The sequence below is a fragment of the Polaromonas sp. genome (assembly GCF_039930745.1).
Taxonomy (GTDB): Bacteria; Pseudomonadota; Gammaproteobacteria; order Burkholderiales; family Burkholderiaceae_C; genus Polaromonas.
The window spans coordinates 1-52,329 of record NZ_JBDTTH010000024.1; the positions used below are offsets into that span (position 1 = coordinate 1).

Genomic DNA, 52,329 nt, shown 5'->3' on the forward strand with positions numbered 1-52,329 from the left:
CAGCGGCCCCCTCGGGGGGCAGGGCGCTACACGCAGTGAGCAACCGTGGGGGCAAAAAAAAAGGGCCACTTGCGTGGCCCTTTCGGCGATTCCGGTTCCCACGCGCGTGAGCGCCGGGGATCGCTGCGACGTTTACTTGACGTGCTTGCCGATCAGGCCAGCCATCTCGAACATCGACACTTGCGCCTTGCCGAAAACGGCACGCAATTTTTCGTCGGCGTTGACCATGCGCTTGTTGACCTTGTCCTGCAGACCCTTGGCCTTGATGTAGACCCAGAGCTTGCGCACGATCTCGGTGCGGGGCAGCGCAGCAGCGCCAACCACAGCCGACAAAGCGGGGCTCAGAGTCAGTGGCTTCATGAAGGCTGCGTTGGGCGTACGCTTTTTGGCGGGCGCTTTTTTCGCAGGAGCTTTTTTTGCCACTACCTTTTTTGCAGGGGCCTTCTTCACCACTACTTTTTTAGCCGGTGCTTTCTTCGCAGGGGCTTTTTTCGCTGGAGCTGCTTTTTTCGCAGCTACTTTCTTTGCCGGTGCAGCCTTTTTTGCGGCTGCTTTTTTTGCCGGTGCTTTTTTTGCAGTTGCCATGATTGATTTTCCTTCTAGAAGTTGATAAATCACCAATGCAGATAACTACTCTTCACTGGCAAGGGGGATGCTACTGGAGAAAACAGCTGTTTCATAGGGAAAACGCAATTTTTTTGGGTCTGGATGTTGCAGATTTACTTCTGGGAGATTGAAAAAACGGCCCCTCGGGCGACATGAAGCGCAGCGAGTGGCCGGGTTGCGGCCGGTGTCAGAGACGAAAAGATGATGCGGAAGATGCATGCAGCAGTGCCCGTGCCTGCTCATGCAGCACCCGAGGAAGGCGACTTAACACCGCGCCAGCACACAGCATTTGTCCGCGAGCGTCCCCGACTGCGAGGCATTCCTGCGGGCAATTCCCCTTGCGGTCTGACTCCGGTCGTCTCTCTGAAGGGACCTCTTCCGTGACCAGCCCCTCACTCGCACAAGGCCTTGCCACCTGCGATGGGTGCGACGCTCACAAAAACGACAGCACGGGGCACTTTCGCGTGCTGCCGCCTGTCTTCAGGTCTTTCGGTGGTGTTGCCAGGTTCAGCGTGATTTGGCTGAACACGCAGGGCCAGGTCGGCATACGCTCACTCAGGCCGGCAGCTTGATGCCCAGCCGCCCGAATTGCGCGGCGCCATCGGCGCTGACCTGCACCACGCGCGAGTGCTTCCTGCGCTCTATCCAACCTTGCTGCGTGAAGTGCAGCGCCAGTGCGGCTCCCAGCGCGCCGCCCAGGTGGTCCCGGCGTTCCGACCAGTCCAGGCAGGTGCAGGCCAGTTGCCTGCGCTTGCCGCGCAGCGCATCCAAGTCCAGCCCGAGGGCGCGCAGGGCTTTGTCGCCAGGAGTGGTAACCAGCAGTTGCCGGGTATCGCCTGCATCAGCCTCCAGCCAGCGCCTGCGCAGCAGCATGGCGAGCAGCCCAGTGCCCAGGCTGCCGGCCAGGTGGTCATAACAGAAGCGGGCGCGGCGTATCGGCTCGTCTACCTTTGCTGCGGGCAGGCTGGGGCGTTTTGGCGCCACCCGCATCAGCGATTCCACCAGTTGCGCTACCTGTTCGGAGGCAAAGCGAAAGTACTTGTGGCGGCCCTGCGCGGTGGATTCGAGCAGGCCGTCATCGACCAGGCGCTTCAGGTGGGAAGTGGCCGTGCCCGGTTCGATGCCCGCGCCCAGCGCGAGCTCCTTGGCGGTCAGGGCGCGGCCTTCCATCAGCAGCACCAGCATGCGGATGCGGCTGGCGTCACCAATGGTGGCGGCGATGCGGGCGATGTCGGGTTCAACAGGCATGCTTTGATGATAGCCAAACTGTTGAAGCTGGACAAACCTTCAGCCGCTTGGGACACTGGCCACATGCAGCAACCCCGCAACGCCATTGAGGCCGCGACCCACCCCGACCCCTGGCCCTTCTACCGCAGCCTGCGTCAGGAGCGCCCCTTGTTTTTTGACCCCGGCGTGGGTCTGTGGGTGGCAAGCAGCCATGCCGCCGTCAGCGCCGCCCTCAGCCATCCGGCCTTGCGGGTGCGCCCGCCCGCCGAGCCGGTGCCCCAGGCTTTGCAGGGCACGTCAGCCGGCGAGGTGTTCGCGCAGCTGGTGCGCATGACGGATGGTGAATTTCATGCGGCGCACAAGCCTGCTGTCACGCAGGCGGCGCGCCGCTGGAGCCTGGCCGATGTGGCGCGGGCTGCCGAGGACGCGGCGGGCGACCTGCAGCCGCGCCTCGAGGTGAATGACTTTCTGGGCGCCTTGCCGGTACAGGCCATGGCGCGGCTGCTGGATGTGCCCGTGGAGCTGCGGGACGACACTTGCCGCTGGGTAGGGCAGTTCACACAGGGCATCGCGCCTGGGGCCGACGCGCAGGCTGTGGCGCTGGCGGACGGCGCGGCTGCGGCGCTGATGGCGCAGGGTCGGGCGCTAGGCCTGCCGCCGACACAGGCTGCCAACCGTATTGCCTTCATGCAGCAGGCCATGGACGCGGGCGCTGGCCTGCTCGGCCTGACGGCACTGCAGCTGACGCAGGAGCCAGAGCAGGGCGCCGCGGCGGACACTTCACAGGAGGCCATGCGGAACTTTGTGCGCGAAGTCGAACGCTGGGCCGCTCCCATCCAGAACACGCGCCGGTTTGCCGCCGAGCCACTGAGCCTGCTGGGCCAGCCGGTGGAGGCCGGCCAGGCCATCCTGCTGGTGCTGGCCAGCGCCAACCGCGACGAAGCCTTCAACCCGCAAGCCGAGCGCTTCGATGCGCACCGTGCGCAAGGCCGCAGCATGGGTTTTGGTTCCGGCCCACATGCCTGCCCCGGTGCTTTGATTGCTATTGAAATAGTAGCTGCTTGCGCCCGTCATATAAGGTCTGGAGGTCAATTTTGTAACTATTTTGGGCACAGCACCGGTTTTCGACCGTTGCCGAATGCGCGTATTCCTGTCTTTGCTCAATAAAGGAGAAATCAGATGGTTTCGGTCATTTTTGAAGTCTGGCCCGATCCAGCGCACCGCGAGGGCTACCTGAACTGGGCGGCCGAACTGAAAAGCGAGCTGGTGAAGATGGACGGCTTCATCTCCATCGAACGCTTCCAGAGCCTCACAGAGCCCGACAAGCTGCTGTCGCTGCAGTTCTGGCGCGACGACGCCTGCCTGACGGCCTGGCGCAATCTGGAGGCGCACCGCGCCGCGCAAAACGCGGGCCGCAGCACCATGTTCAAGGACTATCGCTTGCGCATCGCCGAAGTGACGCGTGATTACGGCCTGAAGGAGCGCGAGCAGGCGCCGGCCGACTCGCGCCGGGCCCACGGCTAAGCCGCAGGCCTGAGGGTTTGCCTAAATGCCAGCCAGGGCGACGGAGTTTTCCAGCGCCTGGCCGCCGCCATAGCTGTCCTGCACCGGCGGCACACCGCCCAGCGAGACCTTGATCGCGCAGTACTTGAACTCCGGGATCTTGGCAAACGGGTCCAGTGCTGCGTTGGTCAGCTTGTTGATGGCTGCCTCGTAGTAGCAGAAGGGCACAAACACCGCGCCGCGCGGCGAGCTTTCGTCGGCGCGTGCATACAGCGCCACCTCACCGCGGCGTGACGCGATGGTCACCACGTCGCCCGGCTTGCCACCCATGTCCGCCAGATCCAGCGGATGCACCAGCGCTACCGGATCGGGCTCGATCGCGTCCAGTACGGTGGCACGCCGCGTCATGCTGCCGGTGTGCCAGTGTTCGAGCTGGCGGCCGGTGATCAGCACCATGGGGTACTCGGTGTCCGGACGTTCGTTGGCCGGGATGATGTCGGCCGGCACAAAGCGTGCGCGGCCCGTCTCGCGCGGGAAGTCGTCCACAAATACCACCGACTGGCCCGGGTCGCCTTCCTTCATGCAAGGGTAGGTGACCGAATGCTCGCGGTCCAGCCGGTCCCAGGTGATGCCACCAATGCTGGGCATGGTGTGGCGCATCTCGTCGAAAACTTCGCTGACATGGTTGTAGTGCCAGCCGCAACCCATGCGATTGGCAATCTGCGTGATGATCCACAGGTCCTGGCGCGCATCGCCGGGCGGGTTGATGGCCTTGCGGCCCATTTGCACCAGCCGGTCGGTGTTGGTGAAGCTGCCGTCTTTTTCGGGGAAGGCGCTGGCGGGCAGAATGACGTCGGCCAGGTAGGCGGTTTCGGTCAGGAAGATGTCCTGCACCACCAGGTGGTCCAGCGCGGCGAGCGCTTCGCGTGCGTGGTTGGCGTCCGGGTCGGACATGGCCGGGTTCTCGCCCTGCACATACATGCCGCGGATGGTTCCCTTTTTGGCAGCATGCATCACCTCGACCACGGTCAGTCCGACCTGGTCGTCGAGGGATCCTTCAGGCACTTTCCAGGCCTTCTCGAAACTGGCGCGCACCGCGGGGCTGGAGACATGCTGGTAGTCGGGGAACATCATGGGGATCAGGCCCGCGTCGGACGCGCCCTGCACGTTGTTCTGGCCGCGCAGCGGATGCAGGCCGGTGCCGGGACGGCCAATCTGGCCGGTCATCAGCGACAGGGCGATCAGGCAGCGTGCGTTGTCGGTGCCGTGCACGTGCTGCGAGACACCCATGCCCCAGAGGATCATCGAGCTCTTGGAGGTGGCGTACAGGCGTGCCACGTAGCGCAGCGTGTCGGCGTCGATGCCGCAGATAGGCGCCATCAGCTCGGGTGTGTAGCCTTCGACGTTCTTACGCAGTTCCTCGTAGCCTATGGTGCGGCTGTCGATGAAGGCCTGGTCCACCAGGCCCTCGGTCACGATGACGTTCATCATGGCGTTGAGCATGGGCACGTCGGTGTCGGGCTTGAACTGCAGGTGGCGGTGCGCCATGCGGGTCAGGTCGGAGCGGCGCGGGTCCAGCACCACCAGTTGGGTGCCGTTCTTCACGGCGTTCTTGATCCAGGTGGCGGCCACCGGGTGGTTGACCGTCGGATTGGCGCCGATGATGATGACCACGTCGGCCTTGGTGACGTCCATCACCGGGTTGGACACGGCGCCGGAGCCAATGCCTTCCAGCAGGGCGACGACGGACGACGCGTGGCACAGCCGGGTGCAATGGTCCACGTTGTTGCTGCCGAAACCGGTGCGCACCAGTTTCTGGAACAGATAGGCTTCCTCGTTGCTGCCCTTGGCCGAGCCGAAGCCTGCCAGCGATTTCTTGCCGTACCGGTCGCGTATGGCGGCGAGTTTGCCGCCGGCAAATTCCAGCGCCTCTTCCCAGCTGGCTTCACGAAACACGTCCATCACGCGGTCCGGGTCCATCGTGAAATCGCCGGTCTTGGGCACGCCTTCGCGGCGGATCAGGGGCTTGGTCAGGCGCTGCGGATGGTGCGCGTAGTCAAAGCCATAACGGCCCTTGACGCACAGGCGTTCGTGGTTGGCCGGGCCGTCGCGGCCTTCCACGAAGAGAATCTTGTCGTCCTTGACGTTGTAGGTCAGCTGGCAGCCGACGCCGCAGTAAGGGCAGACCGATGCCACCTGCTTGTCGGGCACCACGAGTGCGGCCTCGCGCGCCGGCATCAGCGCGCCTGTGGGGCAGGCCTGCACACATTCACCGCAAGCCACGCAGGTGGACGCGCCCATGGCGTCGTCCATGTCGAACACGATTTTGGCCTGGTCGCCGCGGAAGGCCAGGCCGATCACGTCGTTGACCTGTTCGTCGCGGCAGGCGCGCAGGCAGCGTGTGCACTGGATGCAGGCGTCAAGGTTGACGGCGATGGCCGGGTGGGACAGGTCCTGGCGCACCTGCTGGCGTGCCTCGAAACGCGGCTTGCCGACGCCAATCTTCGCGGCCCACTGGTCCACCTCGTTGTTGCGCGTGTACTCCTTCTCCGGCATGTCGGACAGCAGCAGTTCGAGCACGAGTTTTTGCGACGCGACAGCGCGCTCGCTGTCAGTGACCACCTTCATGCCGGCCGTGGGAGCGCGGCAGCAGGAAGGGGCCAGCACACGTTCACCGTTGATCTCGACCATGCAGGAGCGGCAATTGCCGACGGCCTCCATGCCTTCCTTGAAGCAGAGGTGGGGAATCTCCACCCCTTCGCGCTTGGCGACCTGCAGCAGGGATTCGGTGGCGCGGCCTGTGACTTCACGGCCGTTGAGGCTGAAACTCACGAGCGGGGCGTCGAGTTCGGCGAGTTCCTGGCGGGTAATTGCATTCATCGTATTGCCTTGTCTTTGGACCGAACGGACTCAAGCCAGCTCGTGGGGGAAGTACTTGACGACGCAGTCCATCGGGTTCGGAGCGGCTTGGCCGAGCCCGCAGATCGAAGCGTCACGCATGACCAGCGACAGGTCGGCCAGCAGGGCCAGGTTCCATTTGGGTTGTTCCATCAGGTGCGCCGCTTTCGCCGTGCCAACGCGACAGGGTGTGCACTGGCCGCAGGACTCGTGGTGGAAGAAACGCATCATGTTGCGTGCCGCATCGGTGGCTGTGTCCTGGTCGGACAGCACCATCACGGCGGCAGAACCGATGAAGCAGCCATAAGGCTGCAGGGTGTCGAAGTCCAGCGGGATGTCGCCCATGGTCGCGGGAAGAATGCCGCCAGAGGCACCGCCGGGCAGGTAGGCGTAGAAGGTCTGGCCATCGAGCATGCCGCCGCAGAATTCGTCGATCAACTCACGAATGGTGATGCCGGCAGGCGCCAGCTTCACGCCCGGTTCCTTGACCCGGCCCGAGACCGAGAAGGAGCGCAGGCCCTTGCGACCGTTGCGGCCGTGCGAGGCAAACCACTCGCCGCCTTTTTCCAGGATGTCGCGCACCCAGTAAAGGGTTTCGAAATTGTGCTCGAGCGTCGGACGACCGAACAGGCCGACCTGCGCCACATAGGGCGGGCGCAGGCGCGGCATGCCGCGTTTGCCTTCGATAGACTCGATCATGGCCGACTCTTCGCCGCAGATGTAGGCACCGGCGCCGCGGCGCAGCTCGATCTCCGGCATGCCTGCCATCAGCGGGGATGACCTGAGTTTGACGAGTTCGGCTTCCAGCATGCTGCGGCAGCCGTGGTATTCGTCGCGCAGGTAAACATAAATCTTCTCGATCCCGACGGCCCAGGCGGCGATCAGCATGCCTTCAAGGAAGCGGTGCGGGTCGCGTTCCAGGTAGACGCGGTCCTTGAAAGTGCCGGGCTCGCCCTCGTCGATGTTCACCGCCATCAGGCGCGGGCCTTGTTCGGCCCTGACAATGCGCCACTTGCGGCCGGAAGGAAAGCCTGCGCCGCCCAGGCCGCGCAGGCCGGAATCTTCCATGGTCTTGATGACCGATTCGACCTCACGGCTACCCGAGACGCATTGCTTGAGCAGCGCGTAACCACCGGCGTCCTGGTAGCTGGAAAAGTCGACAAATCCCACCGGGACGTGTTTTACCGCGCCGGCCGCGACGGTGGCCATGATGGTTTCGCAACTGGCATTCGGCACGGGGTTTTGTCCCACCACGGCCACCGGCGCCTGTTCGCAGCGGCCCACGCAAGGCGCCGCGATCACGCGCACTTCGCGGCCCAGCAGGGCCGGGAGCCTGGCCAGCAGGTCTTTGGCGCCGGCCATTTCACAAGACAGCCCGTCGCAGACCCGAACAGTAAGCGCTGCCGGGACGGCCTCGCCTTCCTTGACCACGTCGAAGTGGTGGTAGAAGGTTGCCACCTCATAAACCTCGGTCTGCGCCAGCCGCATCTCCTGGGCCAGCGCCGCCAGATGGGCTGCTGACAGGTGACCGAAATGGTCCTGCAGCTTGTGCAAGTGTTCGATCAGCAGATCGGCCTGGCGTGACGCGTTGCCCAGCAGGCCCTGCACGTCAGCCAGCGCCGCCGGGTCCACGCGGCGGCCCTTGGGGCCCTGGCGCTTGCGCTGCTTGGAGGCGTCGATGACGGCAATGGGAATGATGGGATGGTTCATGGGCTTATGGGCTCGCTGTGTGGCTGACGTCGTTGGCTTTGGAAGCTGGGTCCGTTCAGATGACGCGTTCGGTGCGCAATTTGGCGATGTCTTCAGCGCTGTAGCCCAGTTGCGCGAGTACCTCGACGGTGTGTTCGCCCAGCAGGGGGGAACGCGTGACTTCGGTCGCGCTGTCCGACATCTTGATGGGGTTCCCTACGGTGAGGTATTTGCCGCGCACCGGATGGTCGACTTCGACAATGGTGCCGGTTGCGCGCAGGGCGGGCTCTTCGGCGATTTCTTTCATCGAGAGAATCGGCCCGCAGGGAATGTCGTATTTGTTGAGAATTTCCATGGCCTCGAACTTGGTCTTGGTCATGGTCCACTGCTCGATACGCGCGAAGATCGGTTTCAGGTGCAGCAGGCGGGCGGCAGGCGTATCGAAGGCTTCGTCGGTGATCCAGCCTTCCTCGCCGATCACCTTGCAAACGGCCGGCCACACGGCGGCCTGGGTGATGAAGTAGATATAGGCGTTGGGATCGGTTTCCCAGCCCTTGCACTTGAGCACCGAACCGGGCTGGCCGCCGCCGGAAGCATTGCCGGCGCGCGGCACGGCGTCACCGAACTTGCCGTCCGGGTACTGCGGATACTCGTGCATGGTGCCAGTGCGTGCAAGCCGCTGCTGGTCGCGCAGCTTGACCCGGCAGAGGTTCAGCACCGCGTCCTGCATGGGCGCCAGCACCTTCTGGCCACGGCCGGTGGTGTTGCGCTGGTACAGCGCCGCGACGATGCCCAGCGCCAGGTGCAGGCCGGTGCCGCTGTCGCCGATCTGGGCGCCGGTGACCAGCGGCGGGCCGTCCTCGAAGCCTGTGGTTGAGGCAGCGCCACCGGCGCACTGCGCCACGTTTTCGTACACCTTCAGGTCTTCGTAGGGGCCGGGGCCGAAGCCCTTGACCGAAGCGACGATCATCCGCGGATTGATCGCGTGGATGTGCTCCCAGGTCATGCCCATGCGGTCTAGTGCCCCGGGGGCGAAGTTCTCCACCATCACGTCGCAGGTCTTGATCAGTTCGTCCAGGACTTCCTTGCCCTTGGGCTTTTTCATGTCCAGGGTGATCGAGCGCTTGTTGTGGTTCAGCATCGTGAAATACAGGCTGTCCGCACCGGGGATGTCGGCCAGTTGCGCGCGTGTCGCGTCGCCTTCACCGGCGCGCTCCACCTTGATGACATCGGCGCCGAACCAGGCCAGCAATTGGGTGCACGTGGGGCCCGACTGGACGTGGGTGAAGTCAAGGATGCGAACGCCGTCTAACGCTTTGCTCATGAAAATTCCTGCAGGGAGTTGAAAATGGGTTGTTCATCCATGGTTACAGCCATGGGCCCGGCCCTCCGGCCGGTTCAACCCCTATATTAATCACCGTGCCCCGGTCCTGCCCTGCCGTCCGGTTCAGGGCGCGCTGGCTTGCGGGGCCAGCTGGCTTTCCAGTTCCATCAGGCGTTTGCGCAGGTTCCGGTCTTCCGCGAAACGAGCGGTTTCATCGCGGATCACCGCAACAATGGCCGCTACCCTTTTGTCAGGCGTGTAAAGCAGGGCCACCGTGAAGGCGATGGACAGGCCGTGCCCGTCCTTGTGCACCGCCGGTACGCGCAGCACGTCGTTGCCGTACTTGGTCTGCCCCGTGGCCATGGTCTTCTGGTAGCCGTCCCAGTGGCGCTGCTGCTGGCGCTGCGGAATGATGATGTCGAGCGACTGGCCCAATGCCTCTTTTTCCGTGAAACCGAACATGCGCTGCGCAGCCGGGTTCCACAAGGTGATGGCACCGCTGGCGTCGGATGCCACGATGGCATCGCCAACGGCCTCGACGAGTTGCTTGAAGTCGATGGATGATTGCATTGTTGTGCTCCTGTTCCGCTGTGGGCGGTAAATGGTCCTCAAACAAAGACGGCGCTCACCTGAACGCCGTCTTTTCAAGCCTTGACGACCAAGGCATCAAGCTTCAGGGATCAGACTGCTTTCGCCGTGTGCATGGCTGCGATCTGGTCCTTGCTGTAGCCGAGCTCGGCCAGAACTTCATCGGTGTGCTCGCCCAGCAGGGGAGATGCCGTCACTTCGGGCTTGGTGTCAGAGAACTTGATCGGGCTACCCACCGTCCAATAGCTACCGCGCACTTTGTGCGGTACTTCAACGATGGAGCCACTGTCGCGCAAAGATTTGTCATTCAACAAATCCTTCATCGACAGAACGGGCGCGCAGGGAATATCAAACTTGCGGAAGACGTCCACGGCTTCGAACTTGGTCTTGTCAGCGATGAATGCTTCAATCGTGGCGAAGATCTCCATGATGTGCGGCTGGCGTGCTTTGGCCGTGGTGTAAGCGGGATCGGTTTTCCACTCGGGTTTGCCCAGTGCATCGCAGATCGGCTCCCAGGCGTGGCCCTGGACCGTGAAATAGATGTAGGAGTTGGGGTCGGTCTCCCAGCCTTTGCATTTCAGAATCCAGCCGGGTTGCCCGCCGCCGCCGGCATTGGCGCCACGCGGCACCACGCCGTCCTTGAAGGCTTCCATTTCATGCGGGTATTGCGGGTACTCTTCCAGATAACCAAGGTTGTCCAGACGCAACTGGTCACGCATTTTGACGCGGCACAGGTTGAGCACACTGTCTTGCATGGACACCGCGACTTTTTGGCCCTTGCCAGTCTTCTGGCGGCCGATGTAGGCCGTCAAAATACCGATGGCCAGGTGCATGCCGGTATTGCTGTCGCCCAAAGCGGCAGACGAAATGGTGGGGCCTGAGTTCTCGCCCTTCCAATAGCCGGTGGTGGATGCTGCGCCGCCAGCGCACTGGGCCACGTTTTCATAGACCTTCAGGTCTTCGTAGTGGTGGCCGTCAGAGAAGCCCTTGACGGATGCCAGAATCATTTTTGGGTTGAGTGACTGGATGTGTTCCCAGGTGAATCCCATACGGTCCAGCGCGCCGGGACCAAAGTTCTCGACCATCACGTCGGATTCCTTGATGAGCCTCTCCAGCACTTCCTTGCCTTCGGGTTTTTTCGTGTCCAAGGTCAGGCCGCGCTTGTTGCTGTTGAGCATGGTGAAGTACAGCGCGTCAGCGCCTTCGATGTCGCGCAACTGGCTTCGGGTGACGTCGCCAGAGCCAGGACGCTCGACCTTGATCACGTCAGCGCCGAACCAGGCCAGCATTTGCGTGCAGGCGGGACCGGCCTGAACGTGTGTGAAGTCGATGATCTTGATGCCCGCGAGTGGTTTGTTGCTCATTTGATTTCTCCTAAAGGTGACTTGGGTTACTTCTTCTTGGCGCTCTGCGGGTTCAGGCTGGTGATTCGACCGCTTTCGGTTCCGGCTGTTTCGTCAATGATGGCATTGATCAGGGTCGGTTTGCCGGACTTGATCGCCTCGTCCAGCGCCTTGGCCAGCTCTTCCGGGGTATTGGCGAGCACGCCCACACCTCCGAAGGCCTGCATCATCATTTCATAACGCGCGTTCTTGACGAAGACGGTCGGCGCCACATCATCGCCGCGCGGATTCACGTCGGTGCCCTTGTAGATGCCGTTGTTATTGAAGACGATAACGCAGACGGGAAGGTTGTAGCGGCAAATCGTCTCGACTTCCATACCGCTGAAGCCGAAAGCGCTGTCACCTTCGATGGCAATGACGGGTTTTCCCGTAGTCACCGCGGCGGCGACGGCAAAGCCCATGCCAATACCCATGATGCCCCAGGTGCCGACGTCCAGGCGTTTGCGCGGCTCGTACATGTCGACAATGCTGCGTGCGAAATCCAGGGTGTTTGCGCCTTCGTTGACGACGATGGCATCGGGGCGCGCCTTGACCGCGTTGCGGACCACGTTCAGTGCGCTGTGGAAGTTCATGACCTCTGGGTTTTGCGCCAGCGTTGCCGCCATCTTGGTGAGGTTCTTGTCCTTGCGTTCGGCGATTCCCTGGGTCCACTCGGCCGGTGGTTTGGCCCAGCTGGAGCCGAGGCCGGCGAGCAGTGCGGACACGCATGAACCGATGTCGCCAACCAGCGGTGCGGCGATGGGAACGTTGCTGTCCATTTCGGTTGGCGAGATGTCGATCTGGATGAACTGCCGGGTGTCGGCGTTGGGGCCGCCCCAGGTCTTGCCTTTGCCGTGCGACAGCAGCCAGTTCAAACGCGCGCCGACCAGCATCACCACGTCAGCTTCTGCCAGCACATGGGAGCGGGTGGCCGATGCCGACTGGGCGTGCGTATCGGGCAGCAAGCCCTTGGCCATCGACATGGGCAGGTAAGGGATTCCGGTTTTTTCGATCAGGGCGCGGATGTCGGCATCGCATTGCGCATAAGCAGCACCCTTGCCGAGCACGATAAGGGGGCGTTTGGCGCCCTTGAGCAGGTCCAGCGCGCGCTTGACCGAATCTGGCGCGGGAATCTGGCGCGGTGCGGGGTCCACCACCTTGATCAGCGAGCGTTTGCCGGCTGCGGCATCCATCGACTGGGCAAACAGCTTGGCGGGCAGGTCGAGATACACGCCACCAGGACGGCCGGACAGCGCCGAGCGGATCGCGCGTGCAATACCGACGCCGATGTCCTCTGCATGGAGCACACGATAGGCGGCCTTGCACAGCGGCTTGGCAATCGCCAACTGGTCCATTTCCTCGTAGTCGCCCTGCTGGAGATCGACAATCTCGCGCTCGCTGGAGCCGCTGATCAGAATCATCGGGAAGCAATTGGTCGTCGCGTTGGCCAGCGCCGTCAGGCCATTGAGAAAACCGGGAGCCGACACGGTCAGGCAGATGCCGGGCTTCTGTGTCAGGAAACCTGCAGCGGCGGCGGCATTGCCGGCATGCTGCTCGTGACGGAACGAGATCATGCGAATGCCCTCGGCCTGCGCCTTGCGTGTGAGGTCTGTGATGGGAATGCCGGGCAGGGCGAAGATCGTGTCGATGCCGTTGAGTTTCAGGGCATCAATGACAAGGTGAAACCCGTCGGTCTGTTCTGGTGATTGAGTGTCGTTTGTCATGTTGGATGTCTCGTCGTTTGACTTCGCTAAAAGATTGAGCAACGCGGTGCCGCCTCACTGGCGGGCTAGGCCCGCTGCACCGTCCGGTTATCATAGGAATCGCTTCGGATTTCACCCTTGACCGCGGTCAATTTTCGCTGTATTTAGGCCGCCTGAACAAGTGCGACTTGCCTGCCGCCCAACCCCTGACCCATCCATGTTATCCATACCAGATCATCCCGAGAGAAACATCATTCGCGTGCAGCTGGCGCAGAACTTCGTTTTGAAGGGGATGACGGCGGAACAGAGCGCGGAACTCGAGACCCACCTGGTCATTGTGGACGGCCAGAAAGGCGATTTCCTGCTTCAGCAGGGGGTTCACGAGATGGAACAGTATTTCATCCTGGAGGGCATCCTCAAGCGGGTGGTGACCAACGAGCAGGGCAAGGAGATGATTCTTCGCTTTGCCGACGAGCGCGACATGGAAACCAGCTACGCGGCCTGGCGCCTCGGCACGCCCACACCTTACAGCACGGTCTGCGTCACCAAGGTCCGGGTGGCCAAGCTGCCCTTGCCGGAGTGGGTGGCTTTCCTGGAAAGGCACCGCGCGCTCAAGGAGTCTTTCGAGTACAGCGTCATGCGGCTGATGAGCGAAATCATGGCGCATACCATCACGCTGCACTTGCTGGATGCACCCGGGCGCGTCAAGCGTTTCCTGCGTAAACACCCCGAGCTGTTTGACCGGATTCCGAAGAAGGAACTGGCGTCTTACCTGAACCTCTCCGCGGAAACCCTGAGCCGGCTCAAGCAGCGCGGCAAGATCTGAGCGCCGCAGTTTTTGCTGCCGGCGCGGAGCCCTCATGTCAGGTTTTGGCTGACGCGAATCGGCGGGTCGAGGCCATCAGGCGGAGTTGATTGTCAACGTTGATGGTGCCGGCCACGGTGCTGGCAGCGCGGGCCGCTTCTGCGCTTTCGTGCGAATTGATCACAATTCCGCTGAGCAGGACCTTGCCGTTTTTTGATTCGATGTTGATGTTGATATCGCGTGTCGATTCATGGTCTTTGAGCGCCGCACGAATGCGCGCATTCAGCGCCAGGTCGGTCAGCATGGCGCGGGACTCCGCCGTTTCCTGGAACTCCGGCCGGCTGGCCAGGTGCCGGATTTGCTCCACGCAGCTTTCGACCGAGACGCGATCGGTGTTCAACACCAGGTCGTAAAGAAGCGGGTCACCCCAGGTCACACCGAATTGGTCGTGCATGCGGGAAGCATGGGCGCTGTCGCTGCGCCGCACCTCGGCTTCGGCAAACGCCTCGTCGTCGGTTCCGAGGTGGTCCATCAGCCATGCCACGCGTTGCCCGAAGGGGCGGGTGACCCGTACCCGCAACACATGCCTTACCGGACGCAGCAGGCAGGTTGCCCCCCAGCCACGCAACACGATATTGCCCTTGTCGGCCAGGGAAAAAACCTCCTGCGCCGTATACACGGCGACGCGTTCCCTGTCCGTGGTCAGGCGCTCGACGAGGCCCGCCTTGCCTTCGCGGAGCCTGCTGATCAGGCTTCCGGGAACATGCATCCTGCCCGCCACATTCTCCAGGACCTCATGGCGCATGATGGCCAATTGGGCTGTCTGGGCAAGTTGCAGGGAGACATCTTTGGCAAGAGACCCCATCTCCTGGGTCATGGCAATGACGGGCATGGCGCTCTCCTGGCTTTAGTCAACGGGCTGTTCTGCTGCGAATTCCGCACGCTTGGCCGGACGGATCTTGGCCAGAAGACGCGCCACCAGCGGCCAGAACAGCAGGACGAGCGCCAGTGTGCTGATGCCGCCAACCAGCGGGTTGGACCACAGAATGGACATTTCGCCCTGGGAAACCAGCATGGCCTGGCGGAAGGAGTCTTCTGCCTTGTCGCCCAGCACCAGGGCCAGCACCAGCGGCGCCAGCGGGTAGTCCAGTTTCTTGAACAGGTAACCGACCACGCCGAAGAGCATCATGAACCAGATGTCCAGCATGGCGTTGTGGACGGTATAGGCGCCGATGGCGCAAATCACCACGATCACCGGGGCGATGATGGAAAACGGAATGCGCAGGATGGAGGCAAACAGCGGCACTGTGGTCAGCACGACGATCAGGCCGACCAGGTTGCCCAGGTACATGCTGGCGATCAGTCCCCAGACGAAGTCTTTTTGCTCGACGAACAGCAGCGGTCCGGGCTGCAGGCCCCAGATCAGCAGGCCACCCAGCAGCACGGCAGCTGTTGGCGACCCGGGAATGCCCAGGGCCAGCATGGGCAGCAGGGCGCTGGTACCGGCGGCGTGGGCTGCGGTTTCGGGCGCAACCACGCCCTCAAGCTGGCCGGTTCCGAACTGGGCGCCATTCTTGGACATCTTCTTGGCCACGCCGTAGCTCATGAACGAAGCCGGGGTGGCACCGCCGGGGGTGATGCCCATCCAGATGCCGATCAGCGAGCTCCTGACGGACGTTGCCCAGTACTGCGGCAGTTTCTTCCAGGTTTCAAGCACCACCTTGGGATTTATCTTGGCGGTCTTGCCGGAGAAGGCCAGCCCCTCTTCCATGGACAGCAGGATTTCGCCGATACCGAACAGCCCGATCACGCCGATCAGGAAGTCGAAGCCGCGCATCAGGTCGGGAATACCGAAGGTCAGGCGCAACTGCCCTGTGACGGTGTCCATGCCCACGGCCGCCAGCGCGAAGCCAATGGTCATAGAGGCCAGAATCTTGAACGGGGAGCCTTTGCCCATGCCCACGAAGCTGCAGAAAGTCAGCAGGTAAACGGCAAAGAATTCGGGGGGTCCGAACTTCAGCGCGAACTTGGCGACCAGGGGGGCCATGAAGGTGATCATCACCACCGCCACAAAAGCGCCTATGAACGATGACGTGAATGCTGCCGTCAGCGCTTGCCCTGCCTGGCCTTGCTGGGCCAGCGGGTAGCCGTCAAAGGTGGTTGCAACCGACCAGGGTTCACCCGGTATGTTGAATAGTACCGAGGTGATGGCGCCGCCAAAAAGCGCCCCCCAGTAGATGCACGACAACATGATGATGGCCGAGGTCGGAGTCATCGTGAAGGTCAGGGGCAGCAGGATGGCCACGCCGTTGGCACCCCCCAGTCCTGGCAGCACGCCGATCAGCACGCCAAGGATGATGCCTATGAACATCAGCAGGATATTCATTGGCGTCAGGATGACGCTGAATCCGTGAAAAAGCGAGTTTAGTTCGTCCATGGAAATGTCCGGTCAGTAAAGTTCAATAGTCTGGTATCGGGGTGGAGGGCGGCAGGGCTCAGTAACCCAGGAAACTCAAAAGGTCGAATTGACCCTTGAACAGGGGTACCTTGAACCAGACCTCGAACATGAAGAAAAACAGCACATTCACGGCCAACGCTGTGACAACGCTTTTGACCCGGGAGTATTTACCCAGGATGATCATGAACAAGGCGATGTAAAGCGCCGAAGCCACATACAGGCCTATGAACTGGACGGCCAGCACATAGACAAGGGCGGGCAGCAGCACGGACAGGACACGCTTGAGCTGTTCGCTGTCGACGAAAACCTCGGTGTTCTTTTTTTTCCCGAACAAGGCCGGAATCATGATGCCGACGCCGGAAATGCAGAGGATGATACCAATGTAAAACGGAAAGTAGCCGGCACCGGGGCCATCGCTGGTCCAGCCCGAGCCCAGCTTCCAGCTGCCCTGGATGACCACGGCCCCCAGGACCACAATGAGAAAGGCAACGATGGCTTCGATGACGTGGGTGGCGACGCCCGAGCGTTGCCCGGTACCGGATAGATCGTTTGGCTCCATCGGGAACTCCTGCTGAATAATTGAATAGCCCTGGATTGGGCGAACAGTGATTGGGTGGCAGAGCCAGCCCCGGAAACGGCCGGCCCTGCGGTGGAAGCCCCTCGCGCGCGGGGGCGTCCCTTTTCTATTTCGCGATGAAGCCGGCTTCTTTCATCAGCTCGCGGTGCATGTTTTCGGCACTGCCCAGCCACTTTCCGAACTCGTCGCCTGACATGGTTGTCTGGTTGAATGCGCCTTTTTCCATGTAGTCTTTCCACTCGGGCGTATCGCGCACTTTCTTGAGCAGGGTCACGTAAAACTCAAGCTGGTCCTTGGACACACCAGGCGCCATGAAAATGCCGCGCAGCATGGTGTAGTCGGTGGGCACACCGGCTTCCTTGCAGGTCGGGATGTCGGCCCATGACTGGGTTCCCGTCACCTTGGTCTTGTAGGTCATGCGCTTGTCATCAAACACGCAAAGTGCGCGCAGCTGGCCGGCGCGCCACTGGGCAACAGCCTCGATCGGGTTGTTCACCGACGAGTCAATATGCTTGCCGACAAGCTGCACAGCCACTTCACCACCGCCCTTGAACGGGACGTAAATGAACTTGGTGCCCGTGGCTTTTTCAATGCCGACAGTGATGATCTGGTCTTCCTGCTTGGACCCGGTGCCACCCATCTTGGTCTTGCTCGGTCCACCGGCCTTCACGGCGTCCAGGTATTCCTTGGCGGTTTTGGCGGGATTTTCTGCATTGACCCACAGCACGAACTGATCAAGCGCCATCATGGAAACCGGTGTCATGTCGCGCCAGTTGAACGGAACGCCCGTCGCCAGCGGCGTGGTGAACAGGTTGGACAGCGTAATGACAATCTTGTGCGGATCGCCTTTGGCGCCCTTGACTTCGAGAAAACCCTCGGCGCCGGCTCCACCGGATTTATTGACAACAATCAGCGGCTCTTTCATCAGCTTGTGTTTGATGACGATGCCCTGAATCAGGCGAGCCATCTGGTCAGCACCACCGCCAGTGCCGGCGGGAACAACAAACTCGACCGGCTTGGTTGGCTCCCAAGCGGCGTGTGCCGGCGCAGCCATCAGCGCCGCTGCTGAAACGGCTGCTGCCGCGACTGCTGCCAACTCATTCCTGACCTTCGTGAATCTGACTTTCATTTCGTTGTCTCCTGTTGTTGAGTAACTCTGTCCTGGGTTGGAAGTTTTTCCAGTTTCCATGTCGAAAAGTATCACAGGGGCATGGTCTTACCAAGTGGGGCAAAAAGCTCTTGACAGTGGTCAAGTTTGCCGATTTTTAAAGCTTGCCTAGGGTTTCTCCTGAGGGGCCGATCCGTACACGGGCCATACTGGCGGAATAGCGTAACTCCCTGGGGGAAATTGTTACACCCGCAGTAGTATGAATTTACTCAGTTGGGCTCCGCATGTGATTGAGTGCACCACAGTCTTTAAATGAAAAGGTGGAAGAGCATGAAGCATCAAATATTGTTCACCAGTTTATTGTGTTGTGTTTTCGCAGCTCAGGCTCAGACGTGCGAGGGCGGGCTTTACCTCAATCCGCAGGTGATTCGCGGCGAGGGATCATCTCAAACTGAAAGCGCGTTGAGGGAACTGATCGAATTCGTGCGACCCACCGGCCTGTCGGTGGCGCCTGTCCTCAACATCCGGGAAACCCAGGACGTCCTGACAGCCATCAAGAAGCCTGCGCCTCCTTGCTGGGTCTACGGCAACCCGGTTGTCGGCCTGGCTTCCGGCTACCGGCCGGTGGCCATCAACATGGACCCGATCCAGTCGGCAGTGCTGATTCTCGCGGACGTAGGTTCGGAGAAAGACAACAAGCCGGTCGATCTGAAAAAGTTGCCTCCCGACCAACAGGCCAAGGTCCTCGCCAAACTCAAGACTACCAGTTGTTTTGGCATGAAAAGCGGTGTGACCACCTCGCTTGTAAAAGCCGAAAATCTCTGTGGCACCGTGATCGAAGTGATGCCTCAGCAAGGCCTGGGGCAGAGCTATCTGCCTACCAAAGCAGCTTTTCAGTGGCAGGCGGACAAGTGGGTGGGGTTGATCACCCGGCTTCAAACCGCGCAAGGCTCTACCATGAAAAATCACCATGGCACTGACGAGCGCATCCACATGGCTCAGCTGTTCATCGTGCCCGCCACCCACCCCAGCTGGGGTTATGGAATCTATGTCCATAGCAGTGTTCCGGCAGATACGGTGAAAAAGGTCGGGAGTCAGTTCATTTCCCTGAAGACGAGCAATCCGCTGTTGCTGAAGGCGCTGGATCTTGGCAAGACTTACGAGTTCGCCGTTCCTCCCGACGCCGCTGTCGAAGGAATGAGGAAAGTGCTGGCGCCTTGAGGGCACGCTGTTCGCGCGTTTCTTTTCACCGAAGCCCTCTCCGGAAATGAGCTGATTCGCCAGGAAACTCAGGCGAGGGGCTGGAGCCGCACCTGGCCGTGCTCTTCTTCGATGGTCCTGGCAAGCAGCTTGACCAGGGCGTAGACCGTATCGATGTGGGGCGTCGGCGTTTGTGTGAGCCGCCCGAGTTCCACCACCGACCCCACCAGCGCATCAATCTCCGGTGCACGCCCGGCTTCGATGTCCTGGAGCATGGAAGTTTTGTGTTTGCCCACTTTCTCTGCGCCGGCGATGCGTTTGTCCAGCGTCACGCGGAACTGAATGCCCAGCTTGTGCGCCACTTCCTGCGCTTCACCCATCATGCTGGCGGCCAACTCGCGTGACAGCGGGTACTGGCAGATGTCCACCAGGGTGGAATGGGCCAGCGCGCTGATGGGGTTGAAGGTGAGGTTGCCCCAGAGCTTGAGCCAGATTTCCGCGCGGATGTTGTCCAGTACGGGTGCCTTGAAGCCGGCCTTGCCAAAACACGCCGAGATGCGCGTGACACGTTCGCTGATGGCTCCATCGAGTTCGCCCAGCGGAAAACGGTCGCCCTCGATATGCCGGACCACGCCTGGGGCCAGCAACTCCGAAGCCGGATAGACGACGCAACCGATCACGCGTCGCGGTGGAATCATCTCCGACAGCATGCCGCCCGGGTCCACGCTTTCCACCCTGCTGCCTTCGAGCGGTCCGCCGTGCTTGTGAAAGTACCAGTAGGGGATGCCGTTTTGCATGGTGACCACGGCGGTCTCGGGGCCGAGCAACCGGGGCAGGTCTTTGGCCACCGCCTCCACCTGGTGCGCTTTCATCGCCAGGATCACGAGGTCCTGCGGGCCGGCCTCGGCATAGTCATCAGTGGCTTTGACACCGGCCGCAACATGCTCGGCTCCATCATGCATGACGAGTTTCATGCCGTTTTTCCGGATGGCGTCCAGATTGGCACCCCGCACGATGAACGTGACGTCTTCGCCGGCCAGGGCCAGTTTCACGCCCACATAGCCACCGATGGCCCCGGCTCCAATGATCGCAATCTTCACACCATTCTCCCGACAAAAAAGTTATTCGAACCGGTTGCTGAGCTTGCCGATGCCGGCAATTTCCACCTCGATGGCGCTTCCCGGTTTCATGGAGCCCACGCCGACCGACGTTCCGCAAAGGATGATATCGCCCGCGTACAAAGTCATGTCCTGCGAAATCAGGCTGACCAGCTGCGCCACGGAAAAACGCATGTCGCTGATGGGATAGTCCTGTCGGACTTCGCCATTCAGGAGGGTTCTGACCACCAACTGTGCCGGGTCAAGGCCCGTGGCCACCGCTGGCCCGAAAGGGCAGAAAGTATCGAAACCCTTGGCGCGCACCCATTGCGCAAACGAAGCATCCCGATTCAGGATGTCGGCCACCGTCACATCGTTGGCACAGGTGTAGCCGAATACGTACTCCGATGCATGGTGCTCGGTAATCTGCTTGCAGGTCTTGCCGATGACGATGCCCAGCTCACCTTCAAATACTACCTTGCCGCCGCAGGCGGGCTGGCGGATGGTCCGGTTCGGGTCCAGGTAGGAGTTGGGTGCCTTGATCAGGTACAGCGGCTCGGCTGGAACAGGCAGTTTGAGCTTCTCGCCCAGCGCATGAAAATTGTTCCACAGGGCGATGATTTTTGTTGGCAGAACCGGCATCAACAGCTCGACGTCGGCCAGCGGCATCACGCGGTCTGTGGGGATGGCGCCGCTGAACATGTTGCCCTCGAAAACCCTCACGTGCGCGCCCTCCAGGGTACCGAAGCGAGTGGTGCTGCTTTCCTTGAAGCGTATCCAGCGCTTGGACATTCCGGCCATCAAGTCTGAAGGGCCGCTGGTGCGTACCGTTGCGCAGGCACACTGTTTTGTGTACTCCGGCTGGCGGACGAAGGCGCGCTGCCGGACCAGCTGGCGCAAGGGACCCTACCTGCCCGGTTGCTGGCCATGCTTGCATGGCAGCGGGCCCTGGCGGCTTCGACGGCTTCGACCAGGAAGTCCGCTTCGTAGGCGCGCAGCAGGTGCGACTGCTCGGTCTCCAGGTAGGTGCGCACAGCGTCGCGGCCGTCAGCCTGCAAGCGGGCGTAGGTGGCGGAATCCCAATGCCATGTCAGGCCGAGTTCTTCAAACGCGGCGTTATAGGCATGGCGGGCCTGGTCGGACCGGTCGGTGGCGGTGTTGTCAAGCAGGGCTTTGAGCATGGGAGTTCTCCTTGAATGGGGGTGACGCTGTGGAGGCAATTCCGGCGTGTCGTTTCGCACCGGGCTTGAGGCAACTGTAGAAACAATGAATGATTAATGATAGTTAAAGTATTTGATGCTATTGATTACTAATAGCTAATGTATTGACAAAGCCCCGCGGATAACGGATTAGCTGGTGATGGTTTCGAGAAGGGCTCAACCGTTTGCGCGGCCGTCGGCGCTAGGTCGTGCCTGGCGGCTTGAAATTACCGGGGGTTCGGGTGTGTCCGCGCGGGACACCCGCGCTATAGCGTGGATTTGCGGCGGAAGATCATCCGGGCTGCTGGCCGATTTCGAAGTTGGCCAGTTTCTCCAGTGCACGCACCATGGCCGAGTGATCCCAGGCCTTGCCGCCGTGCGCGACGCAGGCATTGAACAGCTCCTGCGCGGTGGCCGTATTGGGCAGCGAAACACCCAGCAGACGTGCACTCGAAAGTGCCAGGTTCAGGTCCTTCTGGTGCAGTTCGATGCGAAAGCCCGGGTCAAAGTTGCGCTTGACCATGCGCTCGCCATGCACTTCGAGAATCTTTGACGATGCGAACCCACCCATCAAAGCCTGGCGCACGCGCGCGGGATCGGCGCCGGCACGGGCGGCGAACAGCAAGGCTTCTGCCACCGCTTCGATGGTGAGTGCCACGATGATCTGGTTTGCGACTTTGGCGGTCTGGCCGTCGCCGTTGCCGCCGACCAGCGTGATGTTCTTGCCCATCAGCTCGAACAGCGGGCGGATGCGTTCAAACACAGCTTCCGGACCGCCGACCATGATGGACAGCGTTGCATTTTTTGCACCGACTTCGCCGCCAGAAACCGGGGCGTCGAGGTAGTCGCAACCCAACGCGTTGATTTTCTGTGCAAAGGTCTTGCTGGCGATCGGCGAGATCGAGCTCATGTCGATGACTACCTTGCGCATGCTCGCGGTCGCCTCGCCGGAGGGTCGCTTGAGCCCGGCGGCCACGCCTGTTTCGCCGAATAGCGCGGCGTCGACATCAGGTGTGTCGGGCACCATGACGAAGATGATGTCGGCGCGCTCGGCGACGCCGCGGGCATTCAAGCACTGGGTCGCACTGCTGCCGGTAATCATTGCGGGCATTTTTCCAAGGGAGTAGACAAACAGCTGGTGTCCGGCCTGGATGAGATGGCCGGCCATGGGCGTACCCATGATGCCCAGGCCAATGAAGCCGATTTTCAGAGTGGTTGAAGTCATGGTGAAGCTTGTCCTTGTAAAAGTGGAGTGGTCAGAGAGCTAGTAGGCCGAATCAATGAAATTCACTGTCACTCGACCGCCCCTCGCCGCGCCATGCGGCGTTGCAAATGCGCGCCGGGCCTGCGGGCCCGCCTGTGCCTTGCGCTTTGCCTGGCACACCGCTGGGCCGCCGCTTGCCAGCGACTTCGCTGATTCAGCCTACTAGGCGCTGGCGCCAACCCAGTCCGGCCTCGCTGGTGCCCGCCGGTTTGTATTCGCAGCCAATCCAGCCGCCATACCCGATGCGGTCCAGGTGCGCGAACAAAAATGCATAGTTGATCTCGCCGGTGCCCGGCTCATGGCGCCCGGGGTTGTCCGCCAGCTGGATGTGGCCAATGCGCGGCAAACAGGTGTGCAGTGTTCCGGCCAGTTCACCCTCCATGCGCTGCGCATGGTAGATGTCGTACTGGACAAAGGCGTTGTCGGCGCCCACCTCGTCCAGAATGTCCAGCGCCTGCGTTGTGCGGTTCAGGTAAAAGCCGGGAATGTCGAAAGTGTTGATCGGTTCAATCAGCAAATTGAGCCCGGCTTTTTTGAGCTCGGTGGCGGCATGCCGCAGGTTGGCGACAAAGGTTTGCCTGAGCGCCGCGTCGCTCACGCCTGCAGGCGCCTTGCCTGCCAGGCAGTTGAGCTGCTTGACGCCCAAGGCCCCGGCGTAGGTGATGGCGCTGGCCACGCCGGAGCGAAATTCCTCCACGCGGTCCGGGTGGCAGGCGATGCCGCGTTCGCCAGCTTCCCAGTCGCCCGCGGGCAGGTTGTGCAGCACCAGCTGCAAGCCATGCTTGTCAAGCCTGGCCTTGATGTCGGCGGCGCTGAAGGCATAAGGAAAGAGGAATTCCACGGCCTTGAAGCCGGCTTTCGCAGCCGGTTCAAAGCGGTCGAGGAATGCGTGCTCGGTAAAAAGCATGCTGAGGTTGGCGGAAAATTTGGGCATGGCTTGTGTGCTGGTGGATGGTTGGACGTCAGTCCTTATTACTCAAGCAGGCCGGCCAACTCCAGGCCTTCACGGCCCTTGGGGTGGCGGCAATCAATGTCTTCAAACTCGTTGACTTTGTCGATCTCTGTGCCCATGGCGATGTTGGTGACCTTTTCGAGGATGACTTCCACAACCACCGGCACCCGGTATTTGCGCGCCATTACCTGTGCTTCGACCATGGCATCATTGATTTTTTCAGGGTCGGTCACGCGCAAGGACTTGCAACCCAGGCCCTGCACCACAGCCTGGTGGTCCACGCCGTAGCTGCGCAAGTCGCCTTCGCCTGCCGGTACGTTCTGGTTCTCGAAAGCCAGCTGCACGCAGTAGTCCATCTCAAAACCGCGCTGGGCCTGGCGGATCAGGCCCAGGTAGCTGTTGTTGACCAGCACCTGCACATAAGGCAGGTTGAACTGCGCGCCCACAGCCAGTTCCTCCATCAGGAACTGGAAGTCATAGTCGCCCGACAGCCCGACAACGGTACGTGTCGGGTCAGCCGCCACCACACCCAGGGCCGCGGGGATGGTCCAGCCCAGCGGACCCGCCTGGCCGCAGTTGATCCACTGGCGTGGTCCGTACACATTGAGGAACTGCGCGCCGGCAATCTGGCTCAGGCCAATCGTTGTCACGTAAATGGTGTCGCGCGGGAACACCTTGTTCATTTCCTCGTACACGCGCATCGGCTTGATGGGTGTCTCGGTGAAGTGGGACTTGCGGTGCATGAGCTTCTTGCGCTCGGCGCAGCGGGCGGCCCAGTTGCCATAGTCGGGCAGCCCCTTGGCCGCCTTGCGTTCGCGGGCAACCTGCACCAGCAGTTCCAGCGCGGCCCTGGCGTCGCTGACAATGCCAAAGTCGGGGTTGAAGACCCGGCCAATCTGTGTCGGCTCGATGTCGACGTGCACAAAGGTGCGGCCCTTGCAGTACACCTCGGGCGAGCCGGTATGGCGGTTGGCCCAGCGGTTGCCAATGCCGATGACGAAATCACTGGCCAGCATGGTGGCGTTGCCGTAGCGGTGGCTGGTTTGCAGCCCGCACATGCCGGCCATCAGGGGGTGGTCGTCGGGAATGGTGCCCCAGCCCATCAGCGTGGGGATCACCGGAACGCCTGTCAGCTCTGCAAACTCAACCAGCAAGGCGGAAGCTTCGGCATTGATGATGCCGCCGCCGGCGACGATCAGGGGTTTGCTGGAAGCGGCAAGCATGTCGAGCGCTTTCTCAATCTGCTTGCGGCTGGCGGCGGGCTTGTACACGGGCAGCGGCTCGTAGGTGTCAATGTCGAATTCAATTTCGGCCATCTGCACGTCAAAAGGCAGGTCGATCAGCACCGGGCCGGGCCGTCCCGAGCGCATCAGATGAAACGCCTGTTGGAAGGAGCGCGGGACCAGAGCCGGTTCGCGCACGGTCACACTCCACTTGGTGACCGGTTTGGAGATGGACTCGATGTCTACCGCCTGGAAATCTTCCTTGTACAGCCGCGCGCGGGGCGCCTGGCCGGTGATGCACAAGATGGGGATGCTGTCGGCAATCGCCGAGTACAGCCCGGTGATCATGTCGGTGCCGGCCGGGCCGCTGGTGCCTATGCACACACCGATGTTTCCGGCCTTGGCGCGCGTGTAGCCTTCGGCCATGTGCGACGCGGCCTCGACATGCCGGGCCAGGATGTGCGTGATCGACTGGCGCTCACGCAGTGCGGAATAAAACGGGTTGATGGCCGCGCCGGGCACACCAAAAGCTTGTGTGATGCCTTCTTTTTCCATCACCAGAACGGCGGCCATGGCGGCCTTCATTTTTGCCATCGAAGTCTCCTGATAAACGTTGCTGAACTTGAGGCCGATGGTCGTGGGGTTCGCCGTGTTGCGGAAGTCTCGACTCATGCATTACGCTTATTCCAATTCGGAATAAATGGTTGCTCCACTGCGGCGACCGTGGTCTACTTGCGGCCATGGACCGCATTCAGGCCATCCGGCTTTTCATTCGCGTGGTTGACCTTGGCTCTTTCAGCAAGGCTGCGGCCGACATGGGCATGGGCCAGCCGTCGGCCACCAAACTGGTGGTGCAACTGGAAAAGCAGCTGGGTTCGCGCTTGCTCCATCGTTCGACCCGCGGCGTGACGCCTACCGAGATAGGCGCGCTGTATTACGCCAAGTGCAAGCTGATCGCACACCATGTCGAAGAGGCCGAAACGGTGGCCGCATTGCTGCAGTCGCAGGTACAGGGCGGCCTTCGAATCACCACCTCGGTGGCTTTCGGGCGGCGCGTGCTGGTACCGCTGGTCATGCGTTTCATGCAGCTCCACCCCAAGCTGCAAATCGAGCTGAACTTCGAAGACCGCTATGTCAGCCTGGTTGAACAAGGCATTGACGTGGCGATCCGGATGGGCCCGCTGGCCGACTCGACCTTGGGCGCGCGTTACCTCGGTATCAATCCCTGGGTGGTGGTGGCTTCACCCGAGTACATCAAAAGGCGCGGCGCGCCGTCCGATCCCGCCGGTCTGGTGAAACACGATGCGCTGGTCTACAGCACGGTGCAGGGCGATGCTCGCTGGCACTTCACCGGGGCCGAAGGCCATGCGCGTCCGGTGTCGGTGAGTGGGCCGTTGCGCTCGAACAATCTCTCCGCATTGCTGGCGGCGGCGCGCGGCGGCATGGGCGTGGCGGCCTTGCCCAAGTATGTGGCGCATGAGTCGGTGCGCAGCGGTGCCTTGGTGTCTGTGCTGAACGGCTGGATGCTGCCATCGCAGGAAATCCATGCCGTTTATCCCTCGCCTCAGCTGGTGCCGGCCAAGGTCAGCGGCTTTGTCGGCTGGCTGCAAGGCCAGTTCGGCGAGTCATGGTGGACCGACCAGAAATAGCCGCAGCTGAAGTGGAACGCAGGCACGTGGTCATCGCAAGCAATTACCCATCGCTAAACTATTTGGTTTATCGATTGTCCAAAGCTTATGGATTAAAGGACTGAATGAAGAATGCGACATTGCGCCAGCTCAAGGTTTTCGAGGCCGTCGCCCGCAACCTGAGCTTCTCGCGGGCCGCCGAAGAGCTGCACCTGACGCAGCCCGCGGTGTCCATCCAGGTCAAAAAACTGGAGGATCACGCGGGCCTTCCGCTGTTTGAGCAACTGGGCAAGAAGATCCACCTCACGCCGGCGGGTGTGGAAATGCTGCATTCCAGCCGCATCATCATCCAGCAGTTCAAGGAAGTGGAAGAGGCCATGGCGCAGTTCAAGGGCGTCTCCGGCGGCAAGCTGAACGTTGCGGTGATCAGTGCCGGCGATTATTTCTTCCCGCGCCTGCTGGTGGAGTTCGCGCGGCGCCACTCCGGGGTGACGCTGGACTTCGGTGTCTGCAACCGCGAAGAACTCCTGAACCAGTTGACCGACAACCTGACGGATCTGGCCATCATGGTGCGCCCGCCGCTGGACATGGACACCGTGAGCGAGCCTTTTGCACCGCACCCCTACGTGGTGGTGGCCGCCCCCGACCATCCGCTGGCAGCCAAAAAGCGCATTCCCCTGTCGCGCCTGGCGAGAGAGCCGTTTGTGGTGCGCGAGAAAGGGTCTGATACCTGGAACTCAATGGAGGAAGGTTTTGGCGATCACCTGGCCGATCTCAACATCGCGATGGAAATCAAGAGCACGGAGACCATCAAGCAGGCGGTGATTGCGGGCATGGGTGTGAGTTTTCTATCTGCACATACCATCAGCCGCGAACTCCAGGTTGGCAGCTTGACGGTGCTCGATGTGCAGGGTTTTCCGCTGATGCTTCACTGGTATGTGGTGCACCGCCGTAACAAGCGCCTGACGCCGGTGGCGCAGGCCTTCAAGACTTTTCTGATGAGCGACGGCGGCGCGCTGATCGAGCAGACCATCGGCTATCGTCCCAAGCCCGTCAACCGCCCCAAACCGGCCGCACCCTAGCAAAAAATCAGCGCAGGTAACTACTCACCTCGCACTAGTACTGCAACCCGGAAGTAGCAAAACAAGATGAAAGTGATGGCTTCGCGCCCAGGGCAAGGCGCAAGCCGCAGCGAAGGCTGTGCGCCTTCGCAAGGATTGCAACGCCGCCATGAGTGCGAAGACGCGCTTTCATGTTTCGATATTTTCGGGTTGCAGTACTAGAGGAGCAGCAATGCCAGCGCCATCGTGGAACCGGCTTTGCCGGGCCACAGATGGTGTCCCCTGTAGGGGAAGACGCCGAAGGCGGCTCAGGGGGTGAGTGGTTATCAGCGCAGCAGGAAGTACGCAGCCAGAACGTACAGCACGGCTGCGAATACTTTCTTTAGCGGCCGGATGTCCATGCGATGCGCGGTGCGCGCGCCCAGCGGTGCCGTGCTGATGCTGGCCAGCGAGATGACGATCAGGCCCGGCAGGTAGAGAAAGCCTACGGAGCCGGGCGGCATTTGCGGCAGATCCCGGCCGGCCCAGATGTAGCCCAGCGTGCCGGCCAGTGCGATCGGAAAACCGAGTGCAGCCGAAGTGCCCACGGCGTCGTGGATTTTCACGTTGCACCAAGTCATGAACGGCACCGAGACAAAAGCGCCACCCGCACCCACCAGCGAAGACAACACGCCGATGACGCCGCCCATGCCGAAGGTACCCAGTCGGCCGGGCAGGGTGCGGCTCGGTTTGGGTTTGCGGTCCAGGAACATCTGCGTGGCAGAAAACGCCACGAAGACCGCAAACAGGATGCTCAGGATTTTCCCCGGCAGTGCCGCTGCCAGCTGGGCGCCGACCAGCGCACCCAGCAGGATGCCGGGTGCCAGCAGCCGGACGATGGGCCAGAGCACTGCGCCGCGCCGGTGATGCGCACGCACCGACGACAGCGAGCTGAAGCAGATGGTGGCCAGCGAGGTGGCCACGGCCATCTTCACCGTGTACTCCTGCGGAAAGCCCTTGGACGTGAGGATGAAGGTCATGAAAGGCACCATCAGCATGCCGCCGCCGATGCCCAGCAGGCCGGCAAGAAAGCCGGTGCACAGGCCCAGCAGGAGGAGTTCGGCAATGAGTTGGGGCTCGAGGGACATTGGATCTGCGCTGGTAGGCGTGACCCCGGTCAAGCCCGGGATGATGAGAAGAAAAAAGGTGTCTGCGAGTACCACCGGACCGTCATCCTGAACCAGGGTTCAGGTGGGCGAGGGCAGTCGGGTTTCGGGTTCGTCTAACGCGAGACGATCACGCCTGCCTGACAATTTACCAAGCCCGTGCTCTAAGAGCATTGGTTCAAGGAAATATAAAGCCCGGTGCGCACCGCAGACAGTTTGATTGTAGGCGCTGGCGCCCCTGTTGGCGAGCGGCTTTACAGCAGGCGGCCATCCACGCCGAGCGCGCTGTCCAGTCGCTGCAGCAGTGCCGTCAGTTGGGGTTGCGCCGCGGCTTCCGCCGCTGACATGGCCGCAACCTGCGGTTTCGCGGCAATGGTAGTGGAAGGCGTGACGGTGCGTGAAGTCTTCAGCGCATTCGCTTCGAGTTCGGACAGCTCGAAGGCCAGGTTCAGGGCAGCCAGCACCGCGATACGGTCGCGTGCCTTGATTTTTCCGGCATCGCGGATCTTGCACATGGCGGCGTCGACTTTTTCCACGGCGTCGAGCAGCCGGGCTTCACCGCCTTCAGGGCAGCCGAGCAAATAGCTCTGGCCCATGATCTGTACATCAAGCTGCTTCATCCTGGATTCCTCAGTTGACCGCTCGTCATCGCCATCATCGGCCCGACCCCACAGGTGTTCTGCCGTTGGCATGGTCTGTTGCGGGCGCGGACACATCCGGCAGGCGGTCGAGCAGGGCATCAACGCGGGCCCGGGCTGCACTGAGGCGTGAGCGCAGCGAATCGCGCTCCTGGGTCAGTTCATGGACCTGTTCGCCGAGCAGGGCATTGGTACGCTGCAGCTCCTCGTAACGCAGCAGGAGCCGCTCGACGCGTTCGGCAATCTGGTCGATGTGGGTTTGGTTCGCCATGGCAACTTCAATTGTAGGGTTTGCACGGTTTTGGCGCGTAGAATCTTGCCTGTTGGTGCTCGCGGTGTGGTTCACACGCCGCAGTTCAACGGGAAGCAGGAGGGAGTCTTGGCCATCCGCATCGTATCCGGTGCGAAAGCGCTGTGACTTTTTAACCTGCGCTGCCCCCGCAACGGTAAAACGGACGAATGCCGCTCCCTGATTCAGGCGGGCACATTCAGCTTTCATCTTTAGCCACTGAGCGTTTTGAACACGCACTTGGGAAGGCGATGAGAGCAGTTCCGTCAGCCCGGATACCGGCCAACAAGGTGAACGCGCGCGTCCTTTATCCGACCGGGCGTTTTTAACGCTCATGCACTGGCGGGGAAGCCGGTGAAGGCCTTTTGTTGAATGTTTCCCTTCATGAAAACCCGTGTTTTTTATGCGCGCCTTGCCGCGCTGCCGCTGGCTTTGGCTGCGGTTTTTCCTGCATTTTCCCAATCTGTCGCCGCGCCGCAGCTCAAGGAAACGGTGGTCACGGCAACCCGTAGCGAGCGGCCGGTGGGTGAGGTTGTGGCCGATGTCACCATCATCGACCGGGAGGTCATCGAGCGCAGTGGCGCTGTCGGGCTGGTGGACGTGCTTGCCCGCGTTCCCGGCATCGAGATCACGCGCAACGGCGGCACGGCAAGCAACAGCAGTGTGTTCGTCCGCGGTGGTGAAAACCGGCATACCGCGGTACTGATTGACGGTGTCCGGGTGGATGCCCAGACCACCAGCGGCGGTACCAGCTGGAACGCCATTCCGCTCGCGCAAATAGAGCGCATAGAAATTGTGCGCGGCCCCACCAGCGCGGTTTATGGTTCGGACGCCGTCGCCGGGGTGATCCAGATTTTCACCAAAACAGGGCAGGGGCCTTTTGCGCCCGCCGTGAGCATGGGTTACGGCTCGTACCATACCCGCCGGCTTGATTTTTCGGCCAGCGGATCGGTCGATGCTTTTGACTACTCGTTCGGCGTGTCGGAAGGCGGCAGCGAGGGTTTTAATGCCCGGCTCATTGCCGCCCAGAACCCCGACGCCGACGGCTACAAGAGCAGCAGTGCCAATGCAAAGTTTGGTTTCAAGTTCGCTCCCAACCAGCGTCTGCAGGCCACATTTCTGCAAAGCCGGGTGGATTCGCAGTACGACAGCGGCCTGACCCGCGACTACAGGCGCATCAGCCGGCTGCAGACCGCCGGCCTGCAATTGCAATCGCAATGGACCGAGCGCTACAGCACCAGGGTGGGCCTCAGCCAGGGGACGGACGAGGGCGAAGAAGTCATAGGAGCCGCCTTCGACCAGACAAAAACCAGGAACCTGCTCTGGCAGAACGAATACAAGCTTGGCCCCCATCTGCTGAGCGCCACCCTGGAAGAGCGGGAGTCGGAGTTTCTCCTGACCACGGCCCCGCGCATAGATCGGGCCAAGTCGCAAAGCGGCTTGGGCCTGGGTTATGCATGGTCTGAAGGGGTGCACACGGTGCAGCTCAATACCCGGCACGACACGGACAGCGAGTTTGGCGGAAAAAGCACGGGTTCTGCGGCCTACGCCATTGCACTGACGCCACAGTGGAAACTTTCCGCGAGCGCGGGTACCTCCTTTCGCGTGCCCACGCTGTACCAGCGTTTCAGCCAGTATGGGGTCGCCACACTCAAGCCCGAGTCCGGCCGGAGCACTGAAATCGGGCTGAAGTATGCCCAGGGCAGCAGTGAATTCGGCGTTGTGGCCTACCAGAACAAGGTGAGCGACTTGCTGACTTTCCTGTCCGGCGCATCGGCAACGGGGTGCCCCCGCCCGGCCATCGGCTGTTATTCCAACACGGCGCAGGCGCAGTATGAAGGCCTGACTTTCTCCGCGGCAGGCAAGGCCGGGCGGTTCGGTTTGTACGGGTCGCTGGACATCCAGAACCCCAGGGACATGAGCCTCGACAAACAGCTGGCGCGCAGGGCACGCCGGCATGCCACTTTAGGCGCGGACACCCGCATTGCTGGCTGGACAGTGGCTGCTGATCTCCTGTTGTCGGGCAAGCGTTTCGATACGGCGGCCAACACCACCGTGCTTCCGGGTTACGGGCTGCTCAATCTCAGTGCCTCCACGGCTTTGTCGAAGGACTGGAAGCTGGTCGCCAAGCTGGACAACCTGACGGACAAGATCTACCAGACGGCCAGCACCTACGCCATGGCACGCCGCACCGCGTATGTCGGTGTGACATGGGCGCCCCTGTAAAAAGGCAGCACTGACATGCCTGTTCCATGCCCCGCCGTCCTCATTGCCGCACCGGCCTCCGGCCAGGGCAAGACCACGGTGGCCTGCGCCCTGGCGCGGCTGCACACGCGCCAGGGCCGGCGCGTGCGTGTTTTCAAGTGCGGACCAGATTTTCTCGACCCCTACTGGCTGTCGCTGGCCAGCGGCGCGCCTGTGCATCAGCTCGACCTGTGGATGACCGGCGAGGCGGACTGCGCACGCCGCCTGCACGATGCCGCGCAGGCGGCGGACCTCATCATTGTCGAAGGCGTCATGGGCCTGTTTGACGGCCTGCCGAGCGCGGCCGATCTGGCCCAGCGTTTTGGCCTGCCGGTGCTGGCTGTCATTGATGCCAGCGCAATGGCGGGCACCTTCGGCGCGCTGGCCTGGGGGCTGCAGCATTACCGTGAGGGCCTGCGTTTTGCCGGCGTGCTGGCGAATCGGGTGGCGTCCGACAGCCATGCGGCCATGCTGGAGGAAAGCCTGCGCGAGCCTGCGCAATGGCTGGGCGCGCTCATCCGCAGCAATGCCATGACGCTGCCCGAGCGGCACTTGGGCCTGGTGATGTCTGATGAACTGGGCGACGCCATGCAGCGGCTGGACGCCGCGGCGGATGCGCTGGCCACCACGCCTTTGGGGCAGATGCGTGGAGATGACCTGCAAGCCTGGGCGGTCCCCTTCACGGCACCCGATGCGCAGGGGTTTCCGTCCGGTGCCTTGCAGAGCCGCACGGTGGCCGTGGCGCGCGATGCGGCTTTCTGTTTTATCTACGCGGCCAATCTTGATTGCCTGCGTGAACTCGGCGCACAGCTGGTGTTTTTCTCGCCCCTGGCCGACAAGGCCTTGCCCGCCTGCGACGCGCTGTGGCTACCCGGCGGCTACCCCGAGCTGCATGCCGAAACCCTTGGCGCTAACAGCGCGATGCGGGCTTCTGTCGCCGGCCATGTGCGTGCCGGAAAACCGGTCTGGGCAGAGTGCGGAGGCATGATGGCGCTGTTTGATGAATTGCAGACCGTCGATGGCGCGTCGCATGCAATGTGGGGTGTACTGCCCGGCAGCGTGACTATGCAAAAACGCCTCGCCGCCCTCGGTCCGCAGCAACTGGGCTTGGCCGGCGGCACCCTGCGCGGCCACACTTTTCACTACTCAACCTGCGCGACGCCGTTGCAGCCTGCCACACACACCGAAGCCGCGCCGGGGCGCAAGCTGCGTTCTGGCGGCGAGGCGCTTTATGTTTCGGGTTCCGTCAGGGCCAGTTATTTCCATGCCTGGTTTGCCTCGAACCCCACGGCGGCCGCGCAGCTTTTTCTGGAGCAAGCCTCATGAGCGCAACAAGGACAGACTGGCGTGTGCTGGCTACTGGCCAGGGCACCGCAGCGTATGGCCCGCAACGCATCGTCTGCCTGACCGAGGAGCCAACCGAATGGTTGTACCTGCTGGGTGAAGAGCGCCGCATCGTCGGCATCTCGGGCTATACCGTGCGGCCGCCGCGTGCGCGCGAGGAAAAACCCAAGGTCAGTGCTTTCCTCAGCGCCAAGATCGACAAGATCGTTGAGCTGCAGCCCGACTGCGTGATTGGCTTTTCCGACCTGCAGGCCGACATTGCCTCACAGCTGGTCAAAAAAGGCATCCAGGTCACCATCTTCAATCAGCGCAGCGTCGCCGAAATTTTCTCGATGATGTACCAGCTTGCCGCCATGGTCGGCCAAGCGGCGCGCGGCCTGGCGTTGATCCAGGGCATGCAGCAACGCCTGCTGGCGATCGAGGCTACGGCTGCCACGCTGCCACGGCGGCCGCGCGTTTTTTTTGAAGAATGGTACGACCCGCACATCAGCGCCATTGCATGGGTGTCTGAACTCATCGGCATTGCCGGCGGTGACGACTGCTTTCCTGAGCTTGCTGCCCAACCCATGGGCAAGGACCGCATCATCGCCGACGGCGGCGAGATCGTCCGCCGCAACCCCGACATCATTCTCGGCTCTTGGTGCGGCCGCAAATTCAAGCCGGACCATGTGCGCGCACGCACCGGCTGGGAAAACGTCAACGCCGTCAAAAATAGCCAGCTGTTTGAAATCAAGTCTTCCGAGATCCTTCAGCCCGGGCCGGCGGCCCTGACCGACGGGGTTGAGCAGATCCACCGTCTGGTAATGCAATGGAGCCAAACCCATGCTTGAAGTCGCGCGCAGCGAGCTCATTCTCGGCGGCCAGCGCAGTGGCAAGTCACGCCGCGCAGAAATGCTGGCGCGCCAGTGGCTGGCGCAGTCGCCCGCGCACCGAGCCGTGCTGGTCGCTACAGGCCAGCCCTGGGACGATGAAATGCGCGAACGCATTGCGCGTCACCAGCAGGACCGGGCAGAACGCGTGCCGGGCATGACTACTGTCGAAGAGCCGCTACAGCTGCCGCAGGCGCTTGCGGCACACGGCAGCGCGCAGACGCTGGTGGTGGTGGATTGCCTCACGCTGTGGCTGACCAATTTGCTGATGCCGGCCGAAAAATTTAAGAAAAATCGGCCTCCAGCCCTTTCCCTGCCTGGGCAGACAGCTATGCTTTTGGAAGCAATCGACAGCAGTCCCGGCCCGCTGGTGCTGGTTGGCAACGAGATCGGGCTGGGCGTGATTCCGCTAGGGCGCGAGGTCCGCGCCTTTGTTGATGCGCTGGGCCGGCTCAACCAGGAGGTGGCGCAATCCTGCGAACGCGTGACCCTGATGGCGGCGGGTTTGCCGCTCATACTGAAGGGCCAGCCATGAAAAAAGCAGCCATTCTTCTGACGCTGGTCTGCTGCATGGCGATGGCGCCAGCCCGCGCCCTGCAACTGGTTGACGACCGAGGCGTCACCGTCACTTTTGCCCAGAGCCCGCAGCGCATCGTCAGCCTGCTGCCTTCGCTGACCGAAAGTGTCTGTGCGATGGAGCAGTGCCATCGCCTGGTCGGCATTGACCGTTATTCGAACCACCCGGCCAGCGTGCGCAGCCTACCCGTGATGGGCGGCGGGCTGGACCCGAACATCGAAGGCATTGTTGCGCTCAGGCCGGACATGGTGCTGCTGGCGACTTCCTCGCGCGCCAGCCAACGCCTGGAATCGCTGGGCATCAAGGTGGTGGCGCTGGAGCCCAAAAGCCACGCCGATGTGCGGCGTGTGCTCGGCAAGATCGGCGTGCTGCTCGACATTCCCGACGCGCAGGGGGCGGAGCGCCTGTGGCGCATCATTGACGCCAGCATCTCGGCCGCGGCCCAGTCGCTGTCGCCCAGGGCCAGAAGTGCGCGCGTGTATTTTGAAGTCAGCCGCGGGCCTTATGCCGCTGGCGAGTCGTCCTTCATTGGCGAAACACTCACGCGCCTCGGTGTGCGGAATGTGATTCCCGCATCGCTGGGCCCCTTCCCGCGGCTCAACCCCGAGTACGTGGTGCGCGCCAATCCCGATGTGATCATGGTGGGCAACCGCAGCATGCAGGCCATGGCGTCCTACCCCGGCTGGGGCGGCATCAAGGCAGTGCGCGAGCAGCGCATTTGCGTGTTCGGCGTGGTCGATTCCGACGTCGTGGTGCGGCCCGGCCCGCGCATGGCCGAGGCCGCCCGCCTCATGGCCAAGTGCCTGGAGGACAAAGCGCCGTGAGTGCGGTGGCCCTTCCTTTTCCGAACCAGCATCGCCAGGCCCTGTTGCTGGCCCTGGGCTTGCTGCTGGCCAGCGCGGCGCTGCTGCTGCTCGGCGTGAGTGTGGGCAGCACCGGTTTCGAAAGCGTGCGCAACATGCTGGACGATGCGCAGGCCCTGCAGATCGTGCGCGAGATCCGCCTGCCACGCACGGTGGGCGCCTGGCTGGCCGGCGCCCTGTTGGGCCTGGCCGGTGCGGTGGCGCAGGGCCTGTTCCGCAACCCGCTAGCTGACCCCTATTTGCTGGGCAGCGCCTCGGGCGCTTCGCTGGGTGTGGCCAGCGCCATGGCGCTGTTCGGCGTGTCGCCGTTGGCCACGCACTGGCTGGCGCGCATCGGGCTCACCGGCGCGGCTTTTGTCGGCGCCGTGCTGGCCGTGCTGCTGACCCTGTTGCTGGCCAAGGGTGTGCAGCACACCCTGCGCCTGCTGCTGGCCGGCGTGATTGTCGGTGTGGTGCTGGGCGCCTTCACGTCGCTGATCTTGCTGCTCACGCCCGAGATCATGCAGGCCATGCAGTCCTTCATGCTCGGCAGCACTGGTTTTGTCGGCTGGACGGCGTGCGCCGTGATGGCGGCAGTGCTGGCGGCCAGCATGCTGGCCGCATGGATGATGAGCCATGTTCTAGACGGCCTGGCCTTGGGCGAATCCACCGCGCAAAGCCTGGGCCTGCGCCTGCCGCAGATGCGGGTGGCGCTGGTGGCGGTGCTGGCGCTGGCCACCGGCACCGCCGTGGCGCAAACCGGGTTGATTGCTTTTGTCGGCCTGGCTGCGCCGCACTTGGTGCGTTCTGTCGTCAAGACCACGCACGGCCGGCTGATCGTTCTGGCCAGCCTGATGGGCGCAGTGCTGCTCACGGCGGCCGACACCCTGGCGCGCTGGCTGGTGGCGCCGCAGGAGTTGCCGGTGGGCGTGCTGACAGCCGTACTCGGCGGCGGTTACCTGCTCTGGCTGATGCACCGGCACACCGGAAGAGGGGCCGGCCTGTGATGCCAGACACTTCTTCAGTTGCTATGAATTCAGTAGCTATTGACGCCCGCCGTATAAGGGCCAGGCTCGGAAATGTCGAGGTATTGCACGGCATTTCACTGGCGCTGCCGGCCGCGCGCTGGACCAGCATTGTCGGCCCCAACGGCGCCGGCAAATCCACTTTGCTCAAGGTGCTGGCCGGTTTGTTGCCGCACCACGGCGAGGTGGCTTTGCTTGGCCGGCCCCTGCATGCCGTGCGCGCACGCGAACGCGCGCAGCAGCTGTCATGGCTGGGCCAGAACGAAAGCTCTGCCGACGATCTCACGGCGTATGACGTGGCCATGCTCGGGCGCCTGCCGCACCAGGCCTGGCTGGCACCACCCAGCGCACAGGACCACGCCGCCGTCGAACGCGCGCTGCAGGCCACGCAAGCCTGGGAGTGGCGCGGCCGTGCTTTGGGCCAGCTCTCGGGTGGTGAGCGCCAGCGTGTGCTGCTCGCACGCGCGCTGGCGGTCGAGGCGCAAGTGCTGTTGATGGACGAACCGCTGGCCAACCTCGACCCACCGCACCAGGCCGACTGGCTGCGCATGGCGCGCGCACTGGTGAGCGCCGGCAAAACCGTCGTCAGCGTGCTGCATGAAGTTTCTTTTGCGCTGCAGGCCGACGACCTGGTGGTCATGGCCTCCGGCCAGGTCACGCACCAGGGCGCCTGCGGCGCTGCGGCCACGCATCGGGCGCTGGAAGAAGTGTTCGACCACCGTATCGCCGTTCACCAACTCGCCGGCCAGTGGCTGGCCGTGCCCAGAATCTGAAAGTCACACCATGCAAATAGAAACACCCCCGACAGAAAAGCGCTACGAGAAACCTGAGGGCGAACGCCGCGGCCTCATCATCGTCAACACCGGTGACGGCAAGGGCAAAAGCACCGCCGCTTTCGGCCTGGCCCTTCGCGCCCACGGCCGCCACCACGTGCATGGCAAAGCCGTGAAGATTTTCCAGTTCATGAAGGTGCCGAGCGCGCGCTTCGGCGAACACCGCATGTTCGAGCAGCTTGGCATTCCCATCGAAGGCCTGGGCGACGGCTTCAGTTGGAAGAGCCAGGACCTGGAACACTCGGCCCAGCTCGCGCGCAACGGCTGGGAGAAGGCCAAGGCGGCCATCCTGGGCGGCGAGAACTTCATGGTGGTGCTGGACGAGCTGACCTATCCGCTGATCTACGGCTGGATGCCGCTCGACGATGTGTTGCAGACCCTGAAGAACCGGCCCAAAGATGTGCACGTGGTCATCACCGGGCGACGCTGCCCGCCCGAGATCATCGAAATCGCAGACACCGTGACCGAGATGACCAAGGTCAAGCATGCGTTCAACGCAGGGATACCGGCGCAGCGCGGTATTGAAGATTGAAGATGGCGGCGGTCCCACATCCGGCCTCGGTCTGCACGTGGCCGCTTTCCTCCTTTCCTTCTGACCGGTGATGCTGACAGCCTGGCACCTCCTGCAGCAACCGGCAGCGCTGGCCGCGGCTGTCAGCTGCCTGCTGCTTGCCTTGTGGCTCGCGCTGGCCATCGACTGGCGCTGGGGTGAACCTGCTGCGGCCTGGCACCCGGTGGCCTGGATGGGGCGCTACCTTCATCTGTTTGGTGCGCGTCTCAAGCGGCTTCCTCCGGCCGCGGCTTTTACCGGCGGCGCGCTGGCCTGGTGTGCTGGTGCGGCTGCCGTGGGCGGGCTTGCGTTCGGGCTGCAATGGCTGTTCCTGCTTCAGCTGCTGCGCCTCGACATCGCTTCAATCGGGGGCGGCCTTCTTGGCGCCGCGCTGGTGTTGCTGTTGGCGCTTCTGCTGAAACCGTTGCTGGCCTGGCGCATGTTGCGCGATGAGGTGCTGGCGGTGGAGGCGGCCCTGCAGACCTCGCTGGCGGCGGGGCGGGAGCGGCTGGCCCGGCTGGTGAGCCGCGATGTCAGCCAGCTCAGCGAAGGCGAGGTGCGTGAAAGTGTCATCGAATCATTGGCCGAAAACCTCAACGACTCGGTGGTGGCGCCTGTCTTCTGGTTTGTGCTGCTGGGCTTGCCCGGCGCGGCCGTTTACCGCTTTGCCAACACGGCCGATGCGATGTGGGGCTACCGTGGCGAGTGGGAGTGGGCCGGCAAGTGGGCGGCGCGTGCCGACGATGTGTTGTCCTGGTTGCCTGCACGGCTGACGGCAGCCTTGCTCTGGCTGGTGGCGGGTGAGTTTCATCTGGCCGGCCTGCGACGGGAAGCCGCGCAAACGCCGTCCCCCAACAGCGGCTGGCCGATGGCGGCCATGGCACTGGCGCTCGGGGTGTCGCTTTGCAAGCCGGGTGTCTACATCCTGAACCAGGCGGGCAGGGCGGCGCAGGCGGTGGACACGCAGCAGGCCGTGGATATTGCATCAAAAGTGGTTCTGGCCCTTTCTGCATGTGCGCTACCAGCTATGTTTTTAATAGCGTTATGGATAAACTGATGGACGCTGCAAACAGGCTTCCCGCGCGCAGCCACGGCGGCGCAGACGGCCAGGGCGTGCCGCTGCATGATTTTTCAAGCAACAGCAACGCTTGCGGTCCGTGTCCGCAGGCGCTGGCTGCCGTGCAGCAGGCCGACGCATCGGCCTACCCGGATCCGGACTACTCGTCGCTGCGTGGGCAGCTCGCCGCCTTTCATGGCGTGCCGGTGCACAGGGTGTTGCTGGCCGGGAGTGCCAGCGAGTTCATCTTCCGCGTGACGTCGCTGGCCGCGCAGCGCGCGGGCGCGGCCGTCTGCTTACCGCCCTACAGTTATGGCGACTACGCCCAGGCAGCGCGCGCCTGGAAGCTGCCGGTGGTGGCCGAGCCGGCGCAGGCCCAGTTGCGTTGGGCCTGTGATCCCTCAAGCCCGCTGGGTGCCGCGCAAGCCGGGCTGAACCAGCTGGCCGATGCGAGAGCACTGTGCGTACTCGACCGCGCTTACGAGCCGCTGCGTCTTGGCGACGCCATGGCCCTGCATGCCGAAACCCTGCGGCTGTTCTGGCAGCTGTGGACGCCCAACAAGGCGCTGGGCCTGACAGGTGTGCGCGCCGCCTATGTGCTGGCTCCTGCCGGCTCGGAAGACGCGGTGGCGCAACTGGAGAGCCTTGCACCTTCATGGCCGGTGGGCGCGCATGGGGTGGCCATGCTGCAAGCTTGGACCTTGCCGGCCGTGCAGGCCTGGCTGGCCGGCAGCCTGGTGAGCCTGCGTGAATGGAAGGCGCGGCAAATCGCGCTGTGCGAGTCGTTGGGCTGGGCCTGCCTGCCCAGCGAAGCCAACTTCTTTTGCGCCAGACCTGCCGTGCCGCAGGGTATCAGTTTGACGCAGGCGCTGGCGCAGTTGCGCCTACAGGGCATCAAACTGCGGGACACCACGTCGTTTGGCCTGCCCGGCCATGTGCGCCTGAGCGTGATGCCTCCTGCCGCGCAAGACGCGCTCGCAGCGGCTTGGTCTGTGTTTTGTGCGTCAAATTGACGTACAATTTACAGAACTGAAGCCCTGCCATGCCCTCTACCATCCCTCGCACCGAATCCGCCCGTATCAATTTGCGCACCAGCCCGGAAGCCAAGGCGCTGATTGAGCGTGCTGCAAGCATCATGGGCGCCACTGTGTCCAGCTTCATGCTGCAAAACGCCTATGAAGCGGCGCGGCGCATCGTGGCCGACAAAGACACACTGATGCTTTCGCAAGATGCTTTTGAAGCTTTCGTAGCGTCGTGTGAACATCCCGCAGAGCCTACCCAAGCCCTGATTGATCTGATGGCATTGCGCTGAATGCCGGTTTCCATTGAATTGCTTGCCGCGCATCACCAACGCGCGGGTTTCGACTGCGGCGAGCCCGCGCTCAACGAGTTTTTGTCTCGCCAGGCCGGACAGTTGGGGCGCAAGGGCTTCGGCAAGACCTATGTGGAGCTCGGTGCGGATGGCCTTGCCGTGGTCGGGTTTGTGACCTTGAGCGCGGGACAAGTTGAAACGCAGAGCCTGCCCGCCAACCTCAAGCTGCCACGCTACCCCGTACCCATGCTGCGCATTGGCCGCCTGGCCGTGGACAGCCGTGCGCAGGGGCAGGGCACAGGGCGGCAACTGCTGTCTTTTGCGTTGCAGCTTGCGCTGGAATTTTCAAGAAGCGTCGGCCTATATGCCGTGGTGATCGACGCCAAGCACGACAAGGCCAAGGATTACTACCAGACGATGGGATTTACTTCAACGCTGGATGATCCGCTGTGCCTGTATCTGCCGCTTGCCGTGCTGGAAAAGGCGATACGCACGGATAACCCGCACGGTGGGTCAAAGCCATGACCGCAAAAAGCGTGATGGTCCTGGGCACCACCAGCGGCGCCGGCAAAAGCTGGCTGACCACAGCCCTGTGCCGCTATTACGCACGCCAGGGTTTGAAGGTCGCGCCCTTCAAGGCGCAGAACATGAGTAACAACGCAAGGGTGGTGGCCGGCGGGGAAATAGGCAGCGCCCAGTATTTCCAGGCGCTCGCGGCGCGCGCCGTTCCAGAAGTGCGCATGAACCCGCTGTTGCTCAAGCCGGAGAAAGACACACAAAGCCAGGTCATCTTGATGGGCCAGGTCAATGCCGAGCTTTCGCGCATGGCCTGGCGCGGCCGCAGTGCCTCGGTCTGGCCGGTGGTGGCACAGGCGCTCGACGAATTGCTGGAAGAAAACGATGTGGTTGTGATCGAGGGTGCAGGTTCACCCGCGGAGATCAACCTCAAGGACAGCGACATCGTCAACATGCGTGTGGCGCAACATGCCCATGCCGCTTGTCTGCTGGTTACTGATATAGACCGGGGCGGTGCGTTTGCGCATCTGTACGGCACCTGGGCCATGCTCGACGAAGCAGAGCGGCAGTTGATCAAGGGTTTCGTACTCAACAAATTCCGCGGGGATGCGACGCTGCTCGCGCCCGGTCCGCAGATGCTGCAGGATCTGACTGGTGTGCCCACTGTTGCAACCTTGCCGATGTGGTGGCAACACGGCCTGCCGGAAGAAGACGGTGTATTTGATGCCAGCAGCGTGAGCTCTGGCGCCGTGACGCGGACTGTCGCTGTCATAGCCTACCCACGCATCAGCAACCTTGATGAATTCCAGCCGCTCAAGAATGTGCCCGGCATTCATCTGAAGTGGGTGCGCAGCCCAACCGAACTTGCCGGCCTGGCGCCTTCGGACTGGGTCATCTTGCCGGGCTCCAAACACACCAGCGGTGACCTGGCCTGGCTGCGCGCCCAAGGTCTGGACCAGGCCATTGCCGCACACGCCGGTCGTGGCGGAGCGGTACTCGGCATCTGCGGCGGCCTGCAAATGCTGGGCGAAGCGCTGATCGATCCGCACGGCATCGACGGCAACGGGCCGGGCCTGGGCCTGCTGCCGGTCGTCACGCTGTTTGAAGAAAGCAAAACCGTCCAAAACCGTCAGGCCTGTTTCACCTCGGTCAGCGGGCAGTGGTCGGCGCTGTCGGGCGTGAAGGTGCAAGGCTACGAGATTCACCATGGTCAGACCGCGCCGCACAGCGCCATGGCCGCGGCCGGCGATGTGGCGCATGCCGTCATGCCCGAAGGACTGGCCTGGCAGAACGGCAGCGGCAATGTGATGGGCGTCTACCTGCACGGCCTGTTTGAAGACTCTGCCGTGTTGCACGCGCTGTTCGGGGCCTGCACGCCGACGCTGGAGTCGGTGTTTGAGAGCCTGGCCGACTACATGGCGCGGCATTTCGAAGCGGGGGTGCTGGACGCGCTGATTGCGCCGGTACCCGGGCGCGCCGCCTGACAGGGCGGTGCGCGGCTTATAGTTCGACCGGTTGCGGTGCACCGCCTTCCGCGCTCCGGTGGGGTGAAGGCTCCCGCTTTTCCCAACAAGCGTCTGAAGGATAGCCGTGCTCACTGTGGTCCTGGCCAATATTGCCGTCGTGTCTCTCGCAGTGATCATTCACTACGAATGCCTGCTGCGGCTGACCTTGCTGCTCGTCCGGGTGAAGATCCGGCATCGCCTGCGTATCCTGCTGGGCGTCGGCGGTGCGCTGCTGGCCCACGCGGTGGAGGTCTGGGTGTTTGCCTTTGCCTACTATTTCATGCACCACGCCAAGACATGGGGTGGCTTGACGGGGAGCTTCAATGGCAGCCTGATGGACTGTGTGTATTTTTCCTTCACGACCTTCACCACACTGGGCTTCGGCGATATCCAGCCCACAGGTGATCTGCGCTTCCTGACGGGCATCGAGTCATTGACCGGGCTGGTGTTGATCACCTGGACGGCGTCCTTTCTTTTTGTAGAGATGCAAAAATTCTGGGACTCCAAGTAGTTCGTCAACCGCCCAAGCCTTGTCGCGAACGTCTCGTGGCGCCTAACTCGTGCACCCGGATCGTGCACCCGGAGGTCTATCCGGGATCAAACGTGACCAAAGTCACCAGAGGCGACGTGTAACTAATGGTTAACGCTATTTGAAAGGAACATGAAAGGAGTTGCTTCCTAGGATGAGCTTTCAAGTCGACGAACTTGCAACCTAAGGAGACAGCATGAAGTTTTTGGCAAATACCCTTCTGGCACTGGTACTTGGTGCCTGCGCCACCGCGGTCACCGCGCGCACCTTGGTCGTTGGCCAAGTGGCGGAGCTCTCGGGCCTCGCAAACGCGGATGAAAACGCTTTGGGTGCGCGCCTGTGGTTCGACCATGCGAGCGTCCAAGGGCCGCACCGATACGTGGTTAAAGCGCTGGACGACCAACGTGATCCGAAACAGACTGTCCTGCAGACCCGCAAATTGGTGGAGGAAGACAAGGTCGTCGCACTTTTCGGTTATCGAAGCACGCCTTCGCTTTCAGCGGTTGCACCCTTGCTTGAGGAACTGCAGATTCCTTTGGTAGGGCCTTACAACGGCTCAGAAAGCGTGCGTACCAAAGGTGGGAACTGGATGTTCTTCCTGCGGGCGACCTACCAGGATGAAATCAGTCGCCTCGTTGAGCATGTGCGTGTTACCGGCATCCGCAATGTCGCAATCGTTCATCAGCAAGACCCGTTTGGCACCGAACAGTCCAAGGCATTTGCGACCACCCTGGAGGCCGCAGGCATCAAACCGGCGAATATTTACTCGTATGACCGAAAAACGCTCGACACCAAAGATGTCATCCAGGGATTGACCGATACACGGCCTCAGGCGGTACTCATGGCATGCACCTCGCAGGCGTGTGCCAGCATCATTAAAAAAATCCGTGAGACGAACGAGAAGATGATGTTTCTGACCTTGTCCAACGCGGTCAATGACGAGCTTTTGCAGTCGATCGCAAAAGTCGGGCGTGGTGTGCTTATGAGCCAGGTAATGCCATTCCCGTGGAACAGCAACGTAGCCATCGTGAAAGAGTTTGACCGCTTGAACAAGGCAGCAAAAGTAAAGGTGCCCGTATCGCACGCCGCTCTGGAAGGTTTTGCTTCGGCAAAGCTGTTGACCATCGCCGCGACCAAGGCTGGACCTCAGGCCGACGCGAGTCGTATCGCCGAAGTTCTGCGGACAACGGGGCCCATTGATCTGGGCGGCATTGTCTACAGCCCGATGACCAAAGGCGGCCGTTATGTTGACCTGACCATGGTTTCCCGGGATGGCCGACTCATTCGCTGAGCGCATTGTTTCTTCCACTCGCAGGTTCTCCTTTGCCTGAATCAGATATAGCAAGGCATCTGCCTCCCAAGACAAATATGAAAGCACGACGAACTGATCCCCTGCACCTTTGGTTTGACCCGGTAATCGACAGAGGCGGGATTTGCGCTCCTTTCAGGGCGCTTGTGTAAGGCGCCGGTCACGGACGCTTTGTACCGACGCCCAACTCCTGCACCAGCACTTTGTACTCGCCAATACTTTTCTTAACGAAGTCGTCCAGTTCGGTGCCTGTTAGTTCAAAGGGATAAAGACCGTGGCGGCTGCGAACTGCGTTGAACCACGGCGTTGCCATTCCGGCTTTGAAACTGTCGACCCACGCTCGGTAGTCTGTGTTGCTCACGTGCTTGCCGACATAGACGCCCCGCACGGTCTGCCACACCACATCAAGCCCTTGCTCGCGGGCCGTGGGTATCGTAGAAGCGGCGCCAGGTAATCGCTTGTCTGAAAGTACAGCCAGGATGCGGACGGGCGCACCGGCCTGGATGGATTGCATGGCCTCCGCAATGTCGCCGCAAAAAACGGTGACATGCTTGCCTTGCAATGCGCTCAAGGCCTCGCCGCCGCCTTCAAATGACACAAAACGCATGGATTTGTGGTCACGCCCAGACTTCTTGACGATGAGTGCGGCCTTGACCCAATCCTGACTGCCTACCGTCCCGCCTGCTCCAAACACGACTTTGGAGCCGTCTTGCCGGAGCTGCGCCACGAGATCACCGAGTGAGCGAATGGGAGAGTCCGCCCTGACGGCGATGGCGCCGTAGTCCGCCCCGAGGGCGGCAACCCAGCGCACATCTGACTCGGTGTGTGGCCCGAACTTTCCCTGCGCGAGATTGAGCAACGAACCGCTTGAAAAGGCCACCAGTGCGCCGGGGTTGCTTAAACGGTTGGTGACCATCCTGTCATAGGCGACCGCGCCTATGCCGCCCGGAAGGTAACTGATGCTCGTGGGTTGGCGACCTGGGCGCCCCGTGTCCAGCAACGCGCCGGCGAGCTTGCAGGTCAGGTCAAATCCGCCGTTGGCTTTGGCCGGCACCAGGCACTCGGGTGCATCCAAGACGCCAGCCTTCAACCCCAGCGGCCATGCCGCAACCGTGCAGGCCAGCAGCCACCAAAAAACATGTGTATTTTTTTTCTGAAATTTCATGGTCGCCTCATTGCAGTGGTCTCGGCCACCAGATGCTGGCCTGCAGGCCGGGGCCGTTCGTCCGGTGATCCAGCTTCATCACGCCGCCATGTCTTTCAGCGATGGCGCGGGCGATGGCCAGACCCAGCCCTGATCCGGTCCCGTGCGTGTGTGTCCTGACAAACCGGTGCCCAAGCAAGTCTTTTTCCGCGTCGGATATCCCGGGCCCACTGTCGGTCACGCTCAGGCTCCAGCCGAGGTCATCTGCGGCAGAAGCAATCGTGATCTCGCCGCCGCTTGGGGTAAAAGAGACCGCGTTCGCCACAAGGTTGAGCAAGGCTTCTCGCAGAAGGTCCAGGTCGCCTGTCGCCACGGCGGTGGGCACGGCGTGCTGCACACCCAGGTCAATGCCTTTGGCCCGCGCCTGCGGCATGCGATTGAGCGCGACGTCTCGGACCAGTGCCGCGAGCTCAAAGTTTTGCGGATTCAGGGCGACAGTGTCACTACGGGCCAAGGTCAGCAACTGGTTGGTGGTGTGTGTAGCGCGGGCGATTTCCAGGCGCAACGCCGACAGTGCCTGCCTGACTAAAGCTGGATCGTCCTCGCCTATCGCATAGTCCGCCTGCAACTGCAGCGTGGTCAGATGGGTTCGCAGCTGATGGGATGCGTCGTCCACAAACTCCCGTTGCTGCAGGGACAAGTCTTTTGTGCGCTGCATCTGTTGGTTGACCGCTTGCACCAGCGGGTCGACCTCGGCGGGCAGCCCCGTACCGTCCAGAGGGGTCAAGTCGTCGGTTCTGCGTGACCGCACCTGTGATGCCAGCCGCGCCAGGGGCCGCACGGCGAGGGCTACCACGAAGGCCACGCAGAGCAGGTTGAGCGCAAAGATGAACCCGTCGCGCAAGGCCGCGCGTGCCACAAACCTGCGGGTAAATTCGTGACGGGACTGCACGCCCTCTGCGACCTGTATCAGCACGTCGCGCGCCGGACTTTGCGCCAGCGGGTGCTCCAGAGCAGCCAGGTAGGCCACCACCCGCACAGCCTCGCCGAAGTAGTTGGCGTCGTAAAAAACAGGAGCGCCGACCTTCAAGGCAGTCGGTGGCGGCGGCAGGTCAGCGCTGCCAATTTCAACCAGGCCGTCGGAACTGGCGATACGGAAGTGGACCTGGTCACTCGCCGTCAGCTCAAAAAATTCAAACTGCCGGTAAGGAAGCTCAACAGACAACCCGCCGGAAGCGGTGGAGATGTTGGCAGAGATGGACTTGGCCGCGCCCAACAGAGAGCGGTCATAGGCGGCATTGGCCGCATCCAGCGCATCGTGGTGGGTCATCCACAACTCTGCGCTCGTGACGATGGCCAGCACGGGCAGGAGCGACAGAAACAGCCGCAGCCTGAGGCTCAGGTTTAAGCTTTCAGCCTTCTTCCAGCGCATAGCCCAGCCCCCGCATGGTGACGATGCGCACGCCCTTGTTTTCCAGGCGTTTGCGCAAGCGATGGACGAACACTTCCACCGCTTCAGGATGCACGTCCTCGTCGTCCGAGAAAACCCGCTCGAGGATTTGTTGCTTGGACATCGGCTCGCCACTGTGCTGGATGAGGACGCGCAAGACCGCATGCTCGCGCGGCGACAAGGTCAAACCTTCCCCGTGCAGCAGAAACTGTTTCTTGGCCAAGTCAAAGATGAGCGAGCCGCAGCACAGGCGCGGGTGCTCGCTGCCCCGGGCGCGTCGCACCAGCGCATGAAGCCGCGCCTCCAGCTCCGCCAGCGCAAAGGGTTTGGCCAAAAAGTCATCGGCCCCCGCGTTGAGCGCCTTCACTCTTTCTGCCAATGAGCCGCGAGCGGTCAGGATCAGGGTGGGGAGCCGCTGGTCCCGCTCCCGCAGCCGCTTTAAAACTTCCAGGCCATCCAGACCTGGCATGCCCAGATCGAGGATCAGGACATCATGGTCATGGTCCCGCAACGCGATGTCAGCCAGCTTGCCGTTGTTGACCCACTCGACCTGAATGCCTATGCCCTCCAGCGCCTTGCTGAGCCAGGTGCCCAAGGTGTGTTCGTCTTCAGCCAGCAGCGCACGCATGGGGTGATGCTACCCAAGCCCAGGCCAATGCGCCATCCGGTCGTTCACGCGGGCTGGATTTTGGCGCGCTCGACGACGGCCTTCCAGCGCTTTTGCTCCGCAGCGATAAATTGGGCGTATTCGGCGGGCGAGTTGCCCACAGGCTCTGCGGCATCGGCGTGCAGGCGTTCCACAGAGCCCGGCGACCTCACCGCCTTGACGGCTTCCGTCGCAAGGCGGGCCATGTTCGCTGCTGTCAGGTTGGCGGGCGCCTGCAAGCCGTACCACTGCGTCATTTCAAAACCAGGGAATCCTTGCTCTGCCACGGTCGCAACATCCGGCAGCTGGGGTAAGCGCTGGGTCGAGCCGGTCGCAATACAGCGAAGCTTGCCCGCCTTGATGTGCGCAAGGATGGCAGAGGCGCCGACGGAGGCTGCATCAAGCCGCCCGGCCAGCAGGTCGGTCAGTTGGGGGCCGGTGCCGCGATAGGGCACGTGCAGCACAAACAGGTCGGCCTTGGCTTTGAGGTATTCAAAAGCCAGGTGGCCGGCGCTTCCGTTGCCTGCGGAGCCATAGCTGAGCTTGCCGGGCTGGCTGCGAGCCAAGGCGATAAATTCCTTGAGATTTTTGGCGGGGACGCTGGGGTGTACCACATAGAGGCTTGGGACTTTTGCCAGCAGGGTGACCGCCTGAAAATCCTTGATCGGGTCGTAGGGCAGCTTGCTGAAAATGTAGGGGTTCACGGCGAGCGTGCCGATGTGGCCCAGGATCAAGGTGTGCTGGTCTTCGGCGCGGGCCACCTCCACCATGGCGATGTTGCCCGCGGCGCCCGGTTTGTTCTCGACGAACACGCTTTGGCCCAGCAGGCGCGTTAGCTCAGCCGCCGTCGAGCGCGCAACAATGTCCGAGCTACCGCCGGGCGCAAAGGGGACGACGAAGCGAATGGATTTGCTCGGCCAGGGTGTCTGGGCGAATGCGCCCGGCGTCAGAGCGCTGCCCGCGCCCAGCGCGGCAGTGGCTTTCAGCAGTTGTCGGCGTGTCCAGGCGGGGTTGTTCATGATGTCTCCAAAGGGTTGATGTCGGTGGATGTTGCCTCGCGCCGGCTTTCAGCCGGCTTTCAGAGCGCCTTAGTGCGGGCGCCAGCCGCATGGCCCGAATGCGAGATCGCCATTGTCAGGGCGGCTGGCTACAATACTGGTCATTCATACAGTTTTACCAGCAACCCCCCATGACTCTCGCCCCCCACACGGACAAGCCCTACGTGGTCGCCGTGCGTGCGCTGTGCGAGTTCACGGCCAAGCTGGGTGATCTGGACTTGCGCTTCACGCCATCGCCTTCCGCGCTGGAAGGCATGGCCGGTCACCGCATGGTGGCAATGCGCCGGCCCGCGCACTACCAGACAGAAGTCAGCCTGAGCGGCGACTACAAAACCCTGCGCGTGCGCGGCCGGGCCGACGGCTACGACGCCGAGCAGGGCCAGCTGGAAGAGATCAAGACTTTCCGCGGTGACCTGGAGGCCATGCGCGAAAACCACCGCCACCTACACTGGGCGCAACTCAAGGTCTACGGCCACCTGCTTTGCCAGAAAGAAGGGCGCTCCGGCGTGCGGCTCACGCTGGTGTACTTCAATGTCGCCACGCAGGACGAGACGCTGCTGACAGAAGAGTGCAGTGCAGCCGAACTGGAAATTTTCTTTGAAGAACAGTGCGAACGTTTTCTTGACTGGGCCGGGCAGGAACTGGCGCACCGCCGTGCGCGCAACGAGGCGCTGCAGACCCTGGCCTTCCCGCACGAAAGTTTCCGTCCCGGCCAGCGCGACCTGGCCGAGGCCGTCTACAAGTCGGCCAGCAGCGGCCGCTGCCTGATGGCACAGGCCCCCACCGGCATCGGCAAAACCGTGGGCACGTTGTTCCCGCTGCTCAAGGCCTGCCCGACGCAGCAACTCGACAAGGTATTTTTTCTCGCAGCCAAGACGCCGGGCCGGCAGCTCGCATTGGACGCGGTGGCGCGCATCCAGCGCAGTGCGCCGGCCTTGCCGCTGCGCGTGCTGGAGCTGGTGGCCAAGGGCAAGGCCTGTGAGCACCCGGACAAGGCCTGCCACGGTGAGGCCTGTCCGCTGGCCAGGGGTTTTTACGACCGGCTGCCGGCGGCGCGCCGTGCCGCCGTGGCGGTTGCCGGGCCACTCGACAAAAACACACTGCGCGAGGTCGCGCTGGCGCACGAGGTCTGCCCGTACTACCTGGGCCAGGACCTGCTGCACTGGAGCGATGTGGTCATCGGCGACTACAACTATTACTTCGACATCAACGCCATGCTTTACGCGCAGACGCTGGCCAACCAGTGGAAGGTCAGTGTGCTGGTTGATGAGGCGCACAACCTGGTAGAGCGTGCGCGCAAGATGTATTCGGCCGAGCTGGACCCGGCGCGCCTGGCGCTGGCGCGGCAGGGCGCGCCCACGGCCATCAAGCCGGTGCTGGACCGCCTCAAACGCAGCTGGTACGAGCTGCACCAGGAGCAAGCCGAGGCTTACCAAGTGTATGACGAGGTGCCGCAGGCTTTTCGCGGCGCGCTGCAGCAGACGGCCAGTGCCATCCTGGACCACCTGGCCGAACATCCGGCGGGCATCGACGGCAGGCTGCAGGACTTTTTCTTCGAGGTGCTGCATTTCTCGCGCATGGCCGAGCTGCTGGACGAACATTCGCTGTTCGACATTACCGACACCGGCGAAAGCGGGGGCGCCGTGCTGTGCCTGCGAAACGTCGTGCCGGCCACTTTCCTGGCCCAGCGTTTTGCTGCCGCACGATCAGCGGCGCTGTTTTCCGCCACCCTGAGTCCGTCGCACTATTACAGCGACATGCTGGGCCTGCCCGACAACACCGCCTGGGTTGATGTGGCCTCGCCCTTCAGGGCCGAGCAGCTCTCGGTGCAGGTGGTGGACGATGTGTCCACGCGTTTCCAGCACCGCGAGCATTCGCTGTCACCCATGGTCGACCTGATGGCGCGACAGTACGCCGCGGCGCCCGGCAACTACCTGAGTTTTGTCAGCAGCTTCGACTACCTGCAGCAACTGGCCGACCTGTTCAAGGCGCGTTACCCGGCCATTCCCGTGTGGGAGCAGTCGCGCGGCATGGAAGAAAGTGCCAAGCGCGGTTTTCTCGAGCGCTTCACGCCCGAGACGCGCGGTATTGGTTTTGCCGTGTTGGGCGGCGCGTTTGCCGAGGGCATCGACCTGCCCGGAAAACGCCTGATAGGCGCGTTCATCGCCACGCTGGGCTTGCCGCAGATCAACCCGGTGACCGAGCAGATCAAGCAGCGCATGGAGGCCAGCTTCGGCAAGGGCTACGACTACACCTACCTGTACCCCGGCTTGCAAAAAGTGGTGCAGGCTGCGGGTCGCGTGATACGCACCGAGTCCGACCAGGGCGTGGTCTACCTGATCGATGACCGCTACGCGCAAGCGCAGGTGCGTGAGCTTTTTCCGGGCTGGTGGAAGGTCGAGTACCAGCAGGCCCGGGCGCAGCGGCCGCAGGCGGCCTGAACCGGCGTCAGTCGAACAGGCCCAGCCGGCGCGCCGCAAACATGGCCTGCATGCGGGTGGACACCTGCAGGCGCGCGAACACGATCTGGATGTGCCCGCGCACGGTATGGTGAGACAGATCCAGCCGGCGTGCGATCAGCTTGTCGGACATGCCTTCGCACAGCAGGGTGAGCACCTCGCACTGGCGGGCGGTCAGGGCGGGCTTCGGAGGTTCATCGCCGGCCCCAGAAGAGGGAGGGGGCGCGCAGACGCCGTGCATGCCCGGGTGAAACTGGGCATGGTCTTCAACAGGCAGATTTTGCAATGAATTCATGCCTGAATTAGACCGCCATGCAGCCCGTGCAGCAAGCGCCAGGAGCCTTTCCGGCGGGGAAATGCTGTCACAAAAACTAGTGACAGACAGCGCAAAATAATGGCGCTAGTGCCGTGTTGCATCAAGCATGCAACACTGCACCAGGCTCAGGCAGGCTTGCGGCTTTCCGGCAGCCACAAGGTCATGCGGGTACCCGTGCCGTCGGAGTCCCAACGCACCTCGCCGCCAATCGAGCTGGCCCGGCGCAACTGGTTCTGCAAGCCCTTGCCGCCTTTTTTCAATGCGTTGTCCAGCGAGAAGCCCGGCCCGTTGTCGGTGATGGTCACGGTCACACCGCCGTCGCTGGCACCGGTGCTGACGCGGATTTCCACGGCCTGGGTGTGTTTGAGGATGTTCGCAAACGCCTCCTGCAGGATACGCAGGATATGCAGGGCATTGCGCGGGTCCAGCCAGTCCAGCGCCGGGACGTCCACCACCTCCCAGCGCAGGGTGATGCCGGCGGCGGCCAGGCGGGGCCCCAGACGGAAGCGCAGCGTGGCCAGCAGCAGCAGCAGGTCGGCCTCGACCGGCTCCATCGAGTCAATGGTCAGCTTCAGGTCGTCGATGCAACCCTTGAGCACTTCGGCGACTTCCGCTTCGCTGACGCGGCCGCCTTCCACCACGCGCAGCGCGCTGACCAGCGAAGAGCCCAGGCCGTCGTGCATGTCTTGTGTCAGACGCTGCCGCTCCTGGCTCAGGGTTTGCCGCTGCTCCGCTTCGCGCAGGCGCTCATAGCTGCTGGCCAGCTCTGCCTCGCGTATTTTCAGACGCTGCTCCAGCTGGGTGTTGCTTTGCTCCACGTCGGCAATGGCACCGACGTAGCGGCGGTACAGCAGGGACCCGAACATGGCAAACGTGACGGCATTGGTGTAGGCCCCCAGAAACCATCCTTCCGGGTTGATGACGTTGTTATGCAGCAGCCAGTCGGGCACGCCCAGCAAGGTGCATACGCCGAGGCCGACAACCAGCAACCAGCCTTCGCTGGAACGGCGCCAGGCGCTGATGCCGCCCACGATGCAGACTGTCGCGGCCATCAGCACGACGACCGCGTACATCAGCGGAACGAGGTCGGACGTGCTCGGAAACACCGGCAACACCGCCACCGCGGGCAGCGTCAGCACGCTGGCCAGCACGGTCACGCCGACCACGGCGCGGGTCAGCC

The 52,329-nt window shown here is 62.4% G+C and carries 49 protein-coding genes, 1 pseudogene and 1 riboswitch; of the genes and pseudogenes, 23 read left to right on the forward strand and 27 right to left on the reverse strand.

Features of this window, described 5'->3' with window-relative positions; all coding sequences use genetic code 11:
• Positions 1-132 precede the first annotated feature (132 nt).
• Positions 133-585, reverse strand: a complete 453-nt coding sequence (locus ABI660_RS10010) for an SWIB/MDM2 domain-containing protein (protein ID WP_348067458.1) — start codon at positions 583-585, stop codon at positions 133-135.
• A 401-nt stretch (positions 586-986) separates the two neighbouring features.
• On the opposite strand from ABI660_RS10010, the pseudogene ABI660_RS10015 reads away from it, so the two are divergent.
• Positions 987-1,115: pseudogene (locus ABI660_RS10015) on the forward strand (ribonuclease); the annotation flags it as partial.
• A 46-nt stretch (positions 1,116-1,161) separates the two neighbouring features.
• Here ABI660_RS10015 and ABI660_RS10020 read toward each other — a convergent pair.
• A complete protein-coding gene (locus ABI660_RS10020) occupies positions 1,162-1,854 on the reverse strand; it encodes a winged helix-turn-helix domain-containing protein (protein ID WP_348067461.1) in 693 nt (230 codons plus the stop codon).
• Positions 1,855-1,860: 6 nt separating this feature from the next.
• Here ABI660_RS10020 and ABI660_RS10025 point away from each other — a divergent pair, with 6 nt between their 5' ends.
• Positions 1,861-3,000, forward strand: a complete 1,140-nt coding sequence (locus tag ABI660_RS10025) for a cytochrome P450 (RefSeq protein ID WP_348067463.1) — start codon at positions 1,861-1,863, stop codon at positions 2,998-3,000.
• 12 nt (positions 3,001-3,012) lie between these two features.
• On the forward strand, positions 3,013-3,357 hold the full coding sequence (locus ABI660_RS10030; protein ID WP_348067465.1) for an antibiotic biosynthesis monooxygenase: 345 nt from the start codon (positions 3,013-3,015) through the stop codon (positions 3,355-3,357).
• 21 nt (positions 3,358-3,378) lie between these two features.
• On the opposite strand, the gene fdhF is transcribed toward ABI660_RS10030, so the two are convergent.
• The 6 genes from fdhF to oxc all read right to left on the reverse strand — a co-directional run bounded on the left by fdhF (position 3,379) and on the right by oxc (position 12,941).
• Positions 3,379-6,216, reverse strand: coding sequence for a formate dehydrogenase subunit alpha (gene fdhF, locus ABI660_RS10035; RefSeq protein WP_348067467.1), 2,838 nt, complete (start codon positions 6,214-6,216; stop codon positions 3,379-3,381).
• Between the two features lie 30 nt (positions 6,217-6,246).
• Positions 6,247-7,944: an NAD(P)H-dependent oxidoreductase subunit E gene (locus tag ABI660_RS10040; protein ID WP_348067469.1), complete on the reverse strand. Its 1,698-nt coding sequence runs from the start codon at positions 7,942-7,944 to the stop codon at positions 6,247-6,249.
• 55 nt (positions 7,945-7,999) lie between these two features.
• Positions 8,000-9,247 carry a formyl-CoA transferase gene (gene frc / locus ABI660_RS10045; RefSeq protein ID WP_348067471.1) on the reverse strand — a complete coding sequence of 416 codons (1,248 nt, stop codon included), beginning with the start codon at positions 9,245-9,247 and terminating at the stop codon, positions 8,000-8,002.
• A 123-nt stretch (positions 9,248-9,370) separates the two neighbouring features.
• Positions 9,371-9,817, reverse strand: a complete 447-nt coding sequence (locus ABI660_RS10050; protein ID WP_348067473.1) for a PAS domain-containing protein — start codon at positions 9,815-9,817, stop codon at positions 9,371-9,373.
• Positions 9,818-9,927: 110 nt separating this feature from the next.
• Positions 9,928-11,199, reverse strand: coding sequence for a formyl-CoA transferase (gene frc / locus ABI660_RS10055; RefSeq protein WP_348067475.1), 1,272 nt, complete (start codon positions 11,197-11,199; stop codon positions 9,928-9,930).
• A 26-nt stretch (positions 11,200-11,225) separates the two neighbouring features.
• Positions 11,226-12,941, reverse strand: a complete 1,716-nt coding sequence (gene oxc, locus ABI660_RS10060) for an oxalyl-CoA decarboxylase (protein WP_348067477.1) — start codon at positions 12,939-12,941, stop codon at positions 11,226-11,228.
• Positions 12,942-13,137: 196 nt separating this feature from the next.
• Between oxc and ABI660_RS10065 the strand changes: the two genes are divergently transcribed.
• On the forward strand, positions 13,138-13,746 hold the full coding sequence (locus ABI660_RS10065) for a Crp/Fnr family transcriptional regulator (RefSeq protein WP_348067479.1): 609 nt from the start codon (positions 13,138-13,140) through the stop codon (positions 13,744-13,746).
• Positions 13,747-13,783: 37 nt separating this feature from the next.
• Here ABI660_RS10065 and ABI660_RS10070 read toward each other — a convergent pair whose 3' ends face one another.
• The 4 genes from ABI660_RS10070 to ABI660_RS10085 all read right to left on the reverse strand — a co-directional run bounded on the left by ABI660_RS10070 (position 13,784) and on the right by ABI660_RS10085 (position 17,889).
• Positions 13,784-14,617: a cytidylate kinase family protein gene (locus tag ABI660_RS10070; protein ID WP_348067481.1), complete on the reverse strand. Its 834-nt coding sequence runs from the start codon at positions 14,615-14,617 to the stop codon at positions 13,784-13,786.
• A gap of 15 nt (positions 14,618-14,632) precedes the next feature.
• Positions 14,633-16,162 carry a tripartite tricarboxylate transporter permease gene (locus tag ABI660_RS10075; protein ID WP_348067484.1) on the reverse strand — a complete coding sequence of 510 codons (1,530 nt, stop codon included), beginning with the start codon at positions 16,160-16,162 and terminating at the stop codon, positions 14,633-14,635.
• 58 nt (positions 16,163-16,220) lie between these two features.
• Positions 16,221-16,742: a tripartite tricarboxylate transporter TctB family protein gene (locus ABI660_RS10080; protein ID WP_348067486.1), complete on the reverse strand. Its 522-nt coding sequence runs from the start codon at positions 16,740-16,742 to the stop codon at positions 16,221-16,223.
• Positions 16,743-16,866: 124 nt separating this feature from the next.
• On the reverse strand, positions 16,867-17,889 hold the full coding sequence (locus tag ABI660_RS10085) for a tripartite tricarboxylate transporter substrate-binding protein (protein WP_348067488.1): 1,023 nt from the start codon (positions 17,887-17,889) through the stop codon (positions 16,867-16,869).
• 309 nt (positions 17,890-18,198) lie between these two features.
• Between ABI660_RS10085 and ABI660_RS10090 the strand changes: the two genes are divergently transcribed.
• A complete protein-coding gene (locus tag ABI660_RS10090) occupies positions 18,199-19,089 on the forward strand; it encodes a hypothetical protein (protein WP_348067490.1) in 891 nt (296 codons plus the stop codon).
• A gap of 68 nt (positions 19,090-19,157) precedes the next feature.
• On the opposite strand, the gene ABI660_RS10095 is transcribed toward ABI660_RS10090, so the two are convergent.
• The 6 genes from ABI660_RS10095 to gcl form a co-directional block, all read right to left on the reverse strand.
• The gene (locus tag ABI660_RS10095) at positions 19,158-20,168 is read right to left on the reverse strand and encodes a 2-dehydropantoate 2-reductase (RefSeq protein WP_348067492.1); all 1,011 of its coding nucleotides are present in this window, start codon (positions 20,166-20,168) and stop codon (positions 19,158-19,160) included.
• A 21-nt stretch (positions 20,169-20,189) separates the two neighbouring features.
• Positions 20,190-20,957 (reverse strand): fumarylacetoacetate hydrolase family protein, encoded by a 768-nt coding sequence (locus tag ABI660_RS10100; protein WP_348067494.1) that lies wholly within the window; start codon positions 20,955-20,957, stop codon positions 20,190-20,192.
• 8 nt (positions 20,958-20,965) lie between these two features.
• Positions 20,966-21,346 (reverse strand): hypothetical protein, encoded by a 381-nt coding sequence (locus ABI660_RS10105; RefSeq protein ID WP_348067496.1) that lies wholly within the window; start codon positions 21,344-21,346, stop codon positions 20,966-20,968.
• A 310-nt stretch (positions 21,347-21,656) separates the two neighbouring features.
• Entirely contained in the window at positions 21,657-22,589 is a 933-nt protein-coding gene (locus ABI660_RS10110) for a 2-hydroxy-3-oxopropionate reductase (RefSeq protein WP_348067498.1), read from the reverse strand.
• A gap of 193 nt (positions 22,590-22,782) precedes the next feature.
• Positions 22,783-23,562, reverse strand: a complete 780-nt coding sequence (hyi, locus tag ABI660_RS10115) for a hydroxypyruvate isomerase (protein ID WP_348067500.1) — start codon at positions 23,560-23,562, stop codon at positions 22,783-22,785.
• A 38-nt stretch (positions 23,563-23,600) separates the two neighbouring features.
• On the reverse strand, positions 23,601-25,397 hold the full coding sequence (gcl, locus tag ABI660_RS10120; protein ID WP_348067554.1) for a glyoxylate carboligase: 1,797 nt from the start codon (positions 25,395-25,397) through the stop codon (positions 23,601-23,603).
• Positions 25,398-25,543: 146 nt separating this feature from the next.
• Between gcl and ABI660_RS10125 the strand changes: the two genes are divergently transcribed.
• Together ABI660_RS10125 and ABI660_RS10130 are read left to right on the forward strand one after the other, a co-directional pair.
• Positions 25,544-26,452, forward strand: coding sequence for a LysR family transcriptional regulator (locus tag ABI660_RS10125; RefSeq protein ID WP_348067502.1), 909 nt, complete (start codon positions 25,544-25,546; stop codon positions 26,450-26,452).
• A 104-nt stretch (positions 26,453-26,556) separates the two neighbouring features.
• Positions 26,557-27,513 carry a LysR family transcriptional regulator gene (locus ABI660_RS10130; RefSeq protein WP_348067504.1) on the forward strand — a complete coding sequence of 319 codons (957 nt, stop codon included), beginning with the start codon at positions 26,557-26,559 and terminating at the stop codon, positions 27,511-27,513.
• A gap of 305 nt (positions 27,514-27,818) precedes the next feature.
• On the opposite strand, the gene ABI660_RS10135 is transcribed toward ABI660_RS10130, so the two are convergent.
• The 3 genes from ABI660_RS10135 to ABI660_RS10145 form a co-directional block, all read right to left on the reverse strand.
• Positions 27,819-28,619 carry a sulfite exporter TauE/SafE family protein gene (locus tag ABI660_RS10135; protein WP_348067506.1) on the reverse strand — a complete coding sequence of 267 codons (801 nt, stop codon included), beginning with the start codon at positions 28,617-28,619 and terminating at the stop codon, positions 27,819-27,821.
• 272 nt (positions 28,620-28,891) lie between these two features.
• The gene (locus ABI660_RS10140; protein ID WP_348067508.1) at positions 28,892-29,257 is read right to left on the reverse strand and encodes a cell division protein ZapA; all 366 of its coding nucleotides are present in this window, start codon (positions 29,255-29,257) and stop codon (positions 28,892-28,894) included.
• A 34-nt stretch (positions 29,258-29,291) separates the two neighbouring features.
• Complete coding sequence (locus ABI660_RS10145; protein ID WP_348067510.1) at positions 29,292-29,546, reverse strand: cell division protein ZapB; 255 nt, start codon at positions 29,544-29,546, stop codon at positions 29,292-29,294.
• A gap of 36 nt (positions 29,547-29,582) precedes the next feature.
• Positions 29,583-29,866: riboswitch (cobalamin riboswitch) on the forward strand.
• 82 nt (positions 29,867-29,948) lie between these two features.
• Between ABI660_RS10145 and ABI660_RS10150 the strand changes: the two genes are divergently transcribed.
• From ABI660_RS10150 to ABI660_RS10220, 15 genes are all read left to right on the forward strand, one after another.
• Entirely contained in the window at positions 29,949-31,790 is a 1,842-nt protein-coding gene (locus tag ABI660_RS10150; protein ID WP_348067512.1) for a TonB-dependent receptor, read from the forward strand.
• Positions 31,791-31,805: 15 nt separating this feature from the next.
• Positions 31,806-33,134 (forward strand): cobyrinate a,c-diamide synthase, encoded by a 1,329-nt coding sequence (locus tag ABI660_RS10155; protein ID WP_348067514.1) that lies wholly within the window; start codon positions 31,806-31,808, stop codon positions 33,132-33,134.
• The gene (locus tag ABI660_RS10160) at positions 33,131-33,982 is read left to right on the forward strand and encodes a cobalamin-binding protein (RefSeq protein WP_348067516.1); all 852 of its coding nucleotides are present in this window, start codon (positions 33,131-33,133) and stop codon (positions 33,980-33,982) included. The genes ABI660_RS10155 and ABI660_RS10160 overlap by 4 nt, the downstream gene beginning before the upstream one ends.
• Positions 33,975-34,556: a bifunctional adenosylcobinamide kinase/adenosylcobinamide-phosphate guanylyltransferase gene (gene cobU, locus ABI660_RS10165; protein ID WP_348067518.1), complete on the forward strand. Its 582-nt coding sequence runs from the start codon at positions 33,975-33,977 to the stop codon at positions 34,554-34,556. Before ABI660_RS10160 ends, cobU begins: the two co-directional genes overlap by 8 nt.
• A complete protein-coding gene (locus ABI660_RS10170; protein WP_348067520.1) occupies positions 34,553-35,422 on the forward strand; it encodes a helical backbone metal receptor in 870 nt (289 codons plus the stop codon). The genes cobU and ABI660_RS10170 overlap by 4 nt, the downstream gene beginning before the upstream one ends.
• A gap of 5 nt (positions 35,423-35,427) precedes the next feature.
• Positions 35,428-36,447 (forward strand): iron ABC transporter permease, encoded by a 1,020-nt coding sequence (locus ABI660_RS10175; RefSeq protein ID WP_348067556.1) that lies wholly within the window; start codon positions 35,428-35,430, stop codon positions 36,445-36,447.
• Between the two features lie 23 nt (positions 36,448-36,470).
• Positions 36,471-37,238, forward strand: coding sequence for an ABC transporter ATP-binding protein (locus ABI660_RS10180; protein WP_348067522.1), 768 nt, complete (start codon positions 36,471-36,473; stop codon positions 37,236-37,238).
• 10 nt (positions 37,239-37,248) lie between these two features.
• Positions 37,249-37,830: a cob(I)yrinic acid a,c-diamide adenosyltransferase gene (cobO, locus tag ABI660_RS10185; RefSeq protein WP_348067524.1), complete on the forward strand. Its 582-nt coding sequence runs from the start codon at positions 37,249-37,251 to the stop codon at positions 37,828-37,830.
• A gap of 70 nt (positions 37,831-37,900) precedes the next feature.
• Positions 37,901-38,905: an adenosylcobinamide-phosphate synthase CbiB gene (gene cbiB / locus ABI660_RS10190; protein ID WP_348067526.1), complete on the forward strand. Its 1,005-nt coding sequence runs from the start codon at positions 37,901-37,903 to the stop codon at positions 38,903-38,905.
• On the forward strand, positions 38,905-39,918 hold the full coding sequence (locus ABI660_RS10195) for an aminotransferase class I/II-fold pyridoxal phosphate-dependent enzyme (protein WP_348067528.1): 1,014 nt from the start codon (positions 38,905-38,907) through the stop codon (positions 39,916-39,918). Before cbiB ends, ABI660_RS10195 begins: the two co-directional genes overlap by 1 nt.
• Before the next feature lie 29 nt (positions 39,919-39,947).
• Positions 39,948-40,217 carry a DUF1778 domain-containing protein gene (locus ABI660_RS10200; RefSeq protein ID WP_348067530.1) on the forward strand — a complete coding sequence of 90 codons (270 nt, stop codon included), beginning with the start codon at positions 39,948-39,950 and terminating at the stop codon, positions 40,215-40,217.
• A complete protein-coding gene (locus ABI660_RS10205; protein WP_348067532.1) occupies positions 40,218-40,742 on the forward strand; it encodes a GNAT family N-acetyltransferase in 525 nt (174 codons plus the stop codon).
• Entirely contained in the window at positions 40,739-42,217 is a 1,479-nt protein-coding gene (locus ABI660_RS10210; protein ID WP_348067534.1) for a cobyric acid synthase, read from the forward strand. The genes ABI660_RS10205 and ABI660_RS10210 overlap by 4 nt, the downstream gene beginning before the upstream one ends.
• A gap of 106 nt (positions 42,218-42,323) precedes the next feature.
• On the forward strand, positions 42,324-42,749 hold the full coding sequence (locus ABI660_RS10215) for a potassium channel family protein (protein ID WP_348067536.1): 426 nt from the start codon (positions 42,324-42,326) through the stop codon (positions 42,747-42,749).
• 214 nt (positions 42,750-42,963) lie between these two features.
• Positions 42,964-44,058: an ABC transporter substrate-binding protein gene (locus ABI660_RS10220; RefSeq protein WP_348067538.1), complete on the forward strand. Its 1,095-nt coding sequence runs from the start codon at positions 42,964-42,966 to the stop codon at positions 44,056-44,058.
• Positions 44,059-44,236: 178 nt separating this feature from the next.
• Here the strand turns inward: ABI660_RS10220 and ABI660_RS10225 are convergent, their stop codons facing one another.
• Genes ABI660_RS10225 through ABI660_RS10240 form a run of 4 tightly spaced genes read right to left on the reverse strand, consistent with a single transcriptional unit; the run spans position 44,237 to position 48,335 of the window.
• A complete protein-coding gene (locus tag ABI660_RS10225) occupies positions 44,237-45,241 on the reverse strand; it encodes a tripartite tricarboxylate transporter substrate-binding protein (RefSeq protein WP_348067540.1) in 1,005 nt (334 codons plus the stop codon).
• 7 nt (positions 45,242-45,248) lie between these two features.
• Positions 45,249-46,652, reverse strand: a complete 1,404-nt coding sequence (locus ABI660_RS10230) for a sensor histidine kinase N-terminal domain-containing protein (RefSeq protein ID WP_348067542.1) — start codon at positions 46,650-46,652, stop codon at positions 45,249-45,251.
• Positions 46,633-47,298: a response regulator gene (locus tag ABI660_RS10235; protein ID WP_348067544.1), complete on the reverse strand. Its 666-nt coding sequence runs from the start codon at positions 47,296-47,298 to the stop codon at positions 46,633-46,635. Before ABI660_RS10235 ends, ABI660_RS10230 begins: the two co-directional genes overlap by 20 nt.
• Positions 47,299-47,342: 44 nt before the next feature.
• Positions 47,343-48,335, reverse strand: a complete 993-nt coding sequence (locus ABI660_RS10240) for a tripartite tricarboxylate transporter substrate binding protein (RefSeq protein WP_348067546.1) — start codon at positions 48,333-48,335, stop codon at positions 47,343-47,345.
• A gap of 170 nt (positions 48,336-48,505) precedes the next feature.
• Here ABI660_RS10240 and ABI660_RS10245 point away from each other — a divergent pair, with 170 nt between their 5' ends.
• Positions 48,506-50,815, forward strand: coding sequence for an ATP-dependent DNA helicase (locus tag ABI660_RS10245; protein ID WP_348067548.1), 2,310 nt, complete (start codon positions 48,506-48,508; stop codon positions 50,813-50,815).
• Positions 50,816-50,822: 7 nt separating this feature from the next.
• Here the strand turns inward: ABI660_RS10245 and ABI660_RS10250 are convergent, their stop codons facing one another.
• Together ABI660_RS10250 and ABI660_RS10255 are read right to left on the reverse strand one after the other, a co-directional pair.
• The gene (locus ABI660_RS10250; protein WP_348067550.1) at positions 50,823-51,128 is read right to left on the reverse strand and encodes a LuxR C-terminal-related transcriptional regulator; all 306 of its coding nucleotides are present in this window, start codon (positions 51,126-51,128) and stop codon (positions 50,823-50,825) included.
• Positions 51,129-51,274: 146 nt separating this feature from the next.
• Positions 51,275-52,329 (reverse strand): sensor histidine kinase (locus ABI660_RS10255; protein WP_348067552.1); only part of this gene is annotated, 1,055 nt, incomplete at its 5' end.

Coding starts and splice junctions, on each gene's coding strand:
- ABI660_RS10010 (WP_348067458.1), bottom strand. CDS start 585: ATGGCAACTGCAAAAAAAGCACCGGCAAAAAAAGCAGCCGCAAAAAAG.
- ABI660_RS10020 (WP_348067461.1), bottom strand. CDS start 1,854: ATGCCTGTTGAACCCGACATCGCCCGCATCGCCGCCACCATTGGTGAC.
- ABI660_RS10025 (WP_348067463.1), top strand. CDS start 1,861: ATGATAGCCAAACTGTTGAAGCTGGACAAACCTTCAGCCGCTTGGGAC.
- ABI660_RS10030 (WP_348067465.1), top strand. CDS start 3,013: ATGGTTTCGGTCATTTTTGAAGTCTGGCCCGATCCAGCGCACCGCGAG.
- fdhF (WP_348067467.1), bottom strand. CDS start 6,216: ATGAATGCAATTACCCGCCAGGAACTCGCCGAACTCGACGCCCCGCTC.
- ABI660_RS10040 (WP_348067469.1), bottom strand. CDS start 7,944: ATGAACCATCCCATCATTCCCATTGCCGTCATCGACGCCTCCAAGCAG.
- frc (WP_348067471.1), bottom strand. CDS start 9,247: ATGAGCAAAGCGTTAGACGGCGTTCGCATCCTTGACTTCACCCACGTC.
- ABI660_RS10050 (WP_348067473.1), bottom strand. CDS start 9,817: ATGCAATCATCCATCGACTTCAAGCAACTCGTCGAGGCCGTTGGCGAT.
- frc (WP_348067475.1), bottom strand. CDS start 11,199: ATGAGCAACAAACCACTCGCGGGCATCAAGATCATCGACTTCACACAC.
- oxc (WP_348067477.1), bottom strand. CDS start 12,941: ATGACAAACGACACTCAATCACCAGAACAGACCGACGGGTTTCACCTT.
- ABI660_RS10065 (WP_348067479.1), top strand. CDS start 13,138: ATGTTATCCATACCAGATCATCCCGAGAGAAACATCATTCGCGTGCAG.
- ABI660_RS10070 (WP_348067481.1), bottom strand. CDS start 14,617: ATGCCCGTCATTGCCATGACCCAGGAGATGGGGTCTCTTGCCAAAGAT.
- ABI660_RS10075 (WP_348067484.1), bottom strand. CDS start 16,162: ATGGACGAACTAAACTCGCTTTTTCACGGATTCAGCGTCATCCTGACG.
- ABI660_RS10080 (WP_348067486.1), bottom strand. CDS start 16,742: ATGGAGCCAAACGATCTATCCGGTACCGGGCAACGCTCGGGCGTCGCC.
- ABI660_RS10085 (WP_348067488.1), bottom strand. CDS start 17,889: ATGAAAGTCAGATTCACGAAGGTCAGGAATGAGTTGGCAGCAGTCGCG.
- ABI660_RS10090 (WP_348067490.1), top strand. CDS start 18,199: ATGAAGCATCAAATATTGTTCACCAGTTTATTGTGTTGTGTTTTCGCA.
- ABI660_RS10100 (WP_348067494.1), bottom strand. CDS start 20,957: ATGTCCAAGCGCTGGATACGCTTCAAGGAAAGCAGCACCACTCGCTTC.
- ABI660_RS10105 (WP_348067496.1), bottom strand. CDS start 21,346: ATGCTCAAAGCCCTGCTTGACAACACCGCCACCGACCGGTCCGACCAG.
- ABI660_RS10110 (WP_348067498.1), bottom strand. CDS start 22,589: ATGACTTCAACCACTCTGAAAATCGGCTTCATTGGCCTGGGCATCATG.
- hyi (WP_348067500.1), bottom strand. CDS start 23,562: ATGCCCAAATTTTCCGCCAACCTCAGCATGCTTTTTACCGAGCACGCA.
- gcl (WP_348067554.1), bottom strand. CDS start 25,397: ATGGCAAAAATGAAGGCCGCCATGGCCGCCGTTCTGGTGATGGAAAAA.
- ABI660_RS10125 (WP_348067502.1), top strand. CDS start 25,544: ATGGACCGCATTCAGGCCATCCGGCTTTTCATTCGCGTGGTTGACCTT.
- ABI660_RS10130 (WP_348067504.1), top strand. CDS start 26,557: ATGAAGAATGCGACATTGCGCCAGCTCAAGGTTTTCGAGGCCGTCGCC.
- ABI660_RS10135 (WP_348067506.1), bottom strand. CDS start 28,619: ATGTCCCTCGAGCCCCAACTCATTGCCGAACTCCTCCTGCTGGGCCTG.
- ABI660_RS10140 (WP_348067508.1), bottom strand. CDS start 29,257: ATGAAGCAGCTTGATGTACAGATCATGGGCCAGAGCTATTTGCTCGGC.
- ABI660_RS10145 (WP_348067510.1), bottom strand. CDS start 29,546: ATGGCGAACCAAACCCACATCGACCAGATTGCCGAACGCGTCGAGCGG.
- ABI660_RS10150 (WP_348067512.1), top strand. CDS start 29,949: ATGAAAACCCGTGTTTTTTATGCGCGCCTTGCCGCGCTGCCGCTGGCT.
- ABI660_RS10155 (WP_348067514.1), top strand. CDS start 31,806: ATGCCTGTTCCATGCCCCGCCGTCCTCATTGCCGCACCGGCCTCCGGC.
- ABI660_RS10160 (WP_348067516.1), top strand. CDS start 33,131: ATGAGCGCAACAAGGACAGACTGGCGTGTGCTGGCTACTGGCCAGGGC.
- cobU (WP_348067518.1), top strand. CDS start 33,975: ATGCTTGAAGTCGCGCGCAGCGAGCTCATTCTCGGCGGCCAGCGCAGT.
- ABI660_RS10170 (WP_348067520.1), top strand. CDS start 34,553: ATGAAAAAAGCAGCCATTCTTCTGACGCTGGTCTGCTGCATGGCGATG.
- ABI660_RS10180 (WP_348067522.1), top strand. CDS start 36,471: ATGAATTCAGTAGCTATTGACGCCCGCCGTATAAGGGCCAGGCTCGGA.
- cobO (WP_348067524.1), top strand. CDS start 37,249: ATGCAAATAGAAACACCCCCGACAGAAAAGCGCTACGAGAAACCTGAG.
- cbiB (WP_348067526.1), top strand. CDS start 37,901: ATGCTGACAGCCTGGCACCTCCTGCAGCAACCGGCAGCGCTGGCCGCG.
- ABI660_RS10195 (WP_348067528.1), top strand. CDS start 38,905: ATGGACGCTGCAAACAGGCTTCCCGCGCGCAGCCACGGCGGCGCAGAC.
- ABI660_RS10200 (WP_348067530.1), top strand. CDS start 39,948: ATGCCCTCTACCATCCCTCGCACCGAATCCGCCCGTATCAATTTGCGC.
- ABI660_RS10205 (WP_348067532.1), top strand. CDS start 40,218: ATGCCGGTTTCCATTGAATTGCTTGCCGCGCATCACCAACGCGCGGGT.
- ABI660_RS10210 (WP_348067534.1), top strand. CDS start 40,739: ATGACCGCAAAAAGCGTGATGGTCCTGGGCACCACCAGCGGCGCCGGC.
- ABI660_RS10220 (WP_348067538.1), top strand. CDS start 42,964: ATGAAGTTTTTGGCAAATACCCTTCTGGCACTGGTACTTGGTGCCTGC.
- ABI660_RS10225 (WP_348067540.1), bottom strand. CDS start 45,241: ATGAAATTTCAGAAAAAAAATACACATGTTTTTTGGTGGCTGCTGGCC.
- ABI660_RS10230 (WP_348067542.1), bottom strand. CDS start 46,652: ATGCGCTGGAAGAAGGCTGAAAGCTTAAACCTGAGCCTCAGGCTGCGG.
- ABI660_RS10235 (WP_348067544.1), bottom strand. CDS start 47,298: ATGCGTGCGCTGCTGGCTGAAGACGAACACACCTTGGGCACCTGGCTC.
- ABI660_RS10240 (WP_348067546.1), bottom strand. CDS start 48,335: ATGAACAACCCCGCCTGGACACGCCGACAACTGCTGAAAGCCACTGCC.
- ABI660_RS10245 (WP_348067548.1), top strand. CDS start 48,506: ATGACTCTCGCCCCCCACACGGACAAGCCCTACGTGGTCGCCGTGCGT.
- ABI660_RS10250 (WP_348067550.1), bottom strand. CDS start 51,128: ATGAATTCATTGCAAAATCTGCCTGTTGAAGACCATGCCCAGTTTCAC.